The following is a 56887-nucleotide window of genomic DNA, read 5'->3' as shown; positions in this document are numbered from 1 at the left end:
CAACAGCAGCCCGCCCGCGATGAGGCCGCCGAACGCGGGCAGTGCAATGCGCATCGCGATGGGCAGACGCCGCGCCATCTCGACGAGGCTGCCGTCCTGTCCGGTGAACACGCGCTGCAACAGCGCGATGCCTTCGCGAAACGCGATCGTCGCAAAAGCGCCCGCGATGCCGACGATCACCGACCACACCAGCATCGTGTGCGCATCGGACAGACGGAACAGGTTGGCCGCGCGTGTGCGCAGTCTCAGCAGAAATGAAAGCACGGAAGAAACGGGCGTCTGAAGGTTGGTTTGGCGCGCTGAATGATATCGGACAGTGCGCGACGAAAGTTTCGGGGCGGCGCGCCTCGCTCGCCGGCGCGCCGCTGCGTTGGGACAGGAGGACGATTCAGCTCATGTCAGCGGGCGTCCTTGTCGAGTTCGGGGTAGTGCCGGAATATGCCCGTTTCGTTGTACGACAGACGGCGCCCGGAAGCGAGATACGCGGCGATATTCGGACGCTTGAGCACCGCGTCGTGCAGCGCGGCGAGGCGCGGATAGTGCTGGCCGAAGTGCTTCATCGCGCGTGGAAATGCGTAGTGCAAACCGTCGATCAACTGGAACATCGACAGGTCGACATACGTGAGCGTGTCGCCGACCATGTGGCCGTCGCCGGCCGGGTTCTGCTTCAGCACGCGCTCGAAATAGCGCATGAACTTCGGGATGCGATGGTCGATGAAATCCGTCGCGCGGATTTTCGCGGCCTCTTTTTGCTCCTCGTAGTACATGCCCGACGCGAGCGGGTGATGCGTGTCGTGGGCTTCCGTGACGACGTCGGCAATCGTCAGCTGCAGGCCGTTCCCGACGTAGCGCAGGCTCTCGACCTGCGGCGCGAGATTCAGCTTGGGCCCGAGGTAGAACAGGATGTTCGCGGTCTGCGAAACGATCAGGTCGCCGTCGCGCAGAAACGGCGGCGCGAACGGCGGGTACGGTTCCGTCCGGCTATCCATCACGCCGATCATCGCAGCCGTGCCGAGCCCGTCCTGCTCGTCGCCGCGCGCCACCTCGACGTAGTCCGCGCGCGCTTCTTCCAATGCGAGCCGCACGAATTCCCCGCGGCCCTGCAGTCCGTCCCAGTAATAGAGTTGATAAGTCATCGATCGGTCCTCACTCGGTTGTCGGTGGCGTCGTTGAACGCCATCCATGCACACGGTCGGGAGCTAGAAGTATGCCGCGCGATACTTGCAGTTTGCGTGTCGGGCGTAGTGCGGGAACGAGCGATCGCGTGTATAAGAGGCGCGCGGTGTTCGCGTATATGCCACGCTGAAAGCACAAAAGCCCCGCACGCGGCGGGGCTGATGTGATCGGGTTGCCCGCTTAGCCGAGCAGATGCTGGACGAGCCATGTGATACCGAGACCGCCGGCGAACAGCCACACGTACAGGATCAGGCCCGTCGTCAGCGCGCGGGGACCGGCTTCGCGAATCTGCGAGAGGCGCGTTTCGATGCCGAGCGCCGTCATGGCCATCGTGAGCGCGAAGGTGTCGAGCATGTTCAGCGTGCTGGTTGCGGCCTCCGGCAGAATGTGCAGCGAGTTCACCGCGACGCATCCGAGAAAGCCGAGCGCGAACCAAGGCACGGCGAGCTTGCGCGGCGCATGACCGGCTTCGCCATGCTGACCCTTTGCAGCGCGCGCCGAGCGGCTCACCCACATGCCGACGACGAGCAGCACAGGCACCAGCAGCATCACGCGCGTCATCTTGACGATGGTCGCGATATGCGTCGCCTCGGGGCTCACATTGCTCGCGGCGCCCACCACTTGCGCGACTTCGTGGATCGTGCCGCCGAAGAAGAGGCCGACGCCCGTCGTATCCAGATGCAGGATGCCTGCGCGCAGCAGAGCAGGGTAGAGAAACATCGACAGCGTGCCGAACAGCACGACGCTGCCGACGGCCATTGCGCTCTTGTGCGGCTTCGATTGCAGCGTCGACTCGAACGCGAGCACGGCGGCCGCGCCGCAGATCGCGGTGCCCGCTGCCGTCAGCAGCGCGCTGTCACGGTCGAGCTTCATCAGCTTCATCCCCGCCCACGTGCCGATCGCGAGCGTGCTGACGACGATCAGCAGAGACTCGGCGAGGCCCGGCAGGCCGACCTGCGCGATCTCCTGAATGCTCACGCGCAGCCCGAAGAACGCGACTGCGATGCGCAACAGCTTGCGCGCCGAAAAATTGACGCCGGCGGCCCAGCTGTCGGGCATGCCGTCTTTCAATGCATTGCCATAGAGCATCCCGCCGACGATGCCGACGATCAGCGGGCTGATGCCCAGGCCGGCGATCGACGGAATCGCGGCGATGCGGGTGACGGCCGCGGCGAACAAGGCGACGAACAGGATGCCGTTGATCTGGCCGCGCGTCGACGATGACGCGGGAACCGAACGCACGGACTGGGTGGACAGGGTGGACATGGACTTCGACCTTTTCAGAAGCTGCTTGACTCGATGGCCTAATCCTAAAATACATATATCGATATGAGAAATCGTGATTTAGAATGTGTGGTATCGGCCAGCCTGATATTTTCTCGCCATGACCCCTGATCAGCTTATAACGTTCGCCGCCGTCGCCGAGCATCGCAACATCAGCCGCGCTGCACTTGCGCTGCATCTGTCGCAACCCGCCGTGTCGGGCCAGTTGCGCCAGTTGCAGGACGAATTCGGCGAGCCGCTATACCTGCGCGACGGCCGCGGCGTGCGGCTGACACCCGCCGGCGAGCAGCTGGCGAGCTACGCGGCGCGCCTGCGCGACACGTATCGCCAGGCCTACGCGTATCGCGACGCGCTTCGCGGGATGGAGCAGGGCACGCTGCGCATCGGCGCGAGCACGACGCCGGCGAGCTATCTGCTGCCGTACCTGATCGCCGCGTTTCAGCGCCGCCATCCCGACGTGACCGTGCACACGGACGACGGCAATACGGCCGATATCGTCGGCGCGCTCGGTTCGTTCGATATCGCGCTGGTCGAAGGGCATGTCGGCGCCGAGCTGCCGCCCGATACAGCCGTGCATCCGTGGCACGAGGACGAGATCGTCGCGATCATGCCGCGCTCGCATCCGCTTGCCACCGCCAACTTGCAGGCCGTCACGCTCGCCGACCTGAGCCCGCATCCCGTCGTGCTGCGCGAAGAAGGCTCCGGCGTGCGGCAGTTGATCGAGCGCGCGTTCGCGCGGGCCGGCGTGCCGATGCGCGTCGCGCTGGCAATCGCGGGCGTCGAGGGCGTGAAAGAGGCTGTGCGCGCGGGAATGGGCGTCGGTTTCGTGTCGGCGATGTCGATGCGTCACGAGGACGAGGTATTGTTCCGCCTGCCGCTCGGTCCCGAGCCGCTCACGCGCCGTTTCTCGATTCTCGTGCCGCATGCGAGTGCGCCGTCGCGCATCGTCGGCCGCTTTCTCGAACTGTGCCTGAACGGCGACGCCCGCCCGCCTGCGGCCGGTTCTGCGGTTTAGGGATTACCACTATGGCGCCCGCCCGCCGGGCAGCGCAGTATTCGCAACCAGCGCTACCGCGCTTTTTTAATACCGGTTTCTGGAACCGATTCCAAAGACCGTTTTCGTGCAATTTGAGCAATACAGCAGGGTGTTTTCACATGCCGGAAGTCGTCATCGTCGCGAGTGCATTTGGGGTCGACGCGATCCGCAGGGACGGTCATCACGCGTGGCTGAAGACGGCTGCGAAAGCGGGTGCGGCCGGCTTCGAGGTGCGTCGCGAGCTGTTCGCGCTCGAAGCGGAAGCGTCGCCCGAGGCGCTTTCCGCGCTGGGCAAGACGATCGCCGCGCAAAACCTGTGGTCGGTCTACTCGACGCCCGCCGAGCTGTACGCGCCGGACGGCGCGCTCGAGGAAGCGGCGCTGCGTGAGGCGCTGATCGAAGCGACGGCGCTCGGCGCGCGCTTCGTCAAGCTGCAGTTGGGCGGCTTTGCGGGACGCGCGTACGGCGAGGCGATCGCGAAGTGCACGAGGGGCGTCGCGGCGCGGCTCGTCGTCGAAAACGGGCAGATGGAGCGAGGCGGCTCGCTCGCGCAGTTCGAAGCGCTCTTCAATGCGCTCGCCAAAGACGGGTGCAATGAAGGCAGAAAGCCGGTGCTCGGCATGACGTTCGACATCGGCAACTGGCAGTGGCCGGGTGTCGATCCCGTCGAAGCGGCCCGCAAGCTCGCGGATCACGTCGAATACATCCACTGCAAGGCCGTCGCGGGCGAAGGCGCGCGCCGTTTTGCCGTCGCGCCCGCCGCCGACGATCCCGTTTTCGCGGCCGTGCTGGCGCTTTTGCCGCGCAACGTGCCGCGCGGAATCGAATTCCCGTTCGACGCGGCCCGGATCGCGGAGGACGCGTCGCACCACGTCGCGCGGCTCGCGTCCGCCTGAAAACGGCGAGCGCGGACGGCATCAACAGGAGAAGCCATGCATCCGACACTCGATGTCATCACCTACGGCGAAGCGATGGCGATGTTCGTCGCGGCCGAAACGGGCCCCCTCGCGGGCGTCGGCCAGTTCACCAAACGCATCGCGGGCGCCGATCTGAACGTCGCGATCGGCCTGTCGCGCCTCGGCTTCAAGGTGGGCTGGATGAGCCGCGTCGGCAGCGATTCGTTCGGCCAGTACGTGCGCGACACGCTGACGAAGGAAGGCATCGATCAGCGCGGCGTGACGACGGACGAACGCTATCCGACGGGCTTTCAGCTCAAGTCGAAGAGCGACGACGGCAGCGACCCGGCCGTCGAGTATTTCCGCAAGGGCTCGGCGGCGAGCCACCTGTCGCTCGACGACTATGTGGCGGACTATGTGCTGGGCGCGCGTCATCTGCATCTGACGGGCGTCGCGCCCGCGATTTCGGCGACTTCGCGCGAGCTGGCTTTTCATCTGGCGCGCGAGATGCGCAACGCAGGCAAGACGATTTCGTTCGACCCGAACCTGCGCCCGACGCTGTGGCCGTCGCGTGAAGCGATGGCGGCGGCGCTGAACGAACTCGCGACGTTCGCCGACTGGGTGCTGCCCGGCATCGGCGAAGGCGAGGTTCTGACGGGCTATACGCAAGCCGACGACATCGCGCAGTTTTACCTGGACCGCGGCGCGAAGGGCGTGATCGTCAAGCTGGGCGCGCAAGGCGCGTATTACCGCACGGCGGCCGGCTCGGGCATCGTCGCGGCGCAGCGCGTCGAGAACGTCGTTGATACCGTGGGCGCGGGCGATGGCTTCGCTGTCGGCGTGGTGAGCGCGCTGCTCGAAGGGCGCGCGCTGCCGGAGGCGGTCACGCGCGGCAACCGCATCGGCGCGTTGGCGATCCAGGTGATCGGCGATTCGGAAGGCCTGCCGACACGCGCCGAACTCGATGCGCTCGAACGCAGCGATCCGGCGCAGCCCGCGCTGGCCGCGTGACGCTGCGCCGTCAGCAACGACACATTACAAAGGAGACAGTCATGCCCTCATCACTCGCGATTCGCCGCTGGTGGACGATCATGCCGATCGTGTTCATCACGTACAGCCTCGCCTATCTCGACCGCGCGAACTACGGCTTTGCGGCCGCCGCCGGCATCAACCAGGATCTCGGCATCAGCAAAGGGCTGTCGTCGCTGATCGGCGCGCTGTTCTTTCTCGGCTACTTCTTCTTTCAGATTCCGGGCGCGATCTACGCGGAGCGCCGCAGCGTCAAGAAGCTCGTGTTCTGGAGCCTCGTGCTGTGGGGCGGCTGCGCGGCGCTGACGGGCATCGTCAGCGATATTCCGTCGCTGATGGCGATCCGCTTCGCGCTCGGCGTCGTCGAAGCGGCCGTGATGCCCGCGATGCTGATCTTCATCAGCAACTGGTTCACGAAGCGCGAGCGCTCGCGCGCCAACACGTTCCTGATTCTCGGCAATCCCGTGACGGTGCTGTGGATGTCCGTCGTATCCGGCTACCTCGTGCATTCGTTCGGCTGGCGCCAGATGTTCATCGCAGAAGGCGTGCCCGCGATCGTGTGGGCCGTCTGCTGGTGGTTCATCGTGAAGGACAAGCCCGAGCAGGTGACGTGGCTATCGGACGCGGACAAGAAGCAGCTCGCCGATACGCTGCGCGCCGAGCAGGCCGCGATCAAGCCCGTGCGCAACTATGGCGAAGCGTTCCGCGAGCCCGCCGTCATCAAGCTGTGCGCGCAGTACTTCTGCTGGAGCATCGGCGTGTACGGCTTCGTGCTGTGGCTGCCGTCCATTTTGAAGAACAGTTCGTCGCTCGGCATGGTCGAGACGGGCTGGCTGTCGGCGCTGCCGTATCTGGCCGCGACGATCGCGATGCTCGCGGCGTCATGGGCGTCGGATAAACTCAACAACCGTCGCGCGTTCGTGTGGCCGTTCCTGCTGATCGGCGCGGCGGCGTTCGCGGCTTCGTACGCACTCGGCTCGACGCACTTCTGGATGTCATATGCGCTGCTCGTGATCGCGGGCGCCGCGATGTACGCGCCGTACGGCCCGTTCTTCGCGATCGTGCCGGAACTGCTGCCGAAGAACGTCGCGGGCGGCGCAATGGCGCTGATCAACAGCATGGGCGCGCTCGGCTCGTTCGTGGGCTCGTATGTGGTCGGCTATCTGAACGGCGCGACGGGCTCGCCTGCTGCGTCGTATGTGTTCATGAGCGTCGCGCTCGTCGCCGCCGTCGTGCTGACGCTCGCCGTCAAGCCGCCGCGCATGCAATCTGCGGCGCTCGCCACTCCGTTGCAAGGAAAGTGATTCGATGAAGCGAAAGATCGTCGCATACAAGCCGCTGCCGGACGATGTGCTGTCGTATCTGCAGCAGCATGCCGAAGTGGTGCAGGTGGACGCCGCGCAGCACAGTGCGTTCGTCGCCATGCTGAAGGACGCCGACGGCGCGATCGGCGCAAGTGTGAAGATCACGTCCGCGATGCTCGAAGGCGCGACGAAGCTCAAGGCGCTCTCGACGATCTCGGTCGGTTACGACAACTTCGACGTCGACGATCTGACGAAGCGCGGCATCGTGCTCGCGCATACGCCCGACGTGCTGACGGAATCGACAGCGGATACCGTGTTCTCGCTGATTCTGGCGAGCGCGCGGCGTGTCGTCGAACTGGCCGACTGGGTGAAGGCGGGCGAGTGGAAGGCGAGCATTGGGCCGTCGCTGTACGGCGTCGACGTGCAGGGCAAGACGCTCGGCATTGTCGGGCTGGGGCGCATCGGCGGGGCGGTCGCGCGGCGCGCGGCGCTCGGCTTCAACATGAAGGTGCTCTACACGAACCGCAGCGCGAACGCCGAGGCGGAACAGCGTTACGGCGCGCGTCGCGTCGAGTTCGACGAACTGCTCGCCACTGCAGATTTCGTCTGCCTGCAGGTGCCGCTGACGCCCGAAACGCGTCACATGATCGGCGCGAACGAGTTGCGCAAAATGAAGAAGAGCGCGATTCTGATCAACGCGTCGCGCGGACAGACCGTCGATGAAAACGCGCTGATCGAAGCGCTGCAGTCGGGCACGATCCACGGCGCGGGGCTCGACGTGTTCGACAAGGAGCCGCTCGACGCGGACTCGCCGCTGCTGAAGATGAGCAACGTGGTCGCGCTGCCGCACATCGGCTCGGCGACGCACGAGACGCGTCACGCGATGGCGCGCTGCGCGGCGGAAAACCTGGTCGGCGCGCTCGACGGCACGCTGAGGATCAACATCGTCAACCGCGGCGTTCTTTCGCAATGAACACGCCGACGTCAGGCGCACCGCGCCGCGCCACCATCAGCGACGTCGCCCGCGAAGCCGGCACGGGCAAGACGAGCATCTCGCGCTATCTGAACGGCGAGCTGAGCGTGCTGTCGCCGCAACTGCGCGCGCGCATCGAAGCCGCTATCGAGCGGCTCGACTATCAGCCGAACCAGATGGCGCGCGGCCTGAAGCGCGGACGCAATCGCCTGATCGGCATGCTGGTCGCCGATCTGACCAACCCGTATTCCGTCGAGGTGCTGCAAGGCGTCGAGGCGGCTTGCCACGCGCTCGGCTACATGCCGCTCATCTGCCACGCCGCGAACGAGGTCGACATGGAACGGCGCTTCCTGCAACTGCTGACGACGTATCGCGTGGAAGGCGTGATCGTCAACGCGCTCGGCGTGAGCGAGGAGACGTTGCGGCCCGTGGGCGGCGGCGGGATTCCGGCCGTGCTGGTGGACCGGTCGGTGGACGGGCTCGTCACCGATATGGTCGGGCTCGACAACGAAGCGGCCGTGACGGTCGCGACACGGCATCTCGTCGAACGCGGCTTCGATCGCGTGTGGTTCGTCGTGCAGCCGTTCGAGCGCGTCAGTTCGAGGCGTCTGCGCGAAGCGGCGTTTCATCGGGCGCTGACGCAGTATCCGCAGGTGAGCGGCCGTACCGTTGTAGTGGAACTCGGCGATGCGGACGAACTCGCGCAGACGCTCACCGTGCTCGACGCCGAGATCGATGCCGCGATGGAAGAACGGAAAAAAAGCGACGGCGACGTCATGAAGCCACGCGTCGCGCTCTTTGCCGCGAACGGCCCCGTCGCGCTGGCGCTTGCGCGGCATCTGAACCAGCGGTATGGCGCGGACTGGCAAAAGCGCGTCGCGCTGCTGTCGATCGACGATCCCGAATGGGCCGAGCTCGCTGGCATCACGACGATTCGCCAGCCGACGTACGACATCGGCTATCGGGCTGTCGAATTTCTGCACGAACGCATCGACGGCGTGCAGGCAAGTGCGCGCGACTGCCTGCTGCCGGGCGAACTGATCGAACGGGCGTCGACGGCGCGCTGATTTTCGGCCGTTCGGCATTCAGACGGCGACGCGCTTACAATGCGCGGCGGAGCCTCTCTTTCGTCATCTGATCCGCGCTGCCTCGATGCCAGCTTTCCCCGTTTCACCCATTACGCTTGCGATTCTCGCTGTCGCCACTCTCTTCATTGCATGGCTTCCAATCGGCCTGTACCGCCGCTGGCGCGCGCCGCTCGCGCTGAACCGGCGCGCTGCGATTGCGGGCGTCGCCGTGTTCGCGTTGTCGGCGATGCTGATCGAGCGCGCGCTCAACGACTATCTGCTGCATCAGAACGCAGCGACGAGCGAATGGCTGTCGGACCCGCTCGCGTTCGTCGTCTATGGCGTGCTGGCGGCGGGCATCTGCGAGGAAGCAGGCCGCTTCATCGCGATGCGCTGGCTGGCGCGGCGCACAGCAAACCATGCCAAGGATGACGGTACGGCGCTTGCGTACGGGCTCGGGCATGGCGGCGCGGAAGCGTGGCTCGTCGGCGTGATCGTGCAGGCGCAGTGGATCGCGTTCGGCGTGCTGGAAAATCGCGGCCAGCTCGATGCGTATCTCGGTCACATCCCGCCCGCATCGCTGATGCGGCTTCATCTGATACTCGCGAGCCTGTCGCCTGCGATGGCCGCTCTCTTCGTGCTCGAACGCGTGGCCGCGCTGGTGTTCCAGATCGGGCTGTCCGTGCTGATGTGGCGCGGCGTGCGCGCGGGCTGGCGCGCCATTCTGCCCGTGGCAATCGCCGCGCATGCGCTCGTGGACGTGCCCGCCGCGATGTCGCAGGCGCGGCTGTTGCCGCTCGTGAGCGTCGACGCGATCTATGCCGTCGCGGCGCTTGCCGTGGCCGCAGTGCTGCTCAGAACGCACGCGCGCGCGGCTTGAGCTTCAACAGAACCTATCGTCCATCCAGACCTACAGGCCCGAGGCCAATCGACATGGAAGCCTATCAGTACGAGTGCGTGAACGCCGAGATCGAAGAACTGGCGCGCGTGATCAGCGATCTCTTTCCCGAGCAGACCCAGTTCATCGAGCGCCCCGATGACAACGGCGTGCCCCAGATCGTCGTGCATTGGGTCGCGATGCGCTTCGGCTCGACGGCCCGCCGTATGGAGTTGACCGTCGCGATCGCACCGGCCGCGCTCGCGCGTTATCGCGCGATGCCCCCGCGTCTGCGAGGCCGCAGCTTCGCGGTGCTGCGCGCGTATGTCGAGGCGACGCTGGGATCGCTGGAAGAGGAATACGCGGCAGATAAGACCGTGCCGCGTGAAGTGACCGTCGAGCTTGGCGACGAGTTCGCCTGAACGCGGCGAGCCCGACGGGTGGAGCGCCCAGGCGAGAGCCATACAAGCGCCGAGGCGCATCGCGCGAAGCGTCGCTCAGTCCGCGAGCCGATAGACCTTCGCAAAGCGCGCGGCCTGCACGACACCATAGTCGCCGGGCGCGTATTGCATGATCCAGTCGCCTGCCGTGCCCTTGAGCACGTCGCCGCCCTGCGACGAACGCGCGAGCGAGAACGGTTCGCTCATCTGCTTTGCGAGAACGACGGCGGGGCGATTGCGATACGAACCGGCCTCGCCGTGTGCGAGTCCGGCGTCGGCGGGCAGGTACTTCGCATCGAAGCGTTCACGCGACACGACCCAGCGGTCGCCCGTCGAGCCCGTGATCAGTGCGTCGCCGCGCGTGTAGCGATTCGGCCCTTCGAGGCTCATCAGTTCGCCGTCATCCTGGGCGAATTGCACGGTGACGGTTTCCTCCTTGACGACGCGTCGCGCGGCAGGATCGGCGAGCAGGTCAATGTTCTTTAGTTCGAGCATGGGCTTTAAAGCGTATTCAGATGACAGGGCCGCGTAAGCCAGCGTCAGCGCAACAAAGAGCAACGAGGCGCGATGAGGTGCAAACGAGGTGCAAACGCGGTGCAGGCGCGCATGATGCCAGATTCGCGCGGATGCAATAAAAAACGCCTGCCGTGAGGGCAGGCGTTTTGCGAAACACGGGTGGCAACTCGCGCTGCGAGTTACGGCTTGACGGGCGCGTCCGTTGCAGGCGCGGCCGATTTGCCCGAGCGGCGGTGGTGCGCACCGCCTTCAGCCGGCTGACGGCGGAAGGTTTCGTCGGCGAGCTTCTTCTGCTCCGGCGAGAAACTGGTGTAGAGCGGCTCGAAGGCGTCGACGAGTTTCTTCGAGCCGTCCGCGTGAGCCTGCGTGATTTCGGCGTAGCCCTTCATGTCGTCGAGCGCGGACACGTTCGGATTCGCCCTGCGTTGCTCGAACAGGCTGGCCATCGTTTCACTGTTGTTGCGCATGACGTCGGCGAAGTTGTTCCATTGCGACTCTTGAGTCGACGTGATCTTCAGTTGCGAATGCAGATAGCTGATCCGTTCTTCGACGCGCTGCTCATGACGCGCCTTGCCCTGCGTCTGCGAGGCTGCCGTCGACATGGCGGGCGCCGATGCGCCTGCGGGCGCTGCCGTCTGTGCGAATGCGGCGCTCATCGACAATGCGGAAGCGAGAATGGCGAGCGTTTTTTTCATTGAGACTCCTGTTGTCCGTTCGTATGAGAGTGAAGCTTGACGAAGCGTTATGCATATGCGTGCGGCGCACATCAGGCTGCTATTAGTATCACGTTATCGCCCCATCGCGACTGCATTGCGACAACTGCTTACAACCGAAACGATCGGGAAAAATAGCCGGTGGATAAATTCGTCAGCATGGAAATCTTCGTTGCCGTGGTCGAAGCGGGCAGCCTGACGGCGGCCGCCGAGCGCTTCCAGCTGTCGTCGGCGATGGTCGGCAAGCACATCCGCTCGCTCGAAACGCAGCTCTCTGCGCGGCTTCTGACGCGCACGACGCGCCGTCAAAGCCTCACCGAGATCGGTCGCCAGTACTACGAGCAATGCCGGCGCATTCTCGCCGACGTGAAGGCCGCGGAGTCGCTGGCGGAGTCGATGACGTCCGCGCCGCGCGGCACGCTGAAGGTGACGGTGCCGCTCACGTACGGCGTCGAAGTGTTCTCGCCTGCAATGACCGACTATCTGGGCGCATGGCCCGATGTCAGCCTCGAACTCGATCTGTCGAACCGCATCGTCGATCTCGTCGAAGAGGGTTTCGATGCGGCCGTGCGGATCGGCCGCCTGCCGGATTCGAGTCTCGTCGCAAGGTCGTTGAAGCCGTACCGGATGCGCGCGTGCGCATCGCCCGCGTATCTCGCGCGGATGGGCACGCCGAAGACGCCCGCCGATCTCGTCAATCACGAGTGCCTCGGCTTTCTGCATTGGGGCCGCGAGGGTCTGTGGCGTCTCGACGGAGATGCCGCAACCGATTGCCAGCTGCGTCCGGGACGCTTTCGCGCGAACAACGGCCAGGCGCTCAAGGTGGCGGCGCTGCGCGGCTTCGGTCTGGTGCTTCAGCCGGAAGCGCTGCTCGCGCGCGAGATCGAACGTGGCGAGCTCGTCTGCGTACTGGAAGACTGGCTGCCCGATGGCGCGCCCGTGCATCTGCTCTATCCGCGCGACGGCCGCCCGACGCCGAAGCTCACGACGTTCATCGACTTCGTCATCGAGCGCTTCGGCGTGTGACGCGTCGCCCCGCGTGAACGCGCGATATGTGCAGTCCGCATGTATTCGCGCTGCGGGGCGCGCGGTGCATAATCCGCGTATCCCGTCGTCGACGTCTGCGCTCGCCGTGCGGCGAGCTTCCACCTCAACGCTGACCTTCAATCGATGAGACCACCGCGCCTCGATCAACTCGACGAACTCGACCGCAACCTCGTTGCACTGCTGCAGGCCAACGCGCGCGAAAGCGTCGCGAATCTCGCGCGACAGCTGGGCGTCGCGCGCACGACCGTGATCGCGCGCATCGCGCGGCTCGAAAAGACCAACGTGATCGCCGGCTATAGCGTGCGGCTCGGCCAGGACGTGCTCGACGCGAGCATCTACGCGTACGTCGGCATCATCATCGCGCCGAAGTACGGACCGGACGTGCAGAAGAAGCTGAACCGGATGCCGGAAGTGCAACTGCTGTGCGCAGTGAGCGGCGAGTTCGATTACGTCGCGTGGCTGCGCGCCGATTCGCCCGAGCGCCTGAACGATCTGCTCGACCAGATCGGCGGCCTCGCGGGCGTCGAGCGCACGACGACGTCGATCATCCTGGCGCGCAAGATCGATCGCGGGATGATCGGAGGATGAACGCGCGCGGGCTCGCTCCACGCGCTTCTTGAGCGCCGCATACCCCGCGTTTACGCGGTTTTGATACGTTTTCGACGAATCGTCGAAACGCTTCGTCGAATCGTCGAAATTAATGGTCATTGCGCAGCACTTTGCGCCTATAAACCGACGGGCCTTCTCCCTAAACTTCTCTATAGAGGTTCGCTGCGGCGCGCCGTTCACGCTGGAGACAGCATCCATCGAACAGAGAACAAAGGAGAAGCGCATGAAAGTTGCCATCGTTGGCGCAGGTCTGATCGGTCACACCATTGCGCACATGTTGCGCGAGACAGGCGACTACGAAGTGATCGCGATGGACCGCGATCAGCACGCGCTCGACAAGCTGGCCGCGCAAGGCATCCCGACGCGCCGCGTCGATTCCGCCGATGCCGCCGCGCTGCGCGCCGCGATTCAGGGCTTCGACGCGCTCATCAACGCGCTGCCGTATTACCTCGCGGTGAGCGTCGCGACGGCGGCGAAGTGCGCGGGCGTGCACTATTTCGACCTGACGGAAGACGTGCGCGCGACGCATGCGATCCGTGCGATCGCCGACGACGCCGGGCACGCGTTCATGCCGCAGTGCGGCCTTGCGCCGGGCTTCATCGGCATCGCCGCGCACGAACTGGCGAACCGCTTCAGCGAAATCCGCGACGTGAAGATGCGCGTCGGCGCGCTGCCCGAGTTTCCGACGAATGCGCTGAAGTACAACCTGACGTGGAGCGTCGACGGTCTCATCAACGAGTACTGCCAGCCGTGCGAAGCGATCCGCGACAGCCGCACGCAGTGGGTGCAGCCGCTCGAAGGCCTCGAGCATTTTTCGCTCGACGGCATCGAGTACGAGGCGTTCAACACGTCGGGCGGTCTGGGCACGCTGTGCGAGACGCTGGCGGGCCGTGTCGAAACGCTCGACTACAAGTCGGTGCGCTATCCCGGCCATCGCGACCTGATGCAGTTCCTGCTCGAAGACCTGCGTCTCGCGACCGACCGCGACACGCTGAAGACGATCATGCGCCGCTCGGTGCCGTCGACGGCCCAGGATGTCGTGCTCGTCTTCATCACGGTGACGGGCGTGCGCGACGGCCAGCTGGTGCAGGAAGTGTTCACGCGCAAGATCTTCGCGAAGACGGTCTGCGGCGTGGCCATGAGTGCGATCCAGATCACCACGGCGGGCGCGATGTGCGCGGTGCTCGATCTGTTCCGCGAAAAGAAGCTGCCGCAAAGCGGGTTCGTGCGTCAGGAGCAGGTGTCGCTGCGCGAGTTTCTCGCGAACCGTTTCGGGCAACTGTACGAAGGCCGCGCGCTGGAGGCAATGGCGACGGTCTGACCGTCTGACCCGGCGCGCAAAAGCGCAAGCAGGAACCGCGGGCAAGCGTGATCGGATGAGGCTCCGCAGAGAGCCGCCTGAGAGGCAATAGCGAAGCGGGCGTTCGACCAAAAAGGTCGAACGCCCGTTTTCGTTGTCTGGCGCGTGCCGAAGGTGTGCGGAAGCCGCGCGACGGAGCGCGCGTCAGACGGGCATCGGCGGCAGCATGACGCCAGCTTGTTGCGGCGTTCGCACGAGTTGCGCGAGCAAGGCGTCGTAATCGGCGGGTACGGGCGCGGTGTTGTCGAACATCAGCAGGCCTTCGCGCTGCTTGCCTGTGGGCATGAAGCGGCGCTGCCGGTACTCGTCCCAATGCGCGAGCTTGTAGGCGTCGTTCGGATTGCCGCGCGCGAGGATCCGCTCGTGCGCCGTCTCTTCCGACGTCGCGACCCACACGATGCTGATCTTCACGTCGTTCGGCACGCCGAGCCACGCGTGATCGAAGAGCTTGCGCTCGCGCACTTCGCGCGACAGCGGCCCGACGGCAATCACGCCGATGCCGAGCCGCAGATTCTCGGCGGCCGTGTCGAACAGGCCGCGATATTCGGGATCGCGAAAATGCTGGAGAAAAAGCGGGCTGTCGCGATCGTTCGGATCGCCCGTCAGCGCGCCGATCGCGGCCGCGCTATAGCCGCCGTAGAGCGTGTCCTTGTCCAGCAGACAGAAGGCATGGCCCGTCGCCTTCATCAATGGGCCGATCAGCCGTTTGGCGAGCGTCGTCTTGCCGGTGCCCGCGTGGCCACAGATAAAAACCAGATGCGTCACGTGGATGAGTCCTCGGTCGTGGATAGTGTGGGGGCGGGCGCGTCGTCGCGGGCGAACGTGCCGCTCGCTTCGAGCCACATCGCATTGATGATCCCAAAGCCCAGCGCCACGCCAATGCCCAGAATCCAGCTGAAGTACCACATCGAAGCCTCCCCTTAAACCGCCGCGCCGCTTGCCTGCGTCTGGATGCCGAGGTTCATGCGACGCCCTTCATCTGATCTTGAACGCGAAGGCGGCATGTCGCAACCCCTATGCCATCCGGCCAGGTTGACTGCACGATTATCGTTGATATCATTGCTATCACACGTGTACCGGGGAATCGAAATGGCAAATTTGCTGGTCCGAGGTCTGGACGATGCGTTGGTGCAGAGCCTGCGTGAGCAGGCCGCGTCTCACGGGCGCAGCGTCGAAGCAGAACATCGGGAAATCCTGGCGCAGGCGCTCTTTCAGCCAAAGAAGCTCAGCTTTGCCGAGTTGCTAATGAGCATGCCGGACGTTGGCGAAGACGCCGACTTCGAGCGCCTGCATGACGCAACTGACGAAAGCGAGGGACCGGGTGTATTTGATTGATACCAATGTAATCAGCGAAATGCGCAAGAGCAGCCGCGCCAATCCTGGCGTTCAGGCATTTTTCGAAGCAGCGAGAGATGAGGGGCATCGCCTGTATCTGTCGGTCGTGACCGTGGGCGAGTTGCGGCGCGGCGTCGATCTGATCCGGCATCGGGGCGACAAATTTCAGGCGTTGCGGCTGGAAGGATGGCTCGATACGATCATCGATTCGTTCAGCAGCCACATTCTGAATGTCGGCACCGACGTCGCGCAAACATGGGGCCATTTGCGTGTGCCGCATCCCGAGCACTCGCTCGACAAGATGATCGCGGCGACAGCACTAATCTACAACCTGACCGTCGTGACGCGCAACGTGGCAGACTTCGACGGAACGGGCGCGCGGGTGCTGAGCCCGTTTCAGCCGGTGGAGGAGTAGCGGGGCGGCAGCGCGGCCGGCGCACGGGTGTCTGGACAACGAAGCGATGAACGGCAAGCGCGCTGTATGGAACCAGAAAGGATGGGGCAAGAGTGAGTGCTCTGCATGGGCAAGAGTGAGTGCTCTGCATGGGCCGGCGTAAGTGCTGATGCATTAACTCCGGCCGACAGCTAAAGCGCCAACTCTGGTCGACCGCGCTGCGTGGGACCAGAGGTAAGTGCTCTGCATGGGGCTGGAGTAAGCGCTGAAGCACTAACTCCAGCCGACAGCTAAAGCGCCAACTCTGGTCGACCGCGCTGCGTGGGACCAGAGGTAAGTGCTCTGCATGGGGCTGGAGTAAGCGCTGAAGCACTAACTCCAGCCGACAGCTAAAGCGCCAACTCTGGTCGACAGGAGACGAACGATGAGACGCAAGCAAAGCCTGGCGATGCGCACCGCGTCCGCGGCGCGCACGGCCCAGTCGCTCACGCTTTTGATGACCGCGATGACGGCCGTGTCGCTCGTCGCCGGTTGCGCGTCCACGCCCGCCGACAAAGTGCCGTTCAAGGACGTGCCCGCCGAGCGCATTGTCAAGCCGGATGTCACGCAACCGGAAACCGGCAAGGTGGCTGTCGACCTGCGGCGCGAGCGGACCGACAACGTCATCGTCCGGTTTCGCGATGCCCTCGTGTATGTCGACGGCGAACGCGTCGCGGACATCATGAACGGCGAGCACATCGTCTTCTGGCTCACGCCAGGCACGCATCGCATCGCGGTGTCGACGCAGTTCGACCCTGTCGTGGAGATCGGCTTCTTCGTGACGCCGGATACGCGCTATTCGAATCGCGCCAGCGTTTCATTCAACGACGATCACCGCATCATGCTGCGGCGCGTCGCCAATTGACAGGCAGGCTCGACGCGACATTGACAATTCGACACACCGCGCTGGTTCGAGCCGACGTAACATCGGGGACTCATATCGCACGTCGCGCTCATGCCGGCTTTGCGTTGCGATCGGGTGGACACACGAACAGGACAACCGCCCATCGCGACTAACCGCTTTCGATCCGCGAAGCCGAATCGTTTTCAAGGTATTCAATCATGCTGATCAACTGCGCCGCGTATCAGGATGGCCGCAAGCTGGCCGACATCGAGATCGACGACATCAGCGTCTATGTCGCCAAGCCCGAGTGCTTTGTCTGGGTCGCGTTGAAAGATCCGGGCCCTGGTGAGCTCGAAGTGATGAAGCACGAGTTCGGGCTGCACGAACTGGCCGTCGAAGACGTGCGTCACGGCCATCAGCGTCCGAAGATGGAGGAGTACGGCGATTCGCTGTTCGCCGTCATGCACACCATCGAGACCGACGACGACGGCGAGTTCGTGATCGGCGAGGTCGATGTGTTCGTCGGCGCGAACTATGTGCTGTCGGTGCGGCGCGGCACGCGTCACGGCTTCCAGGAAGTCCGTGCGCGCTGCGAGCGCGAACCGCAGCTGCTGAAAGAGGGCGCGGCGTTCGTGCTGTACGCGCTCGCCGACAATGTCGTCGACCGCTACTTCCCGCTTCTCGAAGCGATCGGCACCGAGATCGAGGAAATCGAAGACCGCATCTTCGACAAGCACGACCTCGCCGCGTCGCGCGCGATCATCGAAGACCTATACTCGTTGAAGCGCCGCCTCGTGATGCTCCAGCATCACATTTCGCCGCTGCTGGAAGGCATCAGCAAGCTCACGGGCGGACGCATTCCGTCGATCTGTGTCGGCATGCAGGCGTACTTCCGCGATGTCTACGATCACCTCGACCGCATCGTGCGGACCATCGAAGGGCGCCGCGAAATGATCGTCACGGCCATTCAGGTCAATCTCGGCATGATCTCGCTCGCCGAGAACGAAGTGACCAAGCGTCTCGGCTCGTTCGCCGCGCTGTTCGCCGTGCCGACCATGATCGCCGGCATCTACGGAATGAACTTCCAGGAGATTCCCGAGCTGCACTTCAAGTACGGCTATCCGATCTGCCTGCTGGTGATGCTGCTGATCGACCTCGCGCTGTACCGGGGCTTCAAGAAGGCGAACTGGCTGTAGCGCGCGGGCCGGGCCGCGTCGAATGCGTCAGCGCTTCGTCAGCGCTTCGTCAGCGCTTCGTCAGCGCGAGCCGCACGCCCAGGCCGATGAACCCCGCGCCCACCACGCGGTCGATCCACCGCCGCACGGCCGGTTGCGAGCGCACGGCACGCGCGGCCGTCGCGGCGAGCCACGCGACCAAGCAATCGTTGATGAGCCCGAGCGTCACGAACACCGCGCCCAGCACGAGAAAGGCTAGCGTCTTGTGCGGGCTGTCGGCGCTGACGAACTGCGGGAAGAACGCTATATAGAAGAGCAGCACTTTCGGGTTCGACGCATTCGTCACGAAGCCTCGAAAGAGCAGCGTGCCGCGCGAGAGCCGCGGCACATCGGGCGGCGCTTCGCCCTTCGCGACGGCCGTAGCCGTCGGCCACAGCATTCTCAAGCCGAGATACATCAGGTACGCGGCGCCGATCCATTTGATCGCGTTGAACGCGCCCGGCGACGCCGCCAGCAGCGCCGTGATGCCGAGCGCGCACGCGACCGTATGCATGCAGCCGCCGAACGCAACGCCGACGGCCGACAGCAGCCCCGCTCGCCGTCCCTGCGCGATGCTTTGACCGGCGACATATGCGATGTCCGGTCCGGGCGTGAGATTGAGCACCGTGACGGCGGCGAGAAAGAGCGGGAACTGGCTGATACCAAGCATGACGACTCCACGTTGAATAGCTGTTGCACCCGCATGACCGTCGTGACGATCGCAGTGCGCGAGCCAAAGTGGCTCACATGAACCATTCCCTATGAACCATCGGCCCATGATACGCACATCGCACCTGTTGCGCCGACCACGACGGCCACGGCTTTTCCCCCTCTTTCCCCTTGCCGCGCGCGCGAGAAGGGGCCAGCATAGGCGTCCTGCCCGCCGCGGTAGTTGCGGCTCGCGGAAGGCAGCAGAGCAGCAAGGCAGTACCGGCGCGTTGCAGCGCCGGGCATCACGAGCGCCGGTGCGCATGGGACGCGGTCTGGCAACAGGCGGCTCCCATCGCATAGGCCGATCAACGGGCAGAACCAAGCGAGCGATCCGTGCCACGACGTCATTCGAAGCAGCGCCGAACCTTCGCGGCAATACGTGCCTCCAAAGGTGCCAAGCCTTGCCCAAGGCATGCGTCGCGGGCGCGATGTGCAGCGCAGCACCGCCCATCGTTGACATCGCGAACAGGCACCGCTGAGAATATCGCTCGCAAACGTTTGCGCACAAACAAAAACGGACTCGCCCTGAGTCCTACAACTGGAGATACCGCATGAACCACCGCATTCGTCGCCGCGTCCTGATGGCTGCTGTCGTATTCACGGCCGCCGCCGTGCCGTTCTCGTCGGCCTGGGCCCAGGCCGCCAAAAAACCGAAAGTCGCGCTGGTGATGAAGTCGCTCGCCAACGAGTTCTTCCTCACGATGGAAACGGGCGCGAAGGACTATCAGAAGCACAACGCCAGCACCTTCGACCTGATCACGAACGGCATCAAGGACGAGACGGATACGGCGAACCAGATCCGTATCGTCGAGCAGATGATCGTCTCGAAGGTCGATGCGATCGTGCTCGCGCCGGCGGATTCGAAGGCGCTCGTGCCCGTGGTCAAGAAGGCGGTGGACGCCGGCATCATCGTCGTGAACATCGACAACCGGCTCGACACCGACGTGCTCAAGTCGAAGGACCTGAACATACCGTTCGTCGGTCCGGACAACGCGAAGGGCGCCGAGAAGGTCGGCGACTATCTGGCGAAGAAGCTGAAGTCGGGCGACGAGGTCGGTATCGTCGAAGGCGTATCGACGACGACCAACGCGCAGCAACGCACGGCCGGCTTCAAGGCGGCGATGCAGAAGGTCGGCGCGAAGGTCGACTCGGTGCAGTCGGGTGAATGGGAAATCGACAAGGGCAACGCGATCGCGTCGTCGATGCTCAACGCCTATCCGAACATCAAGGCGCTGCTGTGCGGCAACGACAACATGGCGATCGGCGCGGTATCGGCCGTGCGCGCGGCGGGCAAGCAGGGCAAGGTCTATGTGGTCGGCTACGACAACATCAACGCGATCAAGCCGATGCTGAAGGACGGCCGCGTGCTCGCCACGGCTGATCAGTACGCGGCGAAGCAGGCTGTGTTCGGCATCGACGTGGCGTTGAAGGCGATCGCCGGGCACAAGAAGCAGGCGGACCTGTCGGGCGTCGTCGAAACGCCTGTCGATCTGGTCACGAAGTAAGGAGACCGTGCGGGCCGTGTGGGAACATTCAGCGCGCACGGCGCACACGGTCCGCGCGTCGAGGTAAACGAACGCTCAAGAAATCCGCCGCGCCGCCGTTATGCCAGAGGTAAGCGTCATGACGGCCGGCCAGCCGCGCGAGCAGACGGACGGGGCGCAGCCCGAAAAGCCGTATCTTCGGGATGCGCACGGCTGTGGGCCCGCTGTCCGCATGACGGGCGAAGCCGTGCGGCGGCGCTGCATGACGGACGGGCGCACGACGCGCAGTCCGCTGCGGCGCTGCGCGGCGGCTACGAGATCTGGATGACGATGGCATCAACCGACCAAGACGCATTGCCTGCCGTACTGTCCGTCACGGGGATAGGGAAGACCTATGCCGAGCCCGTGCTGGCGGACGTCTCGCTGGCGTTGCACGCCGGGGAGGCGCTCGCGCTGACGGGCGAGAACGGCGCGGGCAAGAGCACGCTGTCGAAGATCATCGGCGGGCTCGTCGATCCGACGACGGGTTCGATGCAGCTCGCGGGCGAGCCGTACGCCCCCGCGAGCCGGACGGAAGCAGAGGCGCTCGGCATCCGCATGGTGATGCAGGAGTTGAACCTCTTGCCGACGCTGTCGGTTGCCGAGAACCTGTTCCTCAATCGCCTGCCGCGCGCGGGCAAGCTGGGCTTTGGCTGGATCGACCGCCGCAAGCTGCGCGAGGACGCGCGCGAAGCGATGGCCCAGGTCGGCCTCGAGGCGATCGACCCCGATACGCTCGTCGGCGAACTGGGTATCGGTCATCAGCAGATGGTCGAGATCGCGCGCAATCTGATCGGCGACTGCCGCGTGCTGATCCTCGACGAGCCGACGGCGATGCTGACGGCGCGCGAAGTCGATCTGCTGTTCGAGCAGATCGACCGGCTGAAGGCGCGCGGCGTTGCGCTCGTCTACATCTCGCACCGGCTCGAAGAGCTGGCGCGCGTCGCCGAGCGCGTGGCCGTGCTGCGCGACGGCAGACTGGTGCGCGTCGACGCGATGGCGAACCTGACGAGCGACCAGATCGTCACGCTGATGGTCGGCCGCGAGCTCGGCGAGCGCATCGATCTGGGCGCGCGCAACATCGGCACGACGTTGCTGAAGGTCGACGGAATGACCCGTGCGCCCGTCGTGCGCGACGTGTCGTTCGAGGTGAAGGCGGGTGAGATTTTCGGCGTGAGCGGGTTGATCGGCGCGGGCCGCACGGAACTGATGCGGCTCATCTACGGCGCGGACCAGAAGGATGCCGGCACCGTGGCGCTGGCCGCGACGCCGGGCGCGGCGCCCACGCCCGTGCAGATCGGCACGCCTTCCGACGCCGTCAGGCACGGCATCGCGCTGATCACGGAGGACCGCAAGGGCGAAGGCCTGCTGCTGCCGCAGCCCGTTGCGGCGAACGTGTCGCTCGGCAATCTGCGCGGCGTCGCGCGGCATGGCATCGTCGACGCGAAGCGCGAGAACGCGCTTGCGAAGCGGCAGATCGACGCGATGCGCATCCGCACGTCGGGGCCGGCGCAGCCGGTCGGCGAGCTGTCGGGCGGCAATCAGCAGAAAGTCGTGATCGGCCGATGGCTCGCGCGCGATTGCAAGGTGCTGCTGTTCGACGAACCGACGCGCGGCATCGATGTCGGCGCGAAGTTCGATATTTATGGATTGATGGGCGCGCTGGCCCGCGAAGGCCGCGCGCTCGTGGTCGTGTCGAGCGACCTGCGCGAGCTGATGCTGATCTGCGACCGGATCGGCGTGATGTCGGCGGGGCGCATGACGGGTGTCTTCAGGCGGGACGAGTGGACGCAGGACGCGTTGCTCGCCGCGGCATTTGCCGGCTATCGCAATCGCGAAGCCCTGTTGCACCCGCATGAGATGCACGAAGGAGAGACTCAGTCATGACCGATCAACGGGTCACGGGAAGCGCGGCCAAGGAGCCGGCGGCTGCGCGCGCCGGCGTCACGGCGACGACCGCTCAGGCGCCGAATCAGGCAGCGGATCAGGCGGCCGCTCAAGCAGCCGCTCAAACAGCCGATCCGTCGGCGCCGCTCGCGAGCGGCAAGCCGGCGGGCACGCGCCTGGGCTTTTCGAACTACCTCGGGCTCGTCGGCGCGCTGGTCGCGATGATTGCGCTGTTCTCGGTGCTGAGCTCGCACTTCTTGACGTTCGAGACGTTCGTCACGATCGCGAACCAGATTCCCGATCTCGTCGTGATGTCGGTCGGGATGACGTTCGTGCTGATCATCGCGGGCATCGACCTGTCCGTCGGCTCGGTGCTGGCGCTGGGGGCGTCGATCGTGAGCGTCGCGTCACTCAAGTGGCAACTCGGGCCAATCGTGGCGGCCGCGCTCGGCCTCGCTGCGGCGGCGCTGACGGGCACGATCACGGGCGCCGTGACGGTGGGCTGGCGGATTCCGTCGTTCATCGTGTCGCTCGGCGTGCTCGAAGCGGCGCGCGGCCTCGCGTACCAGATGACGAACTCGCGCACCGCGTATATCGGCGACGCGTTCGATTTCCTGTCGAACCCGATCGCCGTCGGCATCTCGCCGGCGTTCCTGATCGCGGTGGCCGTGATGATCGTCGCGCAACTGGTGCTGACGCGCACGGTGTTCGGCCGCTATCTGGTCGGTATCGGCACGAACGAGGAAGCCGTGCGGCTGGCGGGCGTGAACCCGAAGCCGTACAAGGTGATCGTGTTCGCGCTGATGGGCGCGCTGTCGGGGCTCGCGGCGCTGTTCCAGATCTCGCGTCTGGAAGCGGCCGACCCGAATGCAGGCGCGGGGCTGGAGCTGCAGGTGATCGCGGCTGTCGTGATCGGCGGAACGAGTCTGATGGGCGGGCGCGGCTCCGTCATCAGCACGTTCTTTGGCGTGTTGATCATATCGGTGCTCGCGGCGGGCCTCGCGCAGATCGGCGCAAACGAACCGACCAAGCGCATCATCACGGGTGCTGTGATCGTGATCGCGGTCGTGCTGGATACGTACCGCAGCCGGCGCAAGCGCAATTGAAAGCGGGGCGGCCGCCGTGGCGCGGGACGGCGGGCGCCTTGGGAACAACTCAACGAGAGCACCGCGGATGCAGCATGAGCTGCATTGGCCAGCAGTAAGAACAGGCAGGGGGTTTTAGCTTATGGCGACGATCAAGGATGTGGCGGCCATCGCCGGCGTGTCATTCACTACGGTGTCGCATGTCGTGAACAATACGCGGCCGGTGTCCGCGGATGTGCGCTCGAAAGTCGAACTGGCGATCCGCCAGCTCAACTACGTGCCGTCCGCGGTCGCGCGGTCGCTGAAGGCGCGCTCGACGGCGACGATCGGGCTCGTGGTGCCCAACAGCACCAATCCGTACTTTGCGGAGCTGGCGCGTGGCATCGAGGACGGTTGCGCGCGCAATGGCTACTGCGTGTTCTTCTGCAACTCGGACGACGATCCGGCGAAGCAGCGCAGCTATCTGCGCGTGCTGCAGGAAAAGCGCATCGACGGGCTGATTGTCGCGTCGGCGGGCGACGATGTGACGCTTGCGACGACGCTCGCCGATTCGCGCGAGCCGCTCGTAATCGTCGACCGGAACATCGAAGGCGTGTCCGCCGATCTGGTCCAGATCGATCACGAAAAGGGCGCCTATCTGGCGACGCGGCATCTGCTGCAACTGGGGCATTCGAAGATCGGCTGCATCACGGGCCCGATCGAAACGGCCGTCAGCGCGATGCGCGTGCATGGCTTCATTCGCGCGATGGCCGAGCGCGGCATCGAGATCGCGCCGAACGGCATCGTCGAAAGCGATTTCTCGGGCAGCGGCGGATATCGCGCGGCAGGCCAGCTGTTCGACACCGTGCAGCCGACGGCGATCTTCGCGTGCAACGACATGATGGGCATCGGCGCGCTGCGCGCGGCGGCCGAACGCGGCCTGCGCGTGCCGCAGGATTGCTCTGTCATCGGTTTCGACGATATCGAACTGGGGCGCTTCACCTATCCGGCGCTGTCGACGGTCGGCCAGTCGGTGCGCGCGCTCGGCGAAATGGCGGCACAGACGTTGATCGAGCGGATCAACGGCACAGCAGCGGATACGACCTTCCGCCGCCGCGTGATCGCGCCGCGGCTGATCCTGCGTGAATCGACGGCCGCGTTTGCGGGGGCGCGGCGCAATATCAGGGCGGCGTGAGGCTGCGGACGAGAGAGGGGTGCGGCCGCGCCGTTAATGCGCGCCGACAGGCAAGACGATGGAGGCAGTCGTGGCAATGAATGACGCGCGCGGGCACGTGACCGTGGTCGGCAGTCTGAACATGGATCTCGTCGCGCGCGCGCCGCGCATGCCGCAGCCCGGCGAGACGCTCGCGGGCCATGCGTTCGCGCAGGTTCCGGGCGGCAAGGGCGGCAACCAGGCGGTGGCCGCCGCGCGTCTCGGCGCGCAGGTGGCGATGCTCGGCTGCGTCGGCGCGGACGCGAACGGCGTGCAGCTGCGCGCGGGGCTCGAAGCGGAGGGCATCGACTGCGCGGCGCTCGAAACCAGTGCGACGGCGCCGACGGGTGTCGCGCTCATCATCGTCGACGATGGCAGCCAGAACTCGATCGTCATCATTGCGGGCAGCAACGGCGAAGTGACACCCGACACCATCGCGCGCCACGACGCAGCGCTGGCGCGCGCGCAGGTCGTGATCTGCCAGCTGGAGACGCCGCCCGCGACCGTCCACGCCGCGCTCACGGCGGCGCGCCGGCTCGGCAAGACGGTCATCCTGAATCCGGCGCCCGCCGTGGGGCCGCTGCCCGTCGACTGGCTGCCGCTCGTCGATTACCTGGTTCCGAACGAACTCGAAGCGGCGACGCTGACGGGTCTGTCCGTTTCGTCGCCGGAAGAGGCGATGCTGGCCGCCGATGCATTGCGCAGCGCGGGCGCGCGCAACGTGATCGTGACGATCGGCGCACAGGGCGTAGTGGCCGCGATGGGCGGCGAGCCGCCCCGGCATTTCGACGCGCCGCGCGTGCGGGCCGTCGATACCACCGCGGCGGGCGATACCTTCATCGGCGGCTTTGCCGCGCAACTCGCGCAAGGGGCGAGCGTGACGGACGCGATCCGCTTTGCGCAGCGCGCGGCGTCGATTTCCGTCACGCGCGCAGGCGCGCAGCCGTCCATTCCGATCCGCGCAGAAATCGACGGGGCCTGAAGCGTTTCCTTCCTTTCCTTCGTGAACGCCTCCTGTTGTATGGCGGGACACGTGGCGGGCCGCGACTGGCGTTCTTCCTCAAGCGCTTGTAACAATTACAGGCATACGGCGGGCCGCCGCGGATGAGCAGGACGGCGGCAACATTCAGCGCAGCCTGCTCCAAAGACGTGCCGACGCACCAAAAGCGGGCTCGAAGATGCCAGTTTGAAACACGGCATCCACTGTGTGGTACGTGTGACGGTGGCGAACGCGTGAATGAAGTCACGTGCCGTTCGCGCAGAACTGCATGCGCGCACGGCCGTTGCGCAGGCCCGCATGGCGCGCTGCCGCCGTCTTCTCCTTTCCGATCAATCGAGCCGACTCAGCGCGCCAATGTTCCGGTACATTGACGAACCAACGGACGAACGCGGCAGCGAATGTATCGTTGTACTCATGCCGCATCACAGCACGCGCGAGCCGTATGAAGGGACGGCTTCACGCGCTCGTTCGCCGCGCGACGCCATCGCTTGCTGCAAGCGCCTTGCTGTTGCAGAAGCCCACGTCGGACCACGATAGTCCAGGAAGCCAAAAGGGAAACGACATGACGGATCACGACCTCGCGCAACGCCTCGTCGATGCGCGCCGCCAGCACCGCGCAATCGACACGCTCCCGCTCGACACCCTCCCGCCCGATGCCGCGACGGCCTATGCGATCCAGCAGGCGGTCATCGCGGGACTGGGCGGCTCGACGGGCGCCTGGAAAATCGGTGCCAAAGCTCCGGGCGGTCCGGCCTCGGGCGCGCCGATTCCGGCTGCGCTGACGGTGGCCTCGCCCTCGCGGCTCGAACATGGTTCGTTTTTCCGCGTGCTGCTCGAACTGGAAATCGCGTTCCGCTTCGCCGACCCCATCGAGCCGCACGGCGAGACCTATGCGCGCGATGAAGTGCTGGCGCGCGTCGGCTCGGTGCTGCCCGCGATCGAAATCGTCGACAGCCGGTTCGCCGAATGGCCGAACGTCGCGCTCCTCGCGCAGCTCGCCGATGCGCAGAACAATGGCGCGCTGGTGACGGGGCATGCGCAGCCGTACGCGTCGCTCGCGCGCTCGTTCGACTTCGTGTCACCCGAACTCGAACTGACATTTGACGGCCAGTCGCTCGTGCCCGAATCGACGGGCAATCCCGCCGGCGACCCGCGCGAACTGCTCGTGTGGTTCGTCAACCACTGCGCCGCCATGGGTATCACGATCGAGCCCGAATGGACCATCACGACCGGCTCGTATATCGGCGCACATCGGGTCGACGGGCCGGGGCGCGTGTATGGTCATATCGACGGACTCGGCGAAGTCGAAGTCGAACTGACGTAAACCACTAAGTCCCTAAGTCTTCAGGTCCGCGGCCCATTACGGCCCAATACGGCCCATAAAGTGCCCCACCGGGCGTCGCGTTGCGGCGCCATCTCACTGCATGCGGATGCGACGGCCTGCACTGCTGTCATTTCCGCATGCATTCGCTCGTCGCCGCTGCCTCTTCCTCTGCGATTTGCGACAGCGCGCCCACCAAACGCGTCGATCAAGGGCAAAAGGGGCAAACACCTGGCTACATCTACCTGTTCAGATGCGCGTAGCGTGCGCCGTCCTATGGACATGGCGTCAAAGGACAGATGACGCGTGTCACACCGATTCGTGCGCGCTTGCACACAGGCGCGATTGCGTTGAACGATTTGACGCGCGTGCTGACGAACGGCAGGAATGCGCGCTTGCGCACATGCAAAACATGTAACACAGCGGCTGAACTGTCGTCGCAAGCATCCACGCGTGCGTTATGGCAGAAAGAGCAGAAAGGGCCGCAATGTGCACTGCGCAGCGGTTGTTGAAGTCGAACGCGCAGTCCACATGCACTGGGTCGCATGCACTGCAGGCACGCACGAGACGAAGTAATGTGTCGCAGTAGTGTGAGCAGGCAGACAGCGTGCTACGCGAGTGTTTGCGAAGGTGCGGAAAAGTGCAGAATGCCACGCGATGTCGCGTGCGAAAGATGCATGTGGAAGACAGCGCGGGGAAGGAACGTAAGATGCAATGCAGCAGCGCTGATGAAGTTTCTCGCGAGGTGTGGGCAATGATTGTAGGTGAGCGAATTTGCGTCATCAAGCGAGCGGGGCTGAGAGCTAGCTGTGGCGCGATTTTCACAACGTAGTTCGTGAAAAAAAATTTAAAAGGGTTTAGGATGAATTCGAGCGATGTCGTTTCCTGATAGCGCGCCGCGCACGACATCGTCCCAGACTTCGGCGAGGAGGTAGCATGGATATCTACAGCAGTTTCGCGACCCGCTTCGAGAAAACGCGAGAGGAGGAATTCTCGCTCGAGGAGTATCTCGCGCTCTGCAAAGACAATCCCGCCGCGTACGCCACCGCTGGCGAACGCATGCTGTCGGCAATAGGAGAACCTGAGCAGATAGACACACGCAACGATCCGCGTCTTTCGCGTATCTTCGCGAACAAGGTCATCAAGGTATACCCCGCATTCCGTGAGTTCTACGGAATGGAAGATGTGATCGAGCAGGTGGTCGCCTACTTCAGGCATGCCGCCCAGGGGCTCGAAGAAAAGAAGCAGATTCTTTATCTGTTGGGCCCGGTCGGCGGCGGCAAGTCGTCGATTGCCGAGCGGCTCAAGCAGCTGATGGAACGCGTGCCGTTCTATGCGATCAAGGGCTCGCCCGTCAACGAATCGCCTTTGGGCCTGTTCGACTATGACGAGGACGGCCCCATCCTCGAAGAGCAATACGGCATACCGCGCCGCTACCTGAAGAGCATTCTGAGTCCGTGGGCGGTCAAGCGCCTGCACGAATACAACGGCGACATCCGCAAGTTCCGCGTGGTGCGGCGCTATCCGTCGGTGCTGCGGCAGATCGCGATCGCGAAGACCGAGCCGGGCGACGAAAACAATCAGGATATTTCGTCCCTCGTCGGCAAGGTCGATATCCGCAAGCTCGAGCAGTATGCGCAAGACGATGCGGACGCCTATAGCTACTCCGGCGGCCTGTGTCTCGCGAACCAGGGCCTGCTCGAGTTCGTCGAAATGTTCAAGGCGCCGATCAAGGTGCTGCACCCGCTGCTCACTGCAACGCAGGAGGGCAACTTCAAGGGCACGGAAGGCTTCGGCGCGATTCCGTTCGACGGCATCATCCTCGCCCACTCGAACGAGTCGGAGTGGAAGGCGTTCCGCAACAACCGCAACAACGAAGCATTGCTCGACCGTATCTTCGTCGTGAAGGTGCCGTACTGCCTGCGCTACTCGGAAGAGATGAAGATCTACGAGAAGCTGCTGCGCAACTCTTCGCTGGCCAATGCCGTGTGCGCGCCCGGCACGCTGAAGATGATGGCGCAGTTCTCGGTGCTCACGCGCTTGCAGGAGCCGGAGAATTCGAGCCTCTTTTCGAAGATGCAGGTGTATGACGGCGAGAACCTGAAAGACACCGATCCGAAGGCGAAGTCGTATCAGGAGTATCGCGACTTCGCCGGCGTCGACGAAGGGATGACGGGTGTATCCACGCGCTTCGCGTTCAAGATCATGTCGCGCGTGTTCAACTTCGATACGACGGAAGTCGCGGCGAACCCGGTGCATCTCATGTACGTGCTCGAACAGCAGATCGAGCGAGAGCAGTTCCCGCCGGAAACCGAGCAGAAGTTCCTGTCGTTCATCAAGGACGTGCTCGCGTCGCGTTACGCCGAGTTCATTGGAAAGGAGATTCAGACCGCGTATCTGGAGTCGTATTCCGAGTATGGGCAGAACATTTTCGATCGCTATGTGACATACGCCGACTTCTGGATTCAGGACCAGGAGTTCCGCGACCACGACACGGGCGAGAGCTTCGATCGCGCGGCGTTGAATGCCGAGCTGGAGAAGATCGAGAAGCCTGCCGGCATCAGCAATCCGAAGGACTTCCGCAACGAGATCGTGAATTTCGTGTTGCGCGCGCGCGCCGCGAACGGGGGCAAGAACCCCGCGTGGATCAGCTATGAAAAGCTGCGCGTCGTGATCGAAAAGAAAATGTTCTCGAATACGGAAGAACTTCTCCCCGTCATCTCGTTCAATGCGAAAGGGTCGGCGGAGGAACAGCGCAAGCACGAGGACTTCGTCAACCGGATGGTCACCAAGGGCTATACGCCGAAGCAGGTGCGGCTCTTGTGCGACTGGTATCTGCGTGTGCGCAAGTCGTCATGAAACGCGTAGCGCAAAGCCCGCGCGAACGGGTTCGCTTCACCCGGTTGGCGCGGGCCTCCTGCGAGGCGCAAGCCGCATGGACATAACATTGCATGCGCAACTTGCGCCCCGCGTATTCCAAATCGGAGCGGGAGACCGGATGTGCTTCATCAAATCATCGACCGCAGGCTGGCAGGCAAGAACAAGAGCATTGCAAACCGCGAACGCTTTCTGCGTCGCGTGAAGGGATATATTCGTCGCGCGGTGTCAGAAGCGGTGCGCGACCGGAGTATCAAGGACATTCAGAACACCCAGAGCATCACGATTCCGCGCAAGGACATCGCGGAGCCGTCGTTCCGGCACGGTCCGGGCGGCAGGCGCGAAATGGTGCACCCGGGTAACGCCGACTACATACGCGGCGACAAGATACCCCGCCCGCAAGGGGGCGGCGGCGGTGGCGGAGGCAGCAGCGCCAGCAACGAAGGCGAAGGGCAGGACGATTTCGTTTTCGAACTGAGCCGCGAAGAATTCATGCAGTACTTCTTCGACGACCTCGAATTGCCGCGTCTCGTCAAAACGCATCTGCTCGCCGTGCCCACGTGGAAGAGCATCCGCGCGGGCTGGGCGGCGGAGGGCACGCCGAACAACATCGACGTCGTGCGTTCGTTGCGCAGCGCACTGGGCCGGCGCATCGCGCTCGGCGCGCCGCTCGTCAACGAATTGCACGAGCTCGAAAAGCAGCTCGAAGAGATGAAGGCGGACCCCGCCGACCGTCGCGAAGAGATCAAGCTGCTCGAAGAGGACATCCATCATTTGCGCGGCCGCATCTGGCGCATTCCGTTTATCGACCCGTTCGATCTGCGTTACGTGAACCGCGTGAAGCAGCCGCAACCGTCGAGCCAGGCCGTGATGTTTTGTCTGATGGATGTATCCGGTTCGATGGACGAGCAGCGCAAGGATCTCGCCAAGCGCTTCTTCATCCTGCTGTATCTGTTCCTCAAGCGGAACTACGAGAAGATCGAAGTGGTGTTTATCCGGCACCACACGCGCGCCGAAGAAGTCGACGAAGACACGTTCTTCCATTCGACGGAAAGCGGCGGCACGGTCGTATCGAGCGCGCTGGAACTGATGCAGAAGATCCTCGACGAACGCTACTCGCCGACTGAATGGAACATTTATGGCGCGCAGGCTTCGGATGGCGACAACTGGACCGATGACTCGCCGAAATGCCGCAAGATCCTCTCGGATGACATTCTCGATAAGGTGCGGTATTTTGCGTACATTCAGGTGACGCCTGAAGAGCAGAACCTGTGGCTCGAATATGCACAGCTTGCGCAAATGGTGCCGCATCTGGCCATGAAGAAGGTCGAGACGGCTGCGGATATCTACCCAGTGTTCCGCGAGCTGTTTGAGAAGCAGGTGGAAGCGGCATGACGACTCGCCACCTGCACAACGAGGCGCGCGGGTATCAACCCGAGCGTCGTAAAGGCGTGCCGAAGCGAAGTGAGGCCGGGCATGCCGAGGCGAACACGGCGCACGTGAAGGATACGCGTGCGCCCGATGCCGGAGCAGGCGTAGCGCCTGACGCAGCTGCAGCACGAGGACCCACCGGGGCGCCCACCGAAGGGCAAAGGGAAGTCCGTATGAACGTTGCCGACAGAAGGCCGTTGCCGTGTCCGTCCGACTGGACCTTCGAACTGATCGAAGAGTACGACACTCATATCGCGCATGTTGCGGAGCAATATGAACTCGATGTCTATCCGATCCAGCTCGAACTGATCAGCGCCGAACAGATGATGGACGCGTATGCGTCCGTCGGCATGCCCGTCAACTACCGGCACTGGTCATTCGGCAAGCATTTTCTCGCTACCGAAAAGAGCTACCGACGCGGGCAAATGGGCCTCGCGTATGAGATCGTCATCAACTCGAATCCTTGCATTGCGTATCTGATGGAAGAGAACACGATGACGATGCAGGCGCTCGTCATCGCGCACGCGGCCTATGGGCACAACTCTTTCTTCAAGGGCAACTATCTGTTCCGCTTGTGGACGGATGCGCATGCGATCATCGATTACCTTGTCTACGCGAAGAACTACATCGCGGAATGCGAGGAGCGTTATGGGCTCGACCGCGTCGAAGAACTGCTCGACTCGTGCCATGCGCTGATGAACTACGGCGTGGACCGCTACAAGCGTCCGCAGAAGCTGTCGTTGCAGAAAGAACTCGCAGCGCGCCGCGAACGCGAAGCGTATCTGCAGTCGCAGGTCAACGAGTTGTGGCGCACGCTGCCGACGCGCCACACGCCCATGCCGGAGGAAGTGGAAGAGCGTTATCCGCCGGAGCCGCAGGAAAACCTGCTGTATTTCGCGGAAAAGAACGCGCCGCTGCTGGAGCCGTGGGAGCGCGAAGTCATCCGCATCGTGCGCAAGATCGGGCAGTACTTCTATCCGCAGCGTCAGACGCAGGTGATGAACGAAGGCTGGGCCACGTTCTGGCATTACACGCTGCTCAATACGCTGTACAACGAGGGCAAGCTCGAAGACGGCTTCATGATGGAGTTCCTCCATTCGCACAGCAACGTCGTCTATCAGCCGCCCGTCACGAAGCCGTACTACAGCGGCATCAATCCGTACGCGCTCGGCTTTTCGATGATGAGCGACATTCGCCGCGTCTGCGAAAACCCGACGGAAGAGGACCGCAAGTGGTTCCCGGAACTCGCGGGCAGTCCGTGGCTGCAGGCGATGCACTACGCGATGCGCAACTTCAAGGACGAGAGCTTTATCGCGCAGTACCTGTCGCCGCATCTGATCCGCGAAATGCGCCTCTTCTCGGTGCTCGACGACGACATGCGCGATGCGCTCGAGGTCTCCGCGATCCACGACGACAGCGGCTACCAATACGTGCGTCAGGCGCTGTCGCGTCAGTACGACATGCATCATCGCGAGCCGAATATCCAGGTGTATTCCGTGAATACGCGCGGCGACCGCAGTCTCACGCTGCGTCACTTCATGAGCGACAACCGGCATCTGTCGAACGACAGCGACGAAGTGCTCAAGCACATGGCGCGCTTGTGGCAGTTCGACGTGTACCTGGAAAGTGTCGACGAAAACGGGACGGTCAGAAAGCGCTACGAGTGCCGTTATACGGCGCCCGCGATTCGCGTTTGACGAGAATTGACGCGCGTTTGACGGGCCCGCGCACAGCAATCGTGATGAGAGCCAGCCTCCGGGCTGGCTTTTTTGTGCGCTTGACGCATGCGGCGCGGTCGCGCTCGCGCTTCTGCCCGCAGGCCACGCGGCGGCCACGCCCGGCACAAAACGCTTCAGATGCGCGTCCAGGCGCCGTTATCCATGGATATCCGTTAAGATACCGACCGCGTCAAAGCTTACGTTTTTCTACAATCTCGCACGCGCGCTGAAACCCGACTGCAACGGGATCGAAACCTCGCTGAAAAACCGGCTTCAGCGCAATACAAGGCGGCGTCACGACCGCTAAAACCTGTTAGAAGGGACCGACACCAGCATGACCGACACAACCGTCTTCACTCCCAGCGACACCCGGCGACGCATCTTCGCAATCGTGGGTGCCTCATCGGGCAACCTCGTCGAGTGGTTCGATTTCTATGTCTACTCGTTTTGCGCGCTGTACTTCGCGCCCGCGTTCTTTCCGAAGGGCGACACGACGGCGCAACTGCTGAATACGGCGGGCGTATTCGCGGCGGGCTTCCTGATGCGCCCGATCGGCGGCTGGTTCTTCGGACGTCTCGCCGACAAACGCGGCCGGCGCTTCGCGATGATGGTGTCGGTGTTCATGATGTGCGGCGGCTCGCTCGTGATCGCCGTGGTGCCCACCTATGCGCAGATCGGCGCGCTCGCGCCGCTGTTGCTGCTGGTTGCGCGTCTGTTCCAGGGCCTGTCCGTGGGCGGCGAGTACGGCACCAGCGCAACGTACATGAGCGAGGTCGCGCTGCAAGGGCGTCGCGGCTTCTTTGCGTCGTTCCAGTACGTGACGCTGATCGGCGGGCAGCTGTTCGCGCTGCTCGTGCTCGTGATCCTGCAACAAGTGCTGACGACGGAAGAACTGAAGGCGTGGGGTTGGCGGATTCCGTTCGTGGTCGGCGCGCTCTCGGCGCTGGTCGCGCTGTATCTGCGCCGCTCACTCGACGAAACGACGACAGCCGAGATGCGTCGGCGCAAGGAAGCGGGCACGCTGCGCGGGATGTGGCAGCACAAGGGCGCGTTCTTCACGGTGCTTGGCTTCACGGCAGGCGGCTCGCTGATTTTCTACACGTTCACGACGTACATGCAGAAGTACCTGGTCAACACGGCGGGCATGCATGCGAAGACGGCGAGCAACGTGATGACGGCCGCTCTCTTCGTGTACATGGTGATGCAGCCGCTGTTCGGCGCATTGTCGGATCGTATCGGCCGCCGCAACTCGATGCTGCTGTTCGGCTTCTTCGCGACGATCGGCACGGTGCCGCTGCTGCATGCGCTGAAGGATGTGACGAGCCCCGTCGCGGCATTCGCGCTCGTCGTGACCGCGCTCGCCATCGTCAGCTTCTATACGTCGATCAGCGGCCTGATCAAGGCCGAGATGTTCCCGCCGGAAGTGCGGGCGCTCGGCGTCGGCCTGTCGTATGCGGTCGCGAATGCAATCTTCGGCGGCTCGGCGGAATACGTCGCACTGTGGCTCAAGCAGGCGGGCAGCGAATCGTCGTTCTACTGGTACGTCACGGCGATGTGCGCGATCGCGGGTCTCGTGTCGTTCCGCATGCGCGATCCGTCGAAGGTAGGGTATCTGCGCAACGAACCGTGATGCGCCCGGTCTGACGCGATGTGATGCACGAAGCGGCTCTGTTCGATGAACAGAGCCGTTTTTTTTTTATGCCCGCGTCGTTCTTCGTGGCCGCGCTGTTACGGAAATTTCGGCGCGCAAGGCGGCAGACCGCGCCACCGCATCGAGACGAACGCGCGCGCGATCAGCGACAGATGGTAGTAGAGCCGCGCATCGCGCCCATACCGATACGCATACAGATGCGCGAGCGCGACGCGCAGCGCGGCCCAAGGCGCGTCGTTTTTCGCGTACAGCGACACGACGATAGGCGCGAGCCGTCGCAACGCCAGCTTGCGCGCCGGTTCGAGCGAGACATCGAGCGACAGTCCCGACACGAACTCGAAGGCCGTCAACGACGCGGCGAACGTCGAGCCGCGTGTGCTGCGCGAAATCGAAGCGTCGGTCTTGCGGTAGTACGACACATACCGATGCAGGTAATACACCTGCGATGCCGCAACGCAAAGCTCGGACCCGAACACGTAATCGCAGCACATGCCGACGTCGTCGCGATAGCCGATCCGCTTGACGAGATCGGCATTCGCCATCCATCCGTTGTTCGGGAACATCTGCACGAGCCCCGTGCGTCCTGGCTGCTGCTGCATGCCTTGCGCGGGCTCGATGCGATGGAAGTCCGCGTTGAGGGCGTCACTCTTCGACAGATCGACGTGTCCGCGCGCATCGACCTCGTACTGGTCCGCGAACGCGACTTCGAGCTGTGGATGCGACTGCCACAACGCCAGCAGACTTTCGATGCCGTCCTTCGCGAAGTAATCGTCGTCGTGGATCAACGAGATCTTGTCGCCGCTCGCGCGCGCGAAGAGGCTCGCGACATTGCGCGCCTGCCCGAGCGGCGGCTCGTTCTTCACATAGCGGATGCGCGCATCGTGCGCATAACGCGCTTCGATCAGGCGTTGCGTGCGGGCGTCGCTCGAATCGTCGCCGATCAGGATCTCGACGTTCATATGGGTTTGAGTCAGGCACGAGTCGACACACTGGACGATCAAATCGGGCCTGTTGCACGTCGGCACGCAAATGGAAACCTTGCTGGATGTCGTCATTGTTTTCCGCCTCGCTCCCATGTGGTCGCAGCAAGCGCTTCACATGACGAAGCGTTTCGCTGCTGGGAGCAAAGTAGATGAAGGCGACGAAAAAATAACCAGAAATAATTCCGCCAAAAATGCGTCTGCGTCGCAGGACAATGCGCGGATTGCACTCAAGCGATCGTGCTGCATCGCGCGCAGGCTGCGGCATTTTTGCAGCGAACGGCTTTCGACGCGTGCTTTTGCTTCAGCCGACGGACGGCTCGCCTTCGCCCGGCTTTTTGCCCGGACGATCGGAAGGCGACTGCTTGCGGGCGTCGTCGTCGCGCTCGGGCATCTTGCTCTTTTCGTTATCGCTGTGGACAGGGTGCTTCGGATGTTCGACGTCGCTGCCGGGACTCGTGGTGCCCGTGCGTTGCTTTTCGTTGCTCATGAGACGCTCCCTTTGACAATAGCCGCTTTCCATCAAGCAATTGCCGCTCCCGTCCCGCCGTTGCTAGACTCTTTCGCGAGGGCGCTACATCAAGAACAGCCTGACCAGCGGAGACGACACATGAGCAAGATCGCGTTCCAGGATTTCGAACGGCAAGTCATGCAACGCCACGTGATTCGAGGGCACGTGTACGAAAACGCAGCCGCGCTCGTCGATCGCGCGAATGCGTGGATTGCCGAGCACGACATCGATGTGATCAACGTCGAAAGCCTGTCGACGTTCGGCTCCGGCGACGATACGAGCGTGAGCCACTGGTATTCGGGCATTCGCGTCTGGTATCGCACACAATAGTGCTCGATCATGCGCGATAGCGCGGCCGCGTGATCGCGCCGCGCGGATGCCGCGCTACTTGCCGGACACGATCAGTTTCAGCCTGCTCGCGCCGGCGGGCATCGCGGTGATCTGCGTGCGCGCGTCGCGTGGGCCGATGTAGAAGTGCTGACGCGCCGGCGAGTTTACGTCGTGCGTCGCGTCGGGCAGGCACGACGCGATGTCAGCGGCGACGGCCTGCAAGGCTGTCGTGCTCGATCCCGCGCCTCCCGTCGGCGTCCACATGCATTCGTAAGTGCCTTTTGTCGTGCCGCATTGTGCGTCGTTGCCGTATGGCTGCGCGACGCCTTTGCCGTCGTCGGGCGTCAGTTGCGAAAATCCCGTCGGCGCGGCCGCGACGATACGCTTGAGTGCAGCGCAAGGATTGGGCGCATCGTCGGCGCGGACGGTTAGCGGACCCAGCGCGGTGATCGCAATGACTGCGGTCGTGCTGATTCGACGAAGCGCGGACATTCGATGGTGGCGTTGCGTGTGGCGCATCTGCGTCTCCTTGGCGTTGGCGTCGGGATGGATGACCGCACTGTTCTTTTGCAGCCGATCTGTCCAGCGAATACGCAATCGACGCGCCCGATTGCCCGCATCATCCGCACCGATAGATATGCATCCGTATCATGCGTCCGCAGCACCGCCGTGTTCTTCGCGTTCAAGCGTGCACGTGCGGCGCAATTCGGGGAAAAGCCGCATCCACAGCAGCGCGATCGCAATGGTCGCGCAGCCGCCGACGAGCACAGCGGCCTGCGCGCCCCACCATCCGGCAGTCACACCGGACTCGAACTCGCCGAGCTGATTCGACGTGCCGATGAACAGCGAATTGACGGCGCTCACGCGGCCGAGCATGTCGTCGGGCGTGCGCAACTGCACGAGCGACAGGCGCACGACCACGCTGATCACATCCGATGCGCCGAGCGCCATCAGCGCCATCAGCGACACGATGAACGAATGCGACAGCCCGAACACGAGCGTCGCGATGCCGAATGCGATCACACCGCCGAACATCGCCGCGCCCGGCCGCTTGCGCAGCGGAAAATGCGCGAGCCAGATCGTGCCGCCGAGCGCGCCGACGGCCGACGCCGAGCGCAGCAGGCCGAGCCCGAGTGGTCCGGTATGCAGCACGTCGCGCGCGAAGATCGGCAGCAGCGCTGTTGCGCCGCCGAACAGCACGGCGAACAGATCGAGCGACAGCGCGCCGAGGATGACCGGCTGGCTGCGGATGAAGCGCACGCCGGAGAACACCGATTCGAGCGTGACGGGCGCGCGCGGCACGGGCTTCGTGCGCAGCGGAATCGTGCTGACGGCAGCGGACGCGAGCGCGAACGACAACGTGCACGCGAGATACGCCGCGCCGGGGCCGATGCCGTAGAGCAGCCCGCCAAGCGCCGGCCCGCCGATCTGCGCGGCCTGGTTCGCGGACGTCGCCCAGGCCGTCGCCTGCGACAGCTGAGCGCGCGGCACGACGCCCGGCAACAGCGACGCGACGGCCGGGGATTCGAACGCGCGCGCTGCGCCGACGCATGCGGCAAGCCCATAGATCACGGGCGCGCTGATCCAGCCGCCGAACGTGCTCCACGCGAACAGGGCGGCGGCTGCACATTCGAGTCCCTGGCAGATGGCCGCGATGCGCCGCCGGTCGTAACGATCCGCGACCTGGCCGACGACGAGCGTCAGCACGAACATCGGCAGAAACTGCGCGAGCCCGACGAGGCCGAGCGCGAACGCGCTATGCGTGAGCGCATAGATATGCCAGCCCATCGCGACGGCCAGCATCTGGAATGACAGCGACGACAGCACGCGCGTGCACCAGAAACGCTGGAACGGCGTCTGACGCGGCAGGCTGATCTCAGGTTCGCGACGGGTTTCGCCGACGAGTGTGTCGAAGGTCTCCTGCCCGTTGTTGCCGGCGGGTGGTGGTTTCATCAATAAATGAATGGACGTCCCAGATAACGGGCCGTCGTATGCGTGCGCGGGTATCAGGCACCGCATTTGCACGCGCAGTTGAAAGAAGCTCGACGCAACGCTGTGTCGAGCCAGGGCATTGTCGGGCCGCCAGTGTAGAGCAAGCCGCTCTCGCTTGCCGTTTCGTGCCGGATGGCGTCGGTCCCCCTTGCTCCGACGTTGCCCTTCTTGCGCCGCATTTGGCGTCGCGTCCAATTCCCATCGAACTGCAATGCAACCATGGATGATTTGCTCACTCGCGTGTTTCACCTGCAACCCTCGCTGATCGTCACACTCACGCATGATCTGATGCATGCGGCGGTGGCAATCCTGATCCTGATCGTCGGCTGGTGGGTGTCTAACCGAACTGGCTCGCTGCTGTCGAAAGGGCTGGCCCGCACGCGTGCGGACCCCACGCTCGCGCCGATGATCAATGCGATCGGCGCCTGGGCCGTGCGCGTGCTCGTGCTGTTCGCGGCGCTGAGCGAAGTCGGCGTCGCGACGGCGAGCGTACTGGCCGTGCTCGGCGCGGCCGGCCTCGCCATCGGCCTCGCATTGCAGGGCACGCTGCAAAATATTGCAGCCGGCATTATGTTGCTTTTGCTGCGGCCGTTTCGTACCGGGGATCTGATCGAAGGCACGGGCGCGACGGCGGGCATCGTGCGCGAAGTGGGTCTCTTCACGACGCGCATCGAACGCAGCGACGGCAACGCCGTCTTCGTACCGAACAGCCAGATCTGGAGCAATCCCGTCATCAATTACTCCAGCGGCGGGACGCAGCGCATCGAAGCGGAGGTCGGGATTGCTCAGCGCCAGGACGTGGCGGGCGCCATCGATGCGCTGAAAAAGCTGATCGCCGACGATCCCCGTGTGCTCGGCGGCACGACGCTCGCGCCGATGGTCACGGCATCGGACTATCCGCGGGGCGGCGGCGCGGCGCTGCATATCGCCGTCTGGGTGAGCGGAGCCGACGCGCAACTGGCCGCGGAGGATCTGCGCGAGCGCTCGCGAGCCGTGCTGGAAGAAGCGGGCTTCAAGTTGGCGCGGCAGCCGGCCACGAAGAGCCGGCAAGCATGGGCGCATGCATGAATCGACAGGGGCTTACGCGTGGTGCGCACATCGCTGCGCTGCATAGCCTTTAATGCATCTCGGCATTCGACTGCCGTCGTGAGCGTCGTCACATGCTGCATTGCGATGCAAATGCAGCCGACTTCACCCTGATTGCCTCTTCGGAAGCGGTATCTCGTCCGCATGCACCGGATAAAAAAATCCGGTCAATCCGTTCGTTCCAGTCGTAGAAGATTGCCCCGCTTACTGGCGCATGCACTCCACGTCATGCGCTGCTTCGCCGATAGCTGATGGCCGGTTAGCCAGCAGTGCATGGAGGCATTCAACGTCATGCACACCAGAGCGCTGCTGGTGCATGATCTCGGGCGACGGCGGGCGCGTCGGCACGCTGACGAGCAAGAGCATGTTGCGAAGCCGCGATCGATCTAGGTAAAAACCCTGACACTGAGGTAAAATGCGGCGTCTAAGGAAGAGATGCCATGCCGCCCCGTTTTCAGGTTTTTGAAAAGATTGCCTTCTCATTGGTCGTGATGTCCGCTGTGCTGTGTTCCGGCTATATCGCGTGGGAAACGTCGCCCGATTTCCAGGACGCCGTGCACGCCAGTGCCACTGCCGTGCGCTGGAGCGGCGACTACTCGTTCATCTGCGCATCGACGACTACCAACGCCTGCGATCAGCTTCCCCTCGACTGACTTCTCGATGTTGATCCCCGCGACACGCTGGCGCGCCTCTCCGCCGAGGCCAGCGAGCAGCGGCGCGTAATTTTCACTCCCTCCGTTGGTGCTTTTTTCAAGGCGCCGACCGGCCGTCTCGCGTCACCCGCCCGCCGTCTTGAACGTGCATTGGGAATGTCGTTTGCTTGCAAGTACAGACTAGGCTTCGTCCGTCGCAAGCGGTGTGAAGCCTGATTCTTCGAAAACCGTCTTCGCCAGCCCGTCGATTCAGCAGGTCGGCATCCCACGGTCCAGAACAAATCTGACGCACCAAGGAGACGCGCCATGACACCTGCTTCCCAGTATGAAATGCAGATTCTGCAGGCGGACATACGCATGCTGCTCACGGTCGACGACGACGCGATCGAACTATTTCCAGGCACGGCAACCGGCGGCGTGGCCAGCAAGCCCTATGCGGTGCTGCACACCGATTCGCTAGCGACGCTATGCGGCTGGCGCGAAGCAATGCAGGAAAGCGGACGCCCGTATCGCCTGCTGAACAACCTATATGGTTATCGCCAGGAAGTGAACAATCCGGACTGGTAGTGCACTCGCAGTGCATCTCCAGCGCACTCGCATGCATCTTCTCGTGCGCGCCGTTACAGCTTTGCTCTTCGGCGCGCGTCTCCCAAAGCCTGAACACCGCTGAACGCGGCGCATGCTGACGATACCGCTCACAGTCGTCGTCACACCCGTGGTCGTGCTTGTGCTCGCCAATCTCTCGACAGGCGAAAAGAAGATCGAGCACAAGGTCGAACGTCTGTACGCAGCCACGATTCTCAGTTCATCCGCTCGATGGGCCTGTTGCCCGGTCCGCTTGTTGTATCGGGCAACCCGCTTCGATGTGCCGCTCAACGGCGACGAGATCTTTCCTTCGATGCTCGAAGGCATCGCGAGTGCACGGAAGACCATCACGTTCGAAACCTTCATCTGCTGGTCGGCGCAATCGGCGAGCGGATCGCGGTCGCGTTTCGGAGAAGGCGCGTGCAGGCATTTCAGTGCATGCGCTGCTCGCCTGGGTCGGCTCGCAGAAGATGAACAAGCGCTATCTGCGCATGCTCGATGACGCAGGTGCGGAAGTGGTCCAGTTCCACGAGCCGCACCGGACCGGGCTTGGTCGCATGAACGGCAGCACGCACCGCAAGCTGCCGTCATGTAATCGACGGACGCATCCGCTTTACGCGCGGTGTCGGCATCGCGCGGGAGTGGACGGCACGTGCACAGAACGAGATGCACTGGCGTGACACGTATTTCCGCATCACGAGCCCCGTTGTCGGTCATATGCACGCTGTCTTCGTGGGCAACTAAATCAAGGCGACGGGCAATGTATTGCATGGATTCAAGCTCAATGACGAGGCGAATCTCAATCTCTACGATGAAGCGTTCGCGCGTCGTCAGACGCAGATCTTCGCCGACGATCTCGCGAAGTCCAGGCGCGTGACGCTCGACGACTGCAAGCGGCGGCCGTCAACGGAGAAAGTCGTTGACCGGCTCGTGTCGCTGTTCGATCCGCAGCTTTGACGCGCGGCGGCGCACGCCGCTTGCATGGCTCGGGCGCGGCGGGGCTTTGGACGGCCTGCGTGCATCGGTGGCTCGCGCTTGGGTGGATCGCCCGCGGGCGGCTCCTCGGCGGGTGGCACAGGGTCAGGCTCGCGCTCGGGAATGGGCGGTGAGTCGGGACCGGGATCGGGATCGTCGTCCGGCGCCGGATCGGGATCGACCTCGGGTGGCGTCGGCGTATGCAGCCGCTGATTGACGGGATAAACAAAAAAAGGGAAAGCAGTCTGGTGCAAGTTCATCATGCAGTTCTCGCGAGTGCAGTTCGACACACCGACGAAATCCGCAATGCATGTGCCATCTACCGCGAGTAGCGGCAGAAGGCACGATGGCAGAAGGCACGATAGTTCAATGCAGGATACTGCACCGCGCTAGAACCGCTCGATTATCCCGACCTGCACTCCGCGTACAGGCGCGCCCGGATAGGCGACGGGCAAGCCCACCACATTGACGCCGCGCAGCGTGAATGTGGCCTCGCCGCGATTCTCCAGGTCGGCGGCGCTCAGATACAGTGACAGCGTCTTCGACACCTGGTAGTCGAACATGATGCTGAACTGGTCGGCATCGTTGTTGCCGCCGCTGCGATCGCGCGCATGCGCATAGCCGAGCGACGCGCTGGCCTGCGGGGTGATCTGCCACAACGCGGACAACGACAGGCCATCGTCGTGATAGCGGGGCGTGCCGCCGTCGCCGTTGAAGTACGCGAGATAGCCTGTCAACGTGCCCCACTGGTACGAAGCGCCCGCGAAGTTCGCGCGTAGCGCGCCGCTGCCATGCGTCTGCTGATGCGCGTAAAGGAACTTCATGGGGCCGAGCGCCCAGTCGGCCGTCACGTAATACCCGCCGATGCCGTTGCCGTCGGCGGGATCGCGCAGTGCATACATGCCCGTCGCGCTGAATCCCCAGATGGTCGGCGACAGGTAGGCCAGCGCGTTGTCGGTGTACGGCGTGATCTTCGACAGGTTGTTCAGCCCCGATGCGATCGTGCCCGCGCCGAATGCATCGAGTTGCCCTTTGAATGGAATATAGATCGGCGAGTACTGGCGCCCGAGGCGCAACTCGCCCCATGCGCCGTGCGCGCCGATCCATGCCTGCCGGTTGAAGATGCTGGCCGGCACGGAGAACTCGCCGCTCGATGAATCGAAGCCGTTCTCGAGCGTGAAAATCAGGCTATTGCCGTCGCCGAGCGGCTCGCTGCCGCGCAGCCCGACGCGCGTGCCGCGCCAGGCGCCGGAGTCCATGCGCGCAACGTAGCCGCTGCCGGGATTCGTCACTTCGATGCTGGTGTCGATGAGACCGTACAGCGTGACGGAGCCTTGCGCGCAGGCAGATGTCGCGAGACCGGGCGCGACGAAGAGCGCGAAGCTGAACATGACGCTGATTGCGCTCGACCCGAACGAGCACAGCCCATGCGGTAAGCGCGCCCGAAAACGGCGCGACGGACAACATGACGTGACAGACGCGGGCATCGGCAGAACTTTTTATGAAGTTGCGACGCTATCGTGCCGCCGATATCGGGCGGAATGCCGTCGACGAGCAGGCCGCTCACGCGTACAACAGCAGGTACGTGCGAATACTAACCGAACGGGGACTAACCCAACGGGGACGCGCGCGACGCATGCAGTCTCACGCGAGAAAGCGGCGCTACATGTCCGCTACATGTTGGTATAGGAACTGCACCAGCCTCCACCTGCCACCTGCTTCGTGCCGAAGAGCGTGCAGCCGCCCCATGCATCCGTCGGATTGCCTTGAAAGAGCGAACAGTTGCTGCACGTCTGTCCTGCCTTGTAGTTCGGGAAGCGCGCCTTGTCGACTTTCGCTGCGACGGCGACGTAGCCGACCGCCTTCGCGGCCGGATCGGATTCGCTCAGCTTCTCGTCCGCGCGGGCGTTGCGGCTTGCGGCGAGCGCCGCGCACAGGCTAGCCGCAGCTACGATGAACTCACGCCGGGTCGTTGTCATGATGGTTCTCTGCTGGGTGAGGAACGGGTGCGGGCGATATCGACGGCATGGGCCGTCGATGATTGATGGCGACGAACACGGCCATCAGCGTCAGGAAGGCGAGCACGAGCAGGCTCGCGTTGATCATCACGCGTTCGTAGCCGAGCTCGCCGACATCGATGAACGGATACGGATAGAAGTCGGAGAACGCGCCGCGCAGCATCGTCAGCGCGAGATAGCCGAGCGGATAGACGAGCCACCACAACAGATGGCGCAGCGTCAGATGAAAGCGCGGCACGAACAGCAGCCAGTACAGCGCGGCGAGCACAGGCACGATCGTATGCAGGCTTTCGTTGAGCAGCACGCGCCAGCCCGACGGCGTCCAGGTATGGCGCAGCAACACGTTGTACGCGATGCCGACGAACACGATATACACGGTCACGGCCGTCACGACGGTCGGCTTGCGGAAGAATCCCACGAAGGGGGCGAAGGGCACGCGGCTGCGCAGGTTGAAGAATCCGACGCACGTGAAGCAGAGCGCGCACGCGAAGATCGTCAGATTAGTCAGATAACTGGTGAGCCGCTCGATGCCATCGATCACGCCGAAGCCGCGCGTGAGCATGCGATGCACGGTGATGTCCGTTTGCGCGGCGAACGCGCACCATGCGATCAGCGCGATCGACGCGGCCAGCGCAACCGAGGCGACGCTCGGCGCAGAGAGCGGCAGTTCGGGCTCGGCCGCTGCAACGACGACGGACGGCGAGCCTGGGGATGCGGGCTTCTTCATGCGTCGATTCTATACGCGTGAAGCGGCGCGCGCAGAGGCTCGCTTTGTCGAGGGCAAAAAGAGAGCCGGCATGCGGATCGCCGCGGCCGGCTCATCTCAACGTCCGTCAGGGGACGCAGGAACCCGTGATGTCAGTGGCTAGAGACCGTGGTTAGTGACCGTGGCCGTCATGGTCCTGACCCTGGTCGTCATCGTCATCGCGGCCGCACATTTCACCGCGGCCATGGTCGTCGTTCGATACGCCCGGCAGACGCTGCGCGACATAGTGGGGCAGATCGGCGCGATCGATGGCGAACACGAAGAACTGATTCGGATTCTCGATGCCCGACGGGTGATTCGTATCGGTGACGGTCGCGAGGAAGTCGTTGTCGTTCGCGATGAAGAGCGTGTGCTTTTTCACGCCGCCCACCGTCACGTCCGGGCCGAACGCGAGGCCTTCGAGCTTTGCCGGAATGTCGGTCGGCTTGTAGCCATGCGACGTCAGCGCCGCGACGACATCGAGGAACAGGGTCTTCTTCAGCGCATAGGGCGCGAGGCCGCTCTGGCTGCTCGTCTGACCCACGTCCTGCGCGCCCGTCAGATCGATGCGGAAGACCTGCTTGAACGCGGCCGTCGAATCGTCGCCGAGGCCCTTGCCGTCGCGCTCGTCCATCAGCAACTCATGATCGTTGATGGCGAGCACGTCGCTGATCGTCGGGTACTTCGGCTTGGCCGTCGAGCCGATGTTCGTGAGCGGGTACGCGTACTGCGTCGTGCGGCCCGTGCGGATATCGATCTTCACGATGCGCGTGTACGCGCCATTCGTGCCGCCGTCCTGGATCAGCGGGCTTTGCATCGCGCCGAAGAGCGTCGTGCCGTCGGGCGAAATCGCGAGGCCTTCCATGCCCTTGTTCGCGACGCGTCCCGACGTGTTCATGCTGATCTCGTCGTTGCCGACGGGCGAGAGCGTCGATACGGCGAACGTGTCGGGCAGCTTGTACGTCGCGATGCGGCGGCCGCTCTTGCGGTCGAAGCGGTAGACATAGGGGCCGTACTCATCGGAGATGAACACGCTGTCGCCATCGTTCGCGACGCGGATGCTTTCGGGATCGAAGCGGGCGTCGAGCGGATAGGTCGACAGGTGCGCGGGATCGAAGTTGTCCGAGCGGCCTGTGAAGTAGTTCGTATGGTTCTGGCTGTTGAGTTTCGGTGCGCCGTTCGGCACGCCGTAAGCGGCGCCCGTGCCATAGACGAGACGATCGGACGTGTGCAGCAGCGTCGTATCGAGGAGCTTCGGCGTCAGCGTGAAGGGCAGCGACGAACCCTTCGGCGCTTCTTTCAGATGCAGGCGCAGCGTCTGGAAGCGATTGATGTACGAAGCGGTGTCGTCGATGGCCGCGTTATACGGAATCGCATTCGGCCCGCGATCCGGCACGGCGAGGAACGTGTGACAGCCTGCGTAGCCGATGCCCGAGCCCATGCCGCCGAGCAGGTTGCCGGGCGCACCGTTTTCGAGCTTGCCAGCCGTGTCTTTCGACTTGTCGACGAGATTGCCGTCCAGTTTGCCGATGGCGATCAGATCGACGGTGGCGTGAGCGGCGGGGGCAGCGGCAAGCGCCGCGAGCGATGCGATGGCACCAAGCATGGTGCGGACGAAGAGTCGTGAGCGCAGCACGGAAATGTTCCTTGAAAGGAGCAACGTGACGAGGGCAGCGCCGGGAGTGCGAACGGTGAAAGCGGGGAATGCAACCCGGACGCAAGGTTGGTTACCTGTTCATTACCGAGGGCCGATGGTGCGTGACGCGTGTGTCGAACATATGACGGTGGGTGCTCGCAGGCCGCGCGCAATGTGCGTTGGCGCACATTCGCACGAGCATCCGTCATCGATGCGCGCGCAATCAGTCTGCCCGTGCATGAAAGCGCGACGCAGTCCGTTGCCGCTCGCCGATCTCGGGCCCGATCGTCGCGTGCTAGGATGAACGCGACCGTCTACTGCAAACCGTGAATCCAACGCGACATGGCAACCCTTTACGCGAAGCTTGGCGTGTCTCAAGACGCCACCTTGGAAGAGATCAAACGGGCGTACCGGAAGGCCGCGATGAAGTGGCATCCCGACCGCAACGCCGGCCACGAAGACGCCGCGCGCGCAACGTTCCAGGAGATCAAGGACGCATACGCGCTTCTCTCCGACGAAAACCAGCGCAAGGTCTACGACTCGGTCTATGAGCAGGAAATGCGGCGCTGGGAGGCGCTGCACAAGCGTCAGCAGGAGAAGGAGGCGGAGCGCGCGCGCAAGGCGCAGGCCGCCGCGCAGGCGGAGTATGCGCAGATGGTCGGCGTCGCGATGCGCTTTGCCGACGAAGGCCACAACCGCGACGTGCTGTTCGGCGTGCTGCTCGGCCGCAATTGCAATGCCGATGTGGCGCAGCGTATCGCCGACAGCGTGTGGGCACTGCAGGAGTCGCGGCGCGCGGAGCATGACGAGCAAACCGCAAATGCGGACCCGACCGCCGATGCGGACCACTCGTCCAACGAGGCCGACGCCGATATTGCGCCCGAGCCTGCCGAACAGGCCGCGCGCTCGCCATCTCAAACTCAAGCCGCTGCGGCCAGGCACGATAAACCTTCGCACGAAGCGCGCGCGGGGAATCTTTTCGATTCGCTCTGGCAGGGCTTTTTTGGCGTTCGCTCCTGACGTGCTGCTTGCGCGCCATGCTGGTTTTGCGTCCCGCACTCTCTAGAATGGTGTGATGGACTTACGCACGGACATGTTTCGATGAAAGACGCTTTTGAACGACGCGCGTTGCTGCTGCATCTCGGCGACGCGCTGCATGCAATTGATGCGGCACTCGCCGTCGGTGCAACGCGCCACACGGTGCGCGATCTGTTGGACGCTCACGCGAATCTTGCGACACACGCATGGCTCGCAGCCGTATCGCCCGAGACAAAGGCAGCGGACTTCGCGAAGCAGGCAAGCGCATCATTTGCCGCGTGGCCTGCGCAACTGCTCGAAGAGCAGGTCGATTATGCGCAGCTCGCGCTCGCCGTGCGCGACAATCTGTTCGCGGACAATGCTTCGGGCTGGCGGACTTATGTCGATGCGATGAAGCGTGAAGTCGAATGGTTCGGCGATGCGTTGCCTGAACGTGCGGAGCCGGCCGCGCAGACATTCGAGTCCGCAGATGCAGATGTGCCCTCTGCCGATGCAGCCGATGCAGCCGACGTCGAGCGCGCCAAAGCGCAGGACGAGCCGCAGCGCGAGAGCGTCGAGAGCAATGGCCGTTTGTATCCGTCGTGGCCGTGGAAGCCGGGCGTGTGATGCGGGCCGTGCTCACGCTTTTTATCTGAAAGAACGCTAGACGCTTCAAAAAACTCCGCCTCGCTGCAGCCGATCGTGTGTCGACTGCGAGCGAGGCGGCAGCGTATGACGTGTTCAGCGTGTGCGATCAGTAGCCCCAGCGCTCGCGTCGACGCTCGCGCCATTCGTGCTCGCGCCACGCTTCATGGCGACGCCATTCATGTTCGCGCCATTCATGCTCACGCCATGCACGGCGCGCGCGCCAGTCGTCATCGACATAGCCGACTGCGACGGGGGCGGGCGCAGCGTACACGGGTTGAGCCGGCACGACCACACCCGGCACGCCCAGGCCGACGGCCACATCGACATGTGCGGAGGCGGCCGCCGAAGCTGCCAGCATCGTCAGACCGATAGCTGCACCAAGCATCACCTTTTTCATTGTTTGCTCCCTGCGCATCGTTGCGCGTGACTGAGTACGGCTTCAGTCTAGGGGCGCAGGGACGACACAGGTGCTACAGCGCTGCGAGAAAAGTAACGTGGGGTTACGACGCGCCTTGATGCTCGCGCATGATCCGGACATGACTCGAAGAAGGTTCGCTCAAGATTCGCGCACTATCGGTTGACATCGACCACGAGGCGCCCGCGCACCTTGCCGTCGAGCATATCGGGCGCGACCGCGAGGGCTTCGTCGAGCCCGATCTCCTTGACCATCGATGCAAGGCGTTCGGGGTTCAGGTCCTGTGCGATACGTTGCCATGCGTCGACGCGGCGCGCGCGCGGCGCCATCACGCTGTCGATGCCCGCCAGCGTCACGCCGCGCAGAATGAAGGGCGCGACGGACGCGGGGAAGTCCATGCCTTGCGCGAGCCCGCATGCCGCGACGATGCCGCCATACGCAGTGCCGGCACACGCATTCGCGAGTGTGTGACTGCCGACGGCATCGATCGCAGCAACCCAGCGTTCCTTCGCGAGCGGTTTGCCGGGTGAGGACAGTTCCGCGCGATCGACGATCTCCTGTGCGCCCAGTTCATGCAGATAGGCTGCTTCGTTCGGCCGGCCCGTCGACGCGATCACCTGATAGCCTCGCTTCGCGAGCAGCATGATCGCGACGCTGCCGACGCCGCCCGCCGCGCCCGTGACGAGCACCTTGCCCTGGTCGGGCGTTACACCGTGACGTTCGAGCGCGAGTACGCACAGCATCGCGGTGTAGCCTGCCGTGCCGACGGCCATCGCATCGCGCGACGTCAGCGGAGCGGGTGTGCGCACGAGCCAGTCGCCGTTCACGCGCGCACGTTGCGCAAGACCGCCCCAATATTTTTCGCCGACACCGTAGCCGTTCAGGATCACCTGGTCGCCGGCTTTCCAGTACGCATGCTCGCTCGATTCGACGACGCCCGCGAAGTCGATGCCCGGCACCATCGGAAAGCTGCGCACGACGGGCGAGCGTCCCGTGATCGCGAGCGCGTCCTTGTAGTTGAGCGTCGACCATTCGACGCGCACGGTCACATCGCCAGCAGGCAGAGCTGCTTCGTCGATTGTCGTGACGGACGCGCGGCTGCCGCTGTCCTGCTTCTCGATCAGTATCCCTTTCATGATTCCGTCCGTTGAGTTCGCGAGTTATCGGGTGCGTATAAGTCTAGGCCAATGCCGGTTTTTTGACTGCGCTCCCGATACCGCGTGCGCATCGCATCCTTAAACGATGCATAAAGCTATTGCTGCGTAGAGATGAAATGCGTGATCCGTCGATGGAGAAATGCGAACGGCACACATGCGTTCTGCGCGCCATGCGTGCCGTCTGCGTTTTGTCGAATCGATGAGGCCGCGCCGTTTGTGCCGGCGCGCTAGCGCGTGTAGTAGCCGCGCTGCTGCATGCACTTCGAGTAAGCGGCCCAATAGCGAACCATCGGTGGTTCGGGTGGCGGCGGTGGCGGCATCTCGGCCAGCGACGGCGATGCCGGCATCGGCGTGCTGGCGCCCGATGCGGCTTCTGCGCCGGATGCCGCTGCGGCGCCCGATGCACCCGACGCCGCCGCGATCGTCGTGGGCGGCGCGCCGCTCGCCGCGCTTGCTGCGCTTGCGACGTGGGCGCCACTTGCTGCCGTCGCGCCGCTCGCAACGACGGGTGCGGACGCGGCCGAAGCGGCCACCGCCGCCGATGCGCCCGATGCCCCCATGGCGCCAGGCAGAGGCGGATTGACGGGAGCAGGCGCAACGATGGCACGCGGCGCCGTCTGCGCCGCCTGGTTGGGCGGCGGCGGACGTTGCGACTCATGCGCCATGTTCACGTGCGTCGTCTTGTTTGCGTCGCCGTAGCACGCGGCCGTATCGATGGCCTGTTGTCCCGGGCTCTGGCTGCGTCCGGGAACGGTCATCGGCTGCTGCGCGACGGATGCGCTACTGATGAAGAGCAGCGCGGTTGCTGCATGGGTGAAGCGTCTCATGGGCGAGCGGACTCCCTGGCGAAGTATTGATATCTTGTCGGCGCGGATTCGCGGCGCGAAATGCGCGTGAAGCCACGTTGTGAGCCATGGCAAGCGGCCGTCAGGCCATCGCAAGCCGGAAGGGTTGCTATTCCAGCATATCGCGTTGCAGCGGCGAGGCACGCCAGAAGCACGCCATTCCTCGCCAATTTCCGTGCTGCAGCGCGTTATACGTCACAGTGTGATCATTGCCGCAGCCCGAACACGGCGACGCCATTCGTCGCGCCGACATAGACCTTGCCGCGCGAGATCATCGGCGTGATGAACTTGTTGCCTGCGCCCCACTGGTCGCGCGTGCCGGCCTGATTACTGTTATAGAGCTCGCGGGCGAGATTGGTTGCATCGTATGCGTGCAGCGCGCCCGTAGTGCCGTTTTCGGCGGCCCACAGGATCGCGTTCGAGGTTCCGTTCGCCGAGATCGCCGGGACGGTGCCCGGATAGGCGAATGTCGTCGGGCTCTTCGATGCGGCAGTCGCCGCTAGCATCGCATTCGTGACGGGCAGTGCCTTGATGCTGTCGTTCAGGCCGCCGAAGTACACGGTGCCGTTGAAATAGGCAGGCGAGCCCCATATGCCGCCCGCGAGCGTTCCCGTGAGCACCTGCCAGATGTTGTTCGACGTGGGACTGAACTTGCCCATCGAGTCGCGGTCGACGACATAGATCTTGTTGTCCTTGCCTGCCGCCACGGCGAGATGCTTGACGCTGCCGTCGGCCGTCTTCTGATCGGGCAGCAGCATCGCACCGCCAGAGCCGAAGTCGTTGTCGTTGTTCGCGAGCTGCACGACGTCGAGCGGCGCGAAGTAGTCGGTGATTTTGAGCGGACTCGTCGAGAGCTTCATGAACGAGTCGCCGAAATTGCTGTCGACTGGGAATCCGTTTGCGTCGAGCGTCGTACCGAACGTGCCGTTGCCGTCGACCACATAGATCGAGGCGCCATCCGACGCCATGCCCGAACCCGCCATCCAGACCGAGCCCTGATGGCCGTTCGGCGCGATGTTGACGACACCCGTCTGCTTCAGGGTGTCGGCGCTGTAGCTCATGATCCAGCCCGTGTATGGGCCGGCCATGCAATGCGCCGTCCACCCCATATAGATGTTTCCGTTGACGAGCGTGAGGGCCGCGCGCTCGGTATGCAGCGACGGATCGAACGTGAGCACGCCGTTGACACTGTTGCCGCCCGTGCCGGGATAAGTCGCGGCTATTTCGCTCGGGCCGCCGAACAGCTCGGCGCCATTGGCGAGGTCGAGTGCATGCAGGCGATGATGAATGCCGCCGCTCGCATCCTTCGTCATCGCGACGGCATACAGCACGCCGTGCGGTCCGCGATTGCGATCGATGACGGGCGTCGATGTAATGCCGATTTCGGGCGTGATGTCGCCGCAGCCGCGATCGTCACTGGGTGTTTCGTTCGCACCCGTCAACGACACTTGCCACAGCAGCGCCTGGTTGTCCGCGTCATACGCATAGACGCTGTTGTGTTCGCTGACGACATAGATCACGTTGTGAGTCGTTCCGTTGATCGACAGGCTCGTCACCGACAACGGTTGACCGTCGACCTTGCCATCGGCGGCGAGAAACGCGACTTTGCCGAACAACGCCGAATTGACGTTGGACAGCGTGAGTGTCGTTTCGGCGAGCATTTGCCCGGTGCGCGCGAGATCGTTGTGATGCATCAGCACGTCGGTGGCGAGCGCGACGGTGGACGATGATGGGGTCGCGGTGCCCGTCGTATTGTTGCCCGAGCTGGAGGCAGTGCCGGATGTGCCGTTGCCTGAACCCGACGCTGATCCGGAGCCCGAGCTCGAACCTGGACCCGAGCCTGAGCTTGAACCCGAACCCGAGGTTGATCCCGATCCCGAACTGCCCGTTGTGCTGGAATTGTTCGTGCTGTCGCTGCTCGACGAGCCATTGCCGCACGCGGTGAAGAGGAGCGCGAGTGTCAACGCGGCAGTGGTCTTGCCAAGACAGCTGAGCGTGCAGGGCGGTTGCGATGAACAACGGCGCGCGTGATCTCGCGATACTGAATGCAATGGCTGCATGCCAGTCTCCTCGCGCCCGGATGAGCGCCCCCGCACAGTGGCATGGCGCGCTCTTCTTCTTCGCGGCGCGGCCAATCCTTCCATGTTAAGAACGTCGGCACGGGATGGGACGACATCGCTTCGTCTATTTCCGCCAGAAGTGTGCAATTGTTTGTCGATCGCGTGGATGTGTGGCCGCGCTCGACACGATCTAGTGCTGGCGAAAGAGCTGTCTGGTGTCGTTGACGGCAGGCACGGCAGGGCCCGTATCGGGCTGCTCATAGGCCTGCACGGTGGGGAGAGGAGGTGCCGTGTGCGGCACAGGTGCCGCAGGCGCCTTTGCCGCCACACTTCGCACGGCGGCAGTGTGAGCCTTGACGTCCTGCTGCGGCGCTGCCGTCGTTGTCGTAGTTGTCTTGACGGGCTTGCGCGAGCTTTGTGCCGTCGTCTCGACACATGGCGAGCGTGCCCCGCACTCGGAGCTAGCTGGCTTAGCTGGGTTCGCACTCACCTTGTGATCGCGTGGCGTTGTTGTTGCTACGACGCGTGCGCGCGTTGGCTCGGTGCTTGCAGCCTGACGTGCGCGGGGCGCAGGTTGAGGCAACGGAGGTGCAAGCGGTTTTGCGGCGATCTGGCTTGCCGATGTTTTGTTGGAGGCGGGCGGCGCTGATCGGGGTGGCAGGCTCGGCGCGCTGCTCGCGAGCGTGCTGCTGTGCGCGTTGGCGGTCGGGATGGCGGCCGTGCCTGCAATTGCGGCAGCATCCGCGACATCGAGACTGCGCAGCGCTTCGATCTGCTCGCGCAGGGTACGCGCGAGCTCCTGAGTGCGTTCTCCAATCGTCGGGCGATCGTGATGTGAAGCTGCCCGCAGTTCATTCTGGCTCACGATGCGGCGCAAACGGCTTTGCATGGCGTCACGTTGCGTCAACGTCACGTATGTCCCGAACGCAATCGCAAAGCCCAGCAGCACAACGGCTGCGCCAGCGCTCAGACTCCAGTCCGGCGTACCCACTGACGCCGGGGCAGCAAGGCGGCGCGGTTTCGGTGTGATACGCCGCAAGAGCGGCGACGGCGTGGAGTTCGGGGCACGCGTCGCGTCGGATGACGGCGATGTGGGAATGTCGGGGGCTGAAGCGTCGAGGGGAAATAGCAGGTCGAGTGGCCGCGCAGGAAGGTCGCGCTTCACCACAAGATTTGTCTCCGGCGTCTTGTCGCATTGCTCGTGCGGCATCGCAGGACGCTTGCGAATCGTGTCCATGGTGGACTCCCATGCCGGCATTGCGGACGGCATCGCACATTCTTCTCGTTGGCAACCATTGTGTGCAGGACGTGGCCACGTCACGACGCGATGCATGTCTCGCGTGATCGCAATGGTCTCTGAGCAATATGTGTCACCTTGATCAATAGGTCAATGAAAGTACGCAATTGGTTTCAAAAAATGTTGTTTGCGCGTGAAGGAATGGAATTCATGCGGTCGTCGCGACGAATTGCGCGGCTTTCTGCTGAAGAATAGATGTGAAGATTAATTCGGCTAAATCGGCGAATGGAAAATCGCGGCGAAATTAAGTGCCGAGGTGATGGCGAGCTTTAAAAAATCAGAAATAAATGGCGATAAATGCGCTAGTGCTTTTGCGCCAATGATAGACCGTGCTTACAGGTTTCTGAAAGCGTTAGGTAAATTGAACCGCACCGCCGTGGTGGGAGTGCGCGCATTAATGTGTCCCTTATCACCGCGTTGATGCATACGTGCAAACTGAGCTGGTAAATCTTCATACGTTACAAAGCGTTACTCGGTTTCGGCAGACGGAAACGCTTCCATTCGGTAGCATTCGGGCGTCGCAAGCTGACCTCGATATTGCGGTGATTTCGTCGGACGATTGGTGGGCATACTGGGCGGGCGTTCTGGTTGAAACGCCACACGGTATTGTGTTCGTAATACCTGATCGTCTGCAATAACGGACTCCGCCTTTGCGGTTACATCTGGTTGCAACCGGTTGAGCACGGCCTCACTCGCGCGGAAAGAAGCGGCGGGTATGCAGGAAATGCGTCGCTCGAAATTACCGGCACCCCGCCGCACCCCGTAGTCGTCGAAGTAATAACGACTCTGCGTGCAAGAAAGCCAACTTCGAAATCCAGCGTCTGAATTCGGGCATTTTTGCCAGCCGTTTTCGGACGGATTTCGATTGCCCATTCGCACTTCATGAAAGTCAATTCCCTTCTTGTTTTCTCTTCAATAGCAATTCTTCTCGCGGGCTGTGGCGGCGGTGGCGGCGGCAACGACGCGGCTTCCACGAACCCATCTTCCACAAGCGCGGGCTCGACGAGTGCATCGACGAACAGCGTTTCCCGGCAGCCCGGAACTTCCGCGGCCAATGCGACGGCCAACGGTAATACGGTGGGGAGCATCAGTTGCGCGTCGCCCGTTAAGGCGGGAGCAACAACGGGCGGTACGCCGATTTCCGCGGACACGCCGAGCAGCGATGGCACGCGAATGTTCGCGTCAGGAGCGGACTTTCCGCTCGCATTTACGACAAATGCGGGCAATGCGGATACCCTCAACTGGTCGATTACCGATACAACGGGTCGGGTCGCGGCAAGCGGGAGCTTCGATGTGCCGAGCGGCGCGTCGCAAACGACGCTCACATGCAAGTCGACGCTCGCGGGTTATTTCGCAGTGTCTGCAAGCCTGAAGACGGCGGGTGGTGGTCTGCCGCAAGCGGGTACACGTCCCACGGGCATCGCGACGTTTGGCGTGATCCCCGACCTGTCGAGTGTCGTGCCCGCCGTCACATATACGAAGCAGGAGCAGCACCGCTTTGGCATGCAGGGTGAGAACGACCGCGCAGCGGTGCTTGCTGGCCTCGGCATCACGCAAACGATCGATGACCGCGAGATGTCGACGATGGAGCCGAACGGTCCGAATACCTTCAATCCGTCGGCTAGCAACCTGAATTCGTTCTATACGACGGGCAACGTGATGCGCCTCATCCGTCTCGATGGTGTGCCGGGCTGGGCATCTACGACGAGTGCGTTCCAGGACTTCACCATGTTGCCGAAGGACATGTCGTATCTGCAGAACTACATGAGCCGGGTCGGCACCGAATCGAACACGATCCGGCAGAAGTACTTCCCGAAGCAGTCTGCAAACTTCTATCAGGTGACGTGGGAGCCGAGCCTGGGCTGGGCCGATAGCGACGCGAACTTTGTCGCGATGTACAAGGCCGCCTATCAGGGCATTCACTCGACCGACCCGAACGCATTCGTAATGGGGCCGACGGATGCGTTCCCGAGTCTCACGAACGAACGGCTGCAACGTATTGCGTCGCTTGGATTTGGCAAGTACATCGACGGTGTCGCGACACACGGCTACTACGATGCGGGCACTTCTCCTTCGCATCCGCCTGAACGCCTGGCGACCGATCCTGATCCGGCAACTGCCGCGAATGCGCTGAACAACTCGATACGCACGCTGCGCACGACGATGCTCAACCAGTACCGCTCGGGCATGAAGCTGTATCAGACGGAAGTCGGCATCAGCTATGACCTCGGCTCGTCATACAGCGCGAACTATCCGACGGGTAACGTTCTGTTTGCGCAGGGCGCAGTGGTGGCACGCACGCACATCATCCTGCTCGGCGAAGGCGCGGACGTTTCGTACGTGTTCTACGGTGCGGACTATCCGGATGAAGTGGGATACGGCACGTTCTTCGATCTGTCGAATGCTCAAGGCTCATTTGGCGCGACTAACATCAGTCCGAAGCCGGCCGCGATGGTGATGAGCGCGATGACGCGTATCCTCGACGGCACGAACACGCTCGGTCCGGTTAAGAACACACCGTCGGGTGTCTATGCGTACTCGTTCCAGCAGGTCAACAATGGTTCCCTGATCACCGCTTTGTGGACGCACAGCAATAACGTGTGGAATGCGAGTGCAGGCTTCAGTTCGACCTATAGCGCCGCATACAACCTCGTCGTGGATGCACCGGGTACGAGCGGTACGGTCAAGGTAATCGACATGATGGGCAACCCGATGACCATGAACTACACGGACGGCACGTTGAAGCTGAACCTCACGGAAGCACCTGTCTATGTAGTGTCGAACAATGCGAGTGTCCTTAAGAGCAACGTGAATCCGCCGCCGGGTTACGTCGGCTCCTGATTGATGCCGTGTGCAGGCGGCCCGCTTTAGCCTGCTTGCAGTATCGGCAGTACATGTGAAAAACGCGCGGTTGTCCCGCGCGTTTTTTCGTCTGCGTTTCGTAAATGCGAGGAGAGTGTGGTGTGCCCTAAGAAAGGGGCGCTGAAATTTTTTAAGGCGCCACAAAATAAGCGCTTGACAGGCCCTATGGGGCCCCGCATAATTCGGCCTCTCCAAACGACGGGGACGCGAAAAAGCAGCAGCTTTTAGCGGTGTTCTTTAAAAACTAACAGCCGACAGATGTGGGTGCTCGATGGCGAGCGCACGGTGGTTCTCCGGAATCACCGATAGCGAAAGTAATCGAGTCTCACACAGAAAGAAATTGAGGAAGGTCCGATGGGGTTGAGAAACCCGGTCGGACCATCTGTCAGTGATTTTGAGTGAGCGACCGGTTCGTAACAGAACCGAAAACAGTAACAGGTTTGAACTGAAGAGTTTGATCCTGGCTCAGATTGAACGCTGGCGGCATGCCTTACACATGCAAGTCGGACGGCAGCGCGGGCTTCGG

Annotated in this window: 54 protein-coding genes, 1 rRNA gene and 1 pseudogene (1 of these 56 cut by a window edge); 34 read left to right on the top strand and 22 right to left on the bottom strand. The window is 63.5% G+C overall.

Translation table 11 applies throughout. The features are described from left to right. The 3 genes from BMW76_RS08625 to BMW76_RS08615 all read right to left on the bottom strand — a co-directional run. A protein-coding gene (locus BMW76_RS08625; protein ID WP_090864728.1) for a ClcB-like voltage-gated chloride channel protein crosses the window boundary here: on the bottom strand, positions 1–264 show its start. The gene continues 1470 nt to the left of window position 1, outside the view; the window shows 264 of its 1734 coding nt (coding positions 1–264); it begins with the start codon at positions 262–264; its stop codon lies off the left edge, out of view. Between the two features lie 134 nt (positions 265–398). Then, the gene (locus tag BMW76_RS08620; RefSeq protein WP_090864727.1) at positions 399–1136 is read right to left on the bottom strand and encodes a glutathione S-transferase; all 738 of its coding nucleotides are present in this window, start codon (positions 1134–1136) and stop codon (positions 399–401) included. A 220-nt stretch (positions 1137–1356) separates the two neighbouring features. After that, the gene (locus BMW76_RS08615) at positions 1357–2442 is read right to left on the bottom strand and encodes a YeiH family protein (RefSeq protein ID WP_090864726.1); all 1086 of its coding nucleotides are present in this window, start codon (positions 2440–2442) and stop codon (positions 1357–1359) included. A gap of 118 nt (positions 2443–2560) precedes the next feature. On the opposite strand from BMW76_RS08615, the gene BMW76_RS08610 reads away from it, so the two are divergent. From BMW76_RS08610 to BMW76_RS08575, 8 genes are all read left to right on the top strand, one after another. Beyond that, positions 2561–3475, top strand: a complete 915-nt coding sequence (locus BMW76_RS08610) for a LysR family transcriptional regulator (protein WP_090864725.1) — start codon at positions 2561–2563, stop codon at positions 3473–3475. Between the two features lie 140 nt (positions 3476–3615). Beyond that, positions 3616–4392, top strand: a complete 777-nt coding sequence (locus BMW76_RS08605) for a sugar phosphate isomerase/epimerase family protein (RefSeq protein WP_090864724.1) — start codon at positions 3616–3618, stop codon at positions 4390–4392. A gap of 36 nt (positions 4393–4428) precedes the next feature. Continuing rightward, entirely contained in the window at positions 4429–5403 is a 975-nt protein-coding gene (locus BMW76_RS08600; RefSeq protein WP_090864723.1) for a sugar kinase, read from the top strand. 41 nt (positions 5404–5444) lie between these two features. After that, on the top strand, positions 5445–6725 hold the full coding sequence (locus BMW76_RS08595) for an MFS transporter (protein ID WP_090864722.1): 1281 nt from the start codon (positions 5445–5447) through the stop codon (positions 6723–6725). 4 nt (positions 6726–6729) lie between these two features. Beyond that, on the top strand, positions 6730–7698 hold the full coding sequence (locus tag BMW76_RS08590; RefSeq protein WP_090864721.1) for a 2-hydroxyacid dehydrogenase: 969 nt from the start codon (positions 6730–6732) through the stop codon (positions 7696–7698). After that, positions 7695–8765 (top strand): LacI family DNA-binding transcriptional regulator, encoded by a 1071-nt coding sequence (locus BMW76_RS08585; protein WP_090864720.1) that lies wholly within the window; start codon positions 7695–7697, stop codon positions 8763–8765. Before BMW76_RS08590 ends, BMW76_RS08585 begins: the two co-directional genes overlap by 4 nt. Before the next feature lie 85 nt (positions 8766–8850). After that, positions 8851–9645, top strand: coding sequence for a YhfC family intramembrane metalloprotease (locus BMW76_RS08580; RefSeq protein WP_090864719.1), 795 nt, complete (start codon positions 8851–8853; stop codon positions 9643–9645). A gap of 53 nt (positions 9646–9698) precedes the next feature. Then, positions 9699–10064, top strand: coding sequence for a DUF3022 domain-containing protein (locus tag BMW76_RS08575; RefSeq protein WP_090864718.1), 366 nt, complete (start codon positions 9699–9701; stop codon positions 10062–10064). A gap of 75 nt (positions 10065–10139) precedes the next feature. Here the strand turns inward: BMW76_RS08575 and BMW76_RS08570 are convergent, their stop codons facing one another. Next, complete coding sequence (locus BMW76_RS08570; protein WP_090864717.1) at positions 10140–10577, bottom strand: PGDYG domain-containing protein; 438 nt, start codon at positions 10575–10577, stop codon at positions 10140–10142. 200 nt (positions 10578–10777) lie between these two features. Beyond that, positions 10778–11293 (bottom strand): Spy/CpxP family protein refolding chaperone, encoded by a 516-nt coding sequence (locus tag BMW76_RS08565; RefSeq protein ID WP_090864716.1) that lies wholly within the window; start codon positions 11291–11293, stop codon positions 10778–10780. Between the two features lie 159 nt (positions 11294–11452). On the opposite strand from BMW76_RS08565, the gene BMW76_RS08560 reads away from it, so the two are divergent. The 3 genes from BMW76_RS08560 (at position 11453) to BMW76_RS08550 (ending at position 14288) form a co-directional block, all read left to right on the top strand. Then, positions 11453–12337, top strand: a complete 885-nt coding sequence (locus BMW76_RS08560; protein WP_090864715.1) for a LysR family transcriptional regulator — start codon at positions 11453–11455, stop codon at positions 12335–12337. A gap of 144 nt (positions 12338–12481) precedes the next feature. Continuing rightward, a complete protein-coding gene (locus BMW76_RS08555; RefSeq protein WP_090864714.1) occupies positions 12482–12946 on the top strand; it encodes an Lrp/AsnC family transcriptional regulator in 465 nt (154 codons plus the stop codon). A gap of 244 nt (positions 12947–13190) precedes the next feature. Continuing rightward, positions 13191–14288: a saccharopine dehydrogenase family protein gene (locus BMW76_RS08550; RefSeq protein WP_090864713.1), complete on the top strand. Its 1098-nt coding sequence runs from the start codon at positions 13191–13193 to the stop codon at positions 14286–14288. 183 nt (positions 14289–14471) lie between these two features. Here BMW76_RS08550 and BMW76_RS08545 read toward each other — a convergent pair whose 3' ends face one another. Both BMW76_RS08545 and cydX read right to left on the bottom strand, forming a co-directional pair. Next, the gene (locus tag BMW76_RS08545) at positions 14472–15092 is read right to left on the bottom strand and encodes an AAA family ATPase (protein ID WP_090864712.1); all 621 of its coding nucleotides are present in this window, start codon (positions 15090–15092) and stop codon (positions 14472–14474) included. Continuing rightward, positions 15089–15235, bottom strand: coding sequence for a cytochrome bd-I oxidase subunit CydX (cydX, locus tag BMW76_RS08540; RefSeq protein WP_090864711.1), 147 nt, complete (start codon positions 15233–15235; stop codon positions 15089–15091). The genes BMW76_RS08545 and cydX overlap by 4 nt, the downstream gene beginning before the upstream one ends. Positions 15236–15416: 181 nt before the next feature. Between cydX and BMW76_RS08535 the strand changes: the two genes are divergently transcribed. From BMW76_RS08535 to corA, 4 genes are all read left to right on the top strand, one after another. Then, positions 15417–15662: a FitA-like ribbon-helix-helix domain-containing protein gene (locus BMW76_RS08535; RefSeq protein WP_090864710.1), complete on the top strand. Its 246-nt coding sequence runs from the start codon at positions 15417–15419 to the stop codon at positions 15660–15662. Beyond that, positions 15649–16077, top strand: coding sequence for a type II toxin-antitoxin system VapC family toxin (locus tag BMW76_RS08530; RefSeq protein ID WP_090864709.1), 429 nt, complete (start codon positions 15649–15651; stop codon positions 16075–16077). Before BMW76_RS08535 ends, BMW76_RS08530 begins: the two co-directional genes overlap by 14 nt. Before the next feature lie 403 nt (positions 16078–16480). After that, positions 16481–16960 carry a DUF2846 domain-containing protein gene (locus tag BMW76_RS08525; RefSeq protein WP_245763155.1) on the top strand — a complete coding sequence of 160 codons (480 nt, stop codon included), beginning with the start codon at positions 16481–16483 and terminating at the stop codon, positions 16958–16960. A gap of 197 nt (positions 16961–17157) precedes the next feature. Continuing rightward, positions 17158–18135 (top strand): magnesium/cobalt transporter CorA, encoded by a 978-nt coding sequence (corA, locus tag BMW76_RS08520; RefSeq protein ID WP_090864708.1) that lies wholly within the window; start codon positions 17158–17160, stop codon positions 18133–18135. A gap of 49 nt (positions 18136–18184) precedes the next feature. Here corA and BMW76_RS08515 read toward each other — a convergent pair whose 3' ends face one another. Continuing rightward, positions 18185–18823, bottom strand: coding sequence for a LysE family translocator (locus BMW76_RS08515; RefSeq protein WP_090864707.1), 639 nt, complete (start codon positions 18821–18823; stop codon positions 18185–18187). Positions 18824–19415: 592 nt separating this feature from the next. Between BMW76_RS08515 and BMW76_RS08510 the strand changes: the two genes are divergently transcribed. The 10 genes from BMW76_RS08510 to BMW76_RS08450 all read left to right on the top strand — a co-directional run bounded on the left by BMW76_RS08510 (position 19416) and on the right by BMW76_RS08450 (position 34528). Next, the gene (locus BMW76_RS08510; RefSeq protein WP_090864706.1) at positions 19416–20369 is read left to right on the top strand and encodes a sugar ABC transporter substrate-binding protein; all 954 of its coding nucleotides are present in this window, start codon (positions 19416–19418) and stop codon (positions 20367–20369) included. Positions 20370–20678: 309 nt separating this feature from the next. Continuing rightward, complete coding sequence (locus tag BMW76_RS08500) at positions 20679–22274, top strand: sugar ABC transporter ATP-binding protein (RefSeq protein WP_090864950.1); 1596 nt, start codon at positions 20679–20681, stop codon at positions 22272–22274. Further along, the gene (locus tag BMW76_RS08495) at positions 22271–23380 is read left to right on the top strand and encodes an ABC transporter permease (RefSeq protein WP_090864704.1); all 1110 of its coding nucleotides are present in this window, start codon (positions 22271–22273) and stop codon (positions 23378–23380) included. The genes BMW76_RS08500 and BMW76_RS08495 overlap by 4 nt, the downstream gene beginning before the upstream one ends. Before the next feature lie 121 nt (positions 23381–23501). Continuing rightward, positions 23502–24533 (top strand): LacI family DNA-binding transcriptional regulator, encoded by a 1032-nt coding sequence (locus BMW76_RS08490; RefSeq protein ID WP_090864703.1) that lies wholly within the window; start codon positions 23502–23504, stop codon positions 24531–24533. 76 nt (positions 24534–24609) lie between these two features. Next, a complete protein-coding gene (rbsK, locus tag BMW76_RS08485; protein WP_407668925.1) occupies positions 24610–25533 on the top strand; it encodes a ribokinase in 924 nt (307 codons plus the stop codon). 580 nt (positions 25534–26113) lie between these two features. Then, the gene (locus BMW76_RS08475) at positions 26114–26875 is read left to right on the top strand and encodes a 2-keto-4-pentenoate hydratase (RefSeq protein WP_090864948.1); all 762 of its coding nucleotides are present in this window, start codon (positions 26114–26116) and stop codon (positions 26873–26875) included. A 933-nt stretch (positions 26876–27808) separates the two neighbouring features. After that, the gene (locus BMW76_RS08465) at positions 27809–29731 is read left to right on the top strand and encodes a PrkA family serine protein kinase (protein WP_087735276.1); all 1923 of its coding nucleotides are present in this window, start codon (positions 27809–27811) and stop codon (positions 29729–29731) included. 141 nt (positions 29732–29872) lie between these two features. Next, a complete protein-coding gene (locus BMW76_RS08460; protein WP_090864700.1) occupies positions 29873–31144 on the top strand; it encodes a YeaH/YhbH family protein in 1272 nt (423 codons plus the stop codon). After that, complete coding sequence (locus tag BMW76_RS08455) at positions 31141–32877, top strand: SpoVR family protein (protein WP_090864699.1); 1737 nt, start codon at positions 31141–31143, stop codon at positions 32875–32877. The genes BMW76_RS08460 and BMW76_RS08455 overlap by 4 nt, the downstream gene beginning before the upstream one ends. A 355-nt stretch (positions 32878–33232) precedes the next feature. Beyond that, the gene (locus BMW76_RS08450; protein ID WP_090864698.1) at positions 33233–34528 is read left to right on the top strand and encodes an MFS family transporter; all 1296 of its coding nucleotides are present in this window, start codon (positions 33233–33235) and stop codon (positions 34526–34528) included. 98 nt (positions 34529–34626) lie between these two features. Here BMW76_RS08450 and BMW76_RS08445 read toward each other — a convergent pair whose 3' ends face one another. Further along, positions 34627–35604, bottom strand: coding sequence for a glycosyltransferase family 2 protein (locus tag BMW76_RS08445; RefSeq protein ID WP_090864697.1), 978 nt, complete (start codon positions 35602–35604; stop codon positions 34627–34629). Between the two features lie 229 nt (positions 35605–35833). Next, complete coding sequence (locus BMW76_RS08440; protein ID WP_090864696.1) at positions 35834–36019, bottom strand: hypothetical protein; 186 nt, start codon at positions 36017–36019, stop codon at positions 35834–35836. A 120-nt stretch (positions 36020–36139) separates the two neighbouring features. On the opposite strand from BMW76_RS08440, the gene BMW76_RS08435 reads away from it, so the two are divergent. Then, positions 36140–36370, top strand: coding sequence for a hypothetical protein (locus tag BMW76_RS08435; protein ID WP_090864695.1), 231 nt, complete (start codon positions 36140–36142; stop codon positions 36368–36370). Between the two features lie 54 nt (positions 36371–36424). Here BMW76_RS08435 and BMW76_RS08430 read toward each other — a convergent pair whose 3' ends face one another. Further along, entirely contained in the window at positions 36425–36862 is a 438-nt protein-coding gene (locus BMW76_RS08430) for a hypothetical protein (RefSeq protein WP_407668924.1), read from the bottom strand. A 156-nt stretch (positions 36863–37018) separates the two neighbouring features. Further along, positions 37019–38323, bottom strand: a complete 1305-nt coding sequence (locus BMW76_RS08425) for an MFS transporter (RefSeq protein WP_245763154.1) — start codon at positions 38321–38323, stop codon at positions 37019–37021. Between the two features lie 258 nt (positions 38324–38581). Between BMW76_RS08425 and BMW76_RS08420 the strand changes: the two genes are divergently transcribed. The 4 genes and pseudogenes from BMW76_RS08420 to BMW76_RS08405 all read left to right on the top strand — a co-directional run bounded on the left by BMW76_RS08420 (position 38582) and on the right by BMW76_RS08405 (position 41643). Further along, a complete protein-coding gene (locus BMW76_RS08420) occupies positions 38582–39430 on the top strand; it encodes a mechanosensitive ion channel family protein (protein ID WP_090864694.1) in 849 nt (282 codons plus the stop codon). A gap of 458 nt (positions 39431–39888) precedes the next feature. Then, complete coding sequence (locus tag BMW76_RS08415) at positions 39889–40101, top strand: hypothetical protein (RefSeq protein WP_090864693.1); 213 nt, start codon at positions 39889–39891, stop codon at positions 40099–40101. Between the two features lie 306 nt (positions 40102–40407). After that, positions 40408–40668, top strand: a complete 261-nt coding sequence (locus BMW76_RS08410; RefSeq protein ID WP_090864692.1) for a hypothetical protein — start codon at positions 40408–40410, stop codon at positions 40666–40668. A 112-nt stretch (positions 40669–40780) separates the two neighbouring features. Next, positions 40781–41643 (top strand): annotated as a pseudogene (locus tag BMW76_RS08405) (hypothetical protein). A gap of 407 nt (positions 41644–42050) precedes the next feature. Here the strand turns inward: BMW76_RS08405 and BMW76_RS08395 are convergent. The 4 genes from BMW76_RS08395 to BMW76_RS08380 all read right to left on the bottom strand — a co-directional run bounded on the left by BMW76_RS08395 (position 42051) and on the right by BMW76_RS08380 (position 46060). Further along, entirely contained in the window at positions 42051–43052 is a 1002-nt protein-coding gene (locus BMW76_RS08395; protein WP_090864691.1) for a porin, read from the bottom strand. A 282-nt stretch (positions 43053–43334) separates the two neighbouring features. Continuing rightward, positions 43335–43640: a high-potential iron-sulfur protein gene (locus tag BMW76_RS08390; RefSeq protein WP_090864690.1), complete on the bottom strand. Its 306-nt coding sequence runs from the start codon at positions 43638–43640 to the stop codon at positions 43335–43337. After that, complete coding sequence (locus BMW76_RS08385) at positions 43621–44406, bottom strand: Pr6Pr family membrane protein (protein ID WP_090864689.1); 786 nt, start codon at positions 44404–44406, stop codon at positions 43621–43623. The genes BMW76_RS08390 and BMW76_RS08385 overlap by 20 nt, the downstream gene beginning before the upstream one ends. A gap of 151 nt (positions 44407–44557) precedes the next feature. Next, positions 44558–46060 carry an esterase-like activity of phytase family protein gene (locus tag BMW76_RS08380; RefSeq protein WP_218162529.1) on the bottom strand — a complete coding sequence of 501 codons (1503 nt, stop codon included), beginning with the start codon at positions 46058–46060 and terminating at the stop codon, positions 44558–44560. 342 nt (positions 46061–46402) lie between these two features. On the opposite strand from BMW76_RS08380, the gene BMW76_RS08375 reads away from it, so the two are divergent. Together BMW76_RS08375 and BMW76_RS08370 are read left to right on the top strand one after the other, a co-directional pair. Then, entirely contained in the window at positions 46403–47080 is a 678-nt protein-coding gene (locus tag BMW76_RS08375) for a J domain-containing protein (RefSeq protein WP_090864688.1), read from the top strand. A gap of 81 nt (positions 47081–47161) precedes the next feature. After that, complete coding sequence (locus BMW76_RS08370; RefSeq protein WP_090864687.1) at positions 47162–47704, top strand: hypothetical protein; 543 nt, start codon at positions 47162–47164, stop codon at positions 47702–47704. Between the two features lie 127 nt (positions 47705–47831). Here the strand turns inward: BMW76_RS08370 and BMW76_RS08365 are convergent, their stop codons facing one another. The 6 genes from BMW76_RS08365 to BMW76_RS41790 form a co-directional block, all read right to left on the bottom strand. After that, the gene (locus BMW76_RS08365) at positions 47832–48122 is read right to left on the bottom strand and encodes a hypothetical protein (protein WP_090864686.1); all 291 of its coding nucleotides are present in this window, start codon (positions 48120–48122) and stop codon (positions 47832–47834) included. Positions 48123–48295: 173 nt separating this feature from the next. Continuing rightward, a complete protein-coding gene (gene acuI / locus BMW76_RS08360) occupies positions 48296–49279 on the bottom strand; it encodes an acrylyl-CoA reductase (NADPH) (protein WP_281248504.1) in 984 nt (327 codons plus the stop codon). Positions 49280–49524: 245 nt separating this feature from the next. After that, positions 49525–50124, bottom strand: coding sequence for a hypothetical protein (locus BMW76_RS08355; RefSeq protein WP_090864684.1), 600 nt, complete (start codon positions 50122–50124; stop codon positions 49525–49527). 224 nt (positions 50125–50348) lie between these two features. After that, the gene (locus tag BMW76_RS08350; protein ID WP_407668915.1) at positions 50349–52202 is read right to left on the bottom strand and encodes a PQQ-binding-like beta-propeller repeat protein; all 1854 of its coding nucleotides are present in this window, start codon (positions 52200–52202) and stop codon (positions 50349–50351) included. A 190-nt stretch (positions 52203–52392) separates the two neighbouring features. Next, on the bottom strand, positions 52393–53439 hold the full coding sequence (locus BMW76_RS08345; protein WP_090864683.1) for a hypothetical protein: 1047 nt from the start codon (positions 53437–53439) through the stop codon (positions 52393–52395). A gap of 716 nt (positions 53440–54155) precedes the next feature. Continuing rightward, positions 54156–54668: a hypothetical protein gene (locus BMW76_RS41790; protein ID WP_245763152.1), complete on the bottom strand. Its 513-nt coding sequence runs from the start codon at positions 54666–54668 to the stop codon at positions 54156–54158. A 4-nt stretch (positions 54669–54672) separates the two neighbouring features. Here BMW76_RS41790 and BMW76_RS08340 point away from each other — a divergent pair, with 4 nt between their 5' ends. Together BMW76_RS08340 and BMW76_RS08335 are read left to right on the top strand one after the other, a co-directional pair. Then, positions 54673–56340 (top strand): glycoside hydrolase family protein, encoded by a 1668-nt coding sequence (locus BMW76_RS08340; protein WP_245763151.1) that lies wholly within the window; start codon positions 54673–54675, stop codon positions 56338–56340. Between the two features lie 463 nt (positions 56341–56803). After that, positions 56804–56887: ribosomal RNA gene (locus tag BMW76_RS08335) — 16S ribosomal RNA — on the top strand; the annotation flags it as partial.

Origin of the sequence: Paraburkholderia diazotrophica, assembly GCF_900108945.1 — a bacterium.
Taxonomy (GTDB): Bacteria; Pseudomonadota; Gammaproteobacteria; order Burkholderiales; family Burkholderiaceae; genus Paraburkholderia; species Paraburkholderia diazotrophica.
The sequence above is the reverse complement of the archived record's forward strand: the minus strand, read 5'-3'. Positions and strand labels throughout refer to the sequence as shown.

Bases quoted from the DNA above. Each gene is read 5' to 3' on its own strand.
- rbsK (WP_407668925.1), top strand. From the start codon at position 24,610: ATGAATGACGCGCGCGGGCACGTGACCGTGGTCGGCAGTCTGAACATG.
- BMW76_RS08390 (WP_090864690.1), bottom strand. From the start codon at position 43,640: ATGACAACGACCCGGCGTGAGTTCATCGTAGCTGCGGCTAGCCTGTGC.
- BMW76_RS08615 (WP_090864726.1), bottom strand. From the start codon at position 2,442: ATGTCCACCCTGTCCACCCAGTCCGTGCGTTCGGTTCCCGCGTCATCG.
- BMW76_RS08600 (WP_090864723.1), top strand. From the start codon at position 4,429: ATGCATCCGACACTCGATGTCATCACCTACGGCGAAGCGATGGCGATG.
- BMW76_RS08550 (WP_090864713.1), top strand. From the start codon at position 13,191: ATGAAAGTTGCCATCGTTGGCGCAGGTCTGATCGGTCACACCATTGCG.
- BMW76_RS08425 (WP_245763154.1), bottom strand. From the start codon at position 38,323: ATGAAACCACCACCCGCCGGCAACAACGGGCAGGAGACCTTCGACACA.
- BMW76_RS08395 (WP_090864691.1), bottom strand. From the start codon at position 43,052: ATGTTCAGCTTCGCGCTCTTCGTCGCGCCCGGTCTCGCGACATCTGCC.
- BMW76_RS08415 (WP_090864693.1), top strand. From the start codon at position 39,889: ATGCCGCCCCGTTTTCAGGTTTTTGAAAAGATTGCCTTCTCATTGGTC.
- BMW76_RS08610 (WP_090864725.1), top strand. From the start codon at position 2,561: ATGACCCCTGATCAGCTTATAACGTTCGCCGCCGTCGCCGAGCATCGC.
- BMW76_RS08355 (WP_090864684.1), bottom strand. From the start codon at position 50,124: ATGAGACGCTTCACCCATGCAGCAACCGCGCTGCTCTTCATCAGTAGC.
- BMW76_RS08440 (WP_090864696.1), bottom strand. From the start codon at position 36,019: ATGAGCAACGAAAAGCAACGCACGGGCACCACGAGTCCCGGCAGCGAC.
- BMW76_RS08565 (WP_090864716.1), bottom strand. From the start codon at position 11,293: ATGAAAAAAACGCTCGCCATTCTCGCTTCCGCATTGTCGATGAGCGCC.
- BMW76_RS08475 (WP_090864948.1), top strand. From the start codon at position 26,114: ATGACGGATCACGACCTCGCGCAACGCCTCGTCGATGCGCGCCGCCAG.
- BMW76_RS08455 (WP_090864699.1), top strand. From the start codon at position 31,141: ATGACGACTCGCCACCTGCACAACGAGGCGCGCGGGTATCAACCCGAG.
- BMW76_RS08585 (WP_090864720.1), top strand. From the start codon at position 7,695: ATGAACACGCCGACGTCAGGCGCACCGCGCCGCGCCACCATCAGCGAC.
- BMW76_RS08590 (WP_090864721.1), top strand. From the start codon at position 6,730: ATGAAGCGAAAGATCGTCGCATACAAGCCGCTGCCGGACGATGTGCTG.
- BMW76_RS08490 (WP_090864703.1), top strand. From the start codon at position 23,502: ATGGCGACGATCAAGGATGTGGCGGCCATCGCCGGCGTGTCATTCACT.
- corA (WP_090864708.1), top strand. From the start codon at position 17,158: ATGCTGATCAACTGCGCCGCGTATCAGGATGGCCGCAAGCTGGCCGAC.
- BMW76_RS08555 (WP_090864714.1), top strand. From the start codon at position 12,482: ATGAGACCACCGCGCCTCGATCAACTCGACGAACTCGACCGCAACCTC.
- BMW76_RS08495 (WP_090864704.1), top strand. From the start codon at position 22,271: ATGACCGATCAACGGGTCACGGGAAGCGCGGCCAAGGAGCCGGCGGCT.
- BMW76_RS08375 (WP_090864688.1), top strand. From the start codon at position 46,403: ATGGCAACCCTTTACGCGAAGCTTGGCGTGTCTCAAGACGCCACCTTG.
- BMW76_RS08515 (WP_090864707.1), bottom strand. From the start codon at position 18,823: ATGCTTGGTATCAGCCAGTTCCCGCTCTTTCTCGCCGCCGTCACGGTG.
- BMW76_RS08535 (WP_090864710.1), top strand. From the start codon at position 15,417: ATGGCAAATTTGCTGGTCCGAGGTCTGGACGATGCGTTGGTGCAGAGC.
- BMW76_RS08385 (WP_090864689.1), bottom strand. From the start codon at position 44,406: ATGAAGAAGCCCGCATCCCCAGGCTCGCCGTCCGTCGTCGTTGCAGCG.
- BMW76_RS08605 (WP_090864724.1), top strand. From the start codon at position 3,616: ATGCCGGAAGTCGTCATCGTCGCGAGTGCATTTGGGGTCGACGCGATC.
- BMW76_RS08465 (WP_087735276.1), top strand. From the start codon at position 27,809: ATGGATATCTACAGCAGTTTCGCGACCCGCTTCGAGAAAACGCGAGAG.
- cydX (WP_090864711.1), bottom strand. From the start codon at position 15,235: ATGTGGTACTTCAGCTGGATTCTGGGCATTGGCGTGGCGCTGGGCTTT.
- BMW76_RS08450 (WP_090864698.1), top strand. From the start codon at position 33,233: ATGACCGACACAACCGTCTTCACTCCCAGCGACACCCGGCGACGCATC.
- BMW76_RS08430 (WP_407668924.1), bottom strand. From the start codon at position 36,862: ATGTCCGCGCTTCGTCGAATCAGCACGACCGCAGTCATTGCGATCACC.
- BMW76_RS08435 (WP_090864695.1), top strand. From the start codon at position 36,140: ATGAGCAAGATCGCGTTCCAGGATTTCGAACGGCAAGTCATGCAACGC.
- BMW76_RS08410 (WP_090864692.1), top strand. From the start codon at position 40,408: ATGACACCTGCTTCCCAGTATGAAATGCAGATTCTGCAGGCGGACATA.
- BMW76_RS08350 (WP_407668915.1), bottom strand. From the start codon at position 52,202: ATGCAGCCATTGCATTCAGTATCGCGAGATCACGCGCGCCGTTGTTCA.
- BMW76_RS08575 (WP_090864718.1), top strand. From the start codon at position 9,699: ATGGAAGCCTATCAGTACGAGTGCGTGAACGCCGAGATCGAAGAACTG.
- BMW76_RS08580 (WP_090864719.1), top strand. From the start codon at position 8,851: ATGCCAGCTTTCCCCGTTTCACCCATTACGCTTGCGATTCTCGCTGTC.
- BMW76_RS08595 (WP_090864722.1), top strand. From the start codon at position 5,445: ATGCCCTCATCACTCGCGATTCGCCGCTGGTGGACGATCATGCCGATC.
- BMW76_RS08340 (WP_245763151.1), top strand. From the start codon at position 54,673: ATGTTCGCGTCAGGAGCGGACTTTCCGCTCGCATTTACGACAAATGCG.
- BMW76_RS08510 (WP_090864706.1), top strand. From the start codon at position 19,416: ATGAACCACCGCATTCGTCGCCGCGTCCTGATGGCTGCTGTCGTATTC.
- BMW76_RS08420 (WP_090864694.1), top strand. From the start codon at position 38,582: ATGGATGATTTGCTCACTCGCGTGTTTCACCTGCAACCCTCGCTGATC.
- BMW76_RS08345 (WP_090864683.1), bottom strand. From the start codon at position 53,439: ATGGACACGATTCGCAAGCGTCCTGCGATGCCGCACGAGCAATGCGAC.
- BMW76_RS08445 (WP_090864697.1), bottom strand. From the start codon at position 35,604: ATGACGACATCCAGCAAGGTTTCCATTTGCGTGCCGACGTGCAACAGG.
- BMW76_RS08620 (WP_090864727.1), bottom strand. From the start codon at position 1,136: ATGACTTATCAACTCTATTACTGGGACGGACTGCAGGGCCGCGGGGAA.
- BMW76_RS08370 (WP_090864687.1), top strand. From the start codon at position 47,162: ATGAAAGACGCTTTTGAACGACGCGCGTTGCTGCTGCATCTCGGCGAC.
- BMW76_RS08365 (WP_090864686.1), bottom strand. From the start codon at position 48,122: ATGAAAAAGGTGATGCTTGGTGCAGCTATCGGTCTGACGATGCTGGCA.
- BMW76_RS08500 (WP_090864950.1), top strand. From the start codon at position 20,679: ATGGCATCAACCGACCAAGACGCATTGCCTGCCGTACTGTCCGTCACG.
- BMW76_RS08525 (WP_245763155.1), top strand. From the start codon at position 16,481: ATGAGACGCAAGCAAAGCCTGGCGATGCGCACCGCGTCCGCGGCGCGC.
- BMW76_RS08570 (WP_090864717.1), bottom strand. From the start codon at position 10,577: ATGCTCGAACTAAAGAACATTGACCTGCTCGCCGATCCTGCCGCGCGA.